We start from the raw sequence: 56,585 nt of genomic DNA on the forward strand, positions 1-56,585 counted from the left end.
CGCGTCAACGAAGAGAAGTACCTGCCCCTCTTCGAGGCCTGGCGCAAGGCAAACAACCGCTGACAGACCCGCCCCGGCGAAAGCCGGGGCCTCGCCCGGTTCCGGGCAGGGCGCCCCTCGCCCTGTCCGGTGCGCCGCCCTCCCCTTTTCCTCCCGGCGGCGCGCCGGGGCGGCCCTCTCTCCGGCCGCCCCGGCATTCATTCGTCCGGCCCCCGGCAGCGCAAGCGCCGGCACGCCGCCGACACGCTGCAAGGCCGGGACATCCGTCCGACGCCGCCCAGCGGAAACAGCTTCGCCGTCCGGCCCGCCGCGCAACCGCGACAGACGGCCTTTCTGCAGGGTGCTGCAAAAGCCTGTCTGGTCCCGGAGCTTGGGCGAAAGCCTGGAAAGATGGGCCTGCGGGCAGCTAGAATTCCGTATTCAGGGAGAAGCCTTGACCAAATCCGGAAGTATTTCCTCCACGATGACGCCCAAGGGGCCTTTTTCCGCAGGCCTCTAGGCTCAGGACTTCGGTAACGGGTCCCCGTCGGTCAAGCGATTTCGGTCAAGCGATTTGGCCCCGCCGTCGGGGTATTCCTGCTCGGTCGATCCGCTCGACGTCTCGCGGCTCTTTCGTGAGATCCTCGGGGAACATGCTTCGGTCCGTGGTCAGCCGCGAGGGCTGCCGACATGATGCTGGTTCGATGCAGTTCCGGCGTGCCCATTTCATTGGAGTGCTCAGCGTGGCTGGCGACGGTCCAGACCCCGACATCACCGGAACCGCGTCCCTTCGGGACCTCGTGAGCCTACAATCAGGCAGGCGAAGCGGTCAGGCTCAATTGGTCGGCGCAGCCCCCATCCTGAAGGTCGATCCGTCGATCCACATGCGATGCAACACGACAGAAATACGGCGAGCTAGGGCAACCATCGCGCGTTTCCGTCCGCGGCGTCTGGCAACATGGGATGCCCATGTCCGCGCCCGCGCTTCAGCATGACCGTAGCAGCCTGACACAGGGCACGCCTCAGGTTCACATCCCCGGCTTTGGTGATGCCGCCTGATACATCCCGCTCTCCAGACTGACTGGGAGAGGGCGTTGGACCAACCCAAGGACCGACATTCTTCGAAGAACGGAAGCGCGACGGGTCATCGACGGCGGATCGGGAGGTTAAGTGCGACGACGGCTCCAACGCCCGGCATGGTCATCAAGCGCAGGCAAACGGGCTCTTCGGAAGCCATCTGTCGGACCAGCTTCTCCAGCCCTGCCAGTTCCTGGCGCAAGGCCGCTCGAACGCGCAGCATGGGTTCTGCTGCGGCGTCGAGCATCATGTTGCCTGCCACCAGCTCCCGGATCCGCGCCTCGAACCTGCCGCGCGAGATGGCGCCCACCTTGAGCCCGAAGTTCCCAAGCAGCCCGCGCAGGGACATCTCCAAGGCGATCATGTTCCCCTGGATGGCCTTGCGCGCCGCCAAAATTGCGCGCACCTCCTGAGCAGAGACCGACTTGCAGTGGACCGGTCGGAACCAGCCGAGGTGCAGCAGGCGCGCGATCCCTTCCGCATCGCGCCTGTCGGTCTTGATGGGCATGGCCTTGAGTGCGCCCTTCACCTGCCGGGTTTCCATCGGGACGGCAGGCAGGCCGGTCTTCTTCATCGCACGGTGCAGCCATTGCGATAGCGGACCAGCTTCGAGACCGATCGCCTCGGTCGTTCCCTCCAGGTCCCTGAGCAATGTGATCAGCGGTTCCGGTTCGCTGGCCACTTCCACCTCCCTGACGATCTTGCCATGCTCGGTGAGCACGCAATCCCGCTCAACACGCGACGATCATCGACGCGAGGCTTGCCGTGGGACTTCGGGAAGCAGGGCGCGAGGCGCGCCATCTGCGCATCGCTCAGCCAAAAGAGACCAGACATGTCACCGCTCTGTTTTGGCGCGGTGAATCATCTCACGCATCTGAAATCAATGGGGCCTGAGCCTAGCCCTCGCCATCCTCCGCAGGCTCGAACGCGGCGAGCCAGGCGGCCAGCGCGGCATCGAACCCCGCCCGCAGCTCCGGCGGCAGCGCCGCCGTCAGCCGGTGCTGCCCGGCGACATGGTCGGTCACGGCGGCGTCGATCTTCTCCCGCCCCGCCCGGGTCAGCGCCACGACCGAGCCGCGCCCGTCCTCGGGGTTGCGCCGCCGCTCGATCAGCCCGGCCGCCTCCAGCCGGTCGAGCCGGTTGGTCATCGTCCCCGAGGTGACCATCGTCCAGTGCATCAGCTCGGAGGGGCTCAGCGCATGGGGCGGCCCCGCCCGGCGCAGCGTCGCCAGCACGTCGAAGCTGGCCGCGTTCAGCCCGTGAGCGCGGTAGACCGCCTCCATCGCCCCGGCCAGATGGTCATGCAGGCGCTTCATCCGCCCCAGCGTGCCCATCGGCCCGGTCTCGAGATCGGGGCGCTCGCGGCGCCATTGCGCCAATATCCGGTCGACCTGGTCCATGGCGCTGCATCGCCCGGATTTTATCTTGACGTCAAGAGAAAACCGTTTATCTCGACGTCAAGATAAAAGGAGTCCCGCCTTGTCCAGAACCACGGATGCCCTTCTTGCCGCCAGCGCGCCCGCTGTCTGGGGCAGCACCTATATCGTCACGACCGAATTGCTGCCGCCGGGCTATCCGCTGACCGATGCGGCGCTGCGGGCGCTGCCTGCGGGGCTGGTGCTGATGGCGGTGACCCGGCAGCTGCCGCCCCTGGCCTGGCTCGGCCGACTCGCCGTGCTCGGCGCGCTGAACTTCTCGATCTTCTGGGCGGCGCTCTTCATCGCGGCCTACCGGCTGCCCGGCGGGGTGGCGGCGACGCTCGGGGCGGTGCAGCCGCTGATCGTGCTCCTGCTGGCGCGGGCCGCACTCGGCACGCCGCTGGGCCCGAAGAGCCTCGCCGCCGCCGTCGCCGGGATCGGCGGCGTGGCGCTGCTGGTCCTCGGCCCGGGCGCGGAACTCGATGCCACCGGGATCGCCGCGGCCTTTGCCGGGGCAGTGTCGATGGCCGCGGGCGTGGTGCTGACGCGCAAATGGCAGCCGCCGGTCCCGGCCCTGACCTTCACCGCCTGGCAGCTGACCGCGGGCGGCCTCCTGCTCCTGCCCGCCGCGCTTCTGGCCGAGCCTGCCCTGCCGCCGCTGAGCGCCGCCAATCTGGCCGGCTTCCTCTGGCTCGGCTTCTTCGGCGCCGCCTTCTCCTATTTCTTCTGGTTCCGCGGGATCGAGCGGCTGGGCCCGGCGGCGGTGACCGGCTTCGGCTTCCTCAGCCCGCTGACCGCGGTGCTGCTGGGCTGGGCGATCCTCGGCCAGGCGCTGAGCCCGGCACAGATCGCCGGGGCGGCCGTGGTGCTGGGCTGCGTCTGGCTGGGCAGCCGCCCCGCTCGGCCGCGCGCCGCCGCCAGCTAGACCGAGCGGTCCACACGGCCCTAGACGCGGCCGCATCTCTAATATATCAGTAGGATTTCAGATGAACCACACATGATCGGCCGACCAGCCGCCCCGGGGGGCGCGGCCGGGCCGCCATCGAGGGAGATTGCGAATGGATGGCAGCGGCAGCACCACCCGCCCGGGCGGCAAGCGCGGACCCGATGCGAAGGGCGCCAAGCGCCCGGGCAAGGCCCCGTCCCTGACCGAGCAGGTCTACCAGCGGCTGAAGTCCGACATCCTCTCCTGCCGCCTGGAACCGGGGCAGGAAATCTCCGAGGCCGAGCTGGCCGAGCGCTTCGAGGTCTCGAAGACCCCGGTCCGCGAGGCGCTGGCCGCGCTGCGCCAGGAGCATCTAGTCCAGACCTTCCCGCGCCGCGGCTACCAGATCGCGCCGATCACCTTCGGCGACATGAACGAGCTCTTCGACCTGCGCACCATCCTCGAGGCCGGCGCGGGCGAGCTCGCCTGCGAGCAGATCACCGAAGACGAGCTTGCCCAGCTGCGCGAACTGGCCGTCGTCGCCTACGAGAAGGACGAGGTGCCCACGATCGAGGCCTTCATCGCCGCCAACCGCGACTTCCACCTGGCGATCGCCCGTGCCTCGCGCAACGAGCGGCTCTACGGCGTCCTCAACCGGCAGATCGCCGAGCTGGAGCGGTTCTTCTATCTCGGCGCGCAGCTGCGCGACGTGAACAACGAGACCAATGCCGACCATGTCGAGATCGTCGACGCGCTGGCCGCCCGCGACCGCGCCAAGGTGCGCGAGCTGATGATCCGCCACAACGACGTCACCCGGCAGGGGCTGTTCCAGGCCCTGGCCACCTCGCGGCAATTCGGCAGCATCCGGCTCTGACCGCGCCCGGGGCCGCCCGCGCCGGCCCCGCCCTCTCCCTTCCTGATTGGCTTTCCCGCAGGCAGCCCGCCCTGCCCCTGCCCGCAATTTGCGCGGCAGATGAACTTTATCCGGATTGACGGAGTGAAATATCAGGCGCAACATCAGTTCAGTCTGGTAGATATTTCACGGGTCGTCCAATGCCTCTCCCTCCCCGGAAAACCCTCATCGTCCATGGTCCCGCAGGCAGCGCGCCGCCGGTCCTGGCCGAGGCGCTGCGGGCCGCGCAGGCCGAGACCATGCCCGGGGAACCGCCCCTGGACCTGATGCCGAAAGGCGATGATCCTGGCGTAGATTCAATGCATTACATGGAGACACGGCGAGGCGATCCGGGGCTGGTCTCGACCTGCACCCCGGTCTTCATCCAGGCGCCCCTGCTGCGCGGCATGGCGCTGACCCACCGCCAGCTGACCCCCATCGCGCGGATGGTCGCCGACCGCTTCTTCCTGGTCGCGCGCGCCGACTCCCCCTGGGCGGAGGCCGGGCGCTTCCTTGAGCATATCACGAAGAATACCACTCGCACCGGCGGCTATTTCCTCGGCGGCATCAACCACCTTCTGGCGCTCGCCATCGCCGACGGCACCGGCGCGGATGTCGAGTTCATCGTCACCGAGAGCGAGCCCGCGGTCTGGAACGCGCTGATCGAGGGACGCATCGACTGGGGCGTCGGCGTCGCCGCCGAGATCCTGCCGCATGTCGAGGCGGGCACCATGACCGTGATCGCCGCGCTCGACGGGGCGCGCCGCCCCGCCTTCCCCGAGGTGCCGACGCTGGGCGAGGCCGGGCTGCCGGTCAGCTTCCAGCTCTGGCGCGGGATCATGGGGCCCGGCGGGCTTTCCGAAGAGGCGCAGGCCGCCTGGCACGCGCATTTCGAGCGGCTCCGCGACAGCACCGCCTGGCGCAGCTACCTCGCCCGCAACGGCCAGGAGGACGCCTTCCTGCCGGGCCGGGACTTCCGCGATTTCCTCGAGACCGAATGGGACTGGTACGAAAAGCATCTCGGCCTGGCCGGGCTGCTGCCCGCTCCGGCCTGACCCGGTCCCGGACAGGACCCGGGCAGGACCCGGGCAGACGATCCACGAAGACGGGCAAAAGCCCGCGACACCCCGCCAACAGGAGAACCAACATGCTCAAGACAGGTCTCGCGACCTCGGCGCTGGCGCTGATGCTGGCCGCCGTCCCGGCCCTGGCGCAGGATGCTGCCGCCACGGCCTTCGAACAGGCGATCGGCGCGCCGCAGCCGGTGAAGAACTATCCCGCGCCCTGGCCGCTGAAGAACCTCATCAAGGACGGCGTGCTGACCGTCGGCACCACCGGCGCCTCGCCGCCCCGCACCTTCGTCGACCCGGCGACCTCCGAGCTGACCGGCTCCTATGTCGAGCTCTTCGAGAAGCTCGCCGAGGATCTGGGGCTGGAGATCGAGTTCGTGCAGCTCGAATGGGCGGGCATCCTGCCGGGGCTCGCGGCGGGCCGCTTCGACCTGGCCTGCGACGGCGCCTCGTGGAACCCCGAGCGGCTGGGCTCCGACCAGTTCCTGATGACCTCGCCCACCGGCCTGAACGCCACCGTCGGCATCACCACCAAGGATAGCGGAGTGACCTCCTTCGAGGATGTCGGCGACGCGGTCGTGGGCGGCGTGCGCGGCGAGATCTACTTCGAGGGCGCCAAGAAGGCGCTGCCCGAGGCCGAGACCGCCGAATTCCCCGGCCTGCAGGAAAGCTTGATGGGGCTGATGAACGGCCAGGCCGGCGTGATCGTGATGAACCTCTCGAACGCGCTGAACACGCTGGAGGAATCCCCGGTCAAGGACCAGCTCGCCATGGTCGGCCCCGCGCTCGAGGTGTTCCCGCAGAGCCTCTGCGTCAACCCCAACGAGCCGGACCTGCTGGTCGCGGTCAACACGATGCTCGGCAACTACCGCGCCGACGGCTCGCTCTCGGCGCTGATCGGCAAGTACGCGACCTCCACCGCGGAAGTCGACCTCTTGAACCGCATCGGGTACTGACCGGCGTGGCCCTGGATTTCAGCGCCATCCCCACGGTGTTCCCGGCGCTCCTGAAAGGGGCGGCGGTGACGCTGGAACTTACGCTCGCGGTGCTGGTCCTGGCCACGCCCGGCGGGGCTCTGGTGGCGCTGATGCGCGGCGCCCCCTCGCCGGCGCTCCGCGGCGCGGTGACGGGGGCCAGCTGGATCTTCCGGGGCATCCCGCCGCTGCTGCTGCTGTTCTTCGCCTTCTTCGGCCTGCCGCTGATGGGGCTGACCCTGCCGCCGCTCCCGGCCGCGATCCTGGCGATGACCGCCTACATGTCCTTCTATTTCGGCGAGGTCTTCGCCTCGGGCCTCGCCTCCGTGCCGAAGGGCCAGTGGCAGGCCGCCGCCGCTCTCGGCCTGCCGCGCCGCCGGGTGCTGTTCCGGATCATCCTGCCCCAGACCATCCCCGCCGCGCTGCCGCCCTATATCTCCCACGCGACCGAGATCCTGAAGGGCACGGCGCTGGCCGCCGCCGTCGCGGTGCCCGAGCTGACCTCGGCCGCCAAGAAGGTCTTCGTCGTCACCTTCCGCCCGATGGAGGTGCTGATCGTCGCCGCCGCGATCTACGCGCTGATGGATGCGGCGCTCCTCATCCTGCAGATGCTGGGCGAGCGCTGGTCGGCCCGGCGCCGGGCACGGAGCTGAGATGCCCGCCTGGTCCGTCATCGCGCCCTACTGGCCGAACCTGGTCTCGGGCTTCTGGATTACCGTCCAGCTCTCTTTCTGGACGCTCCTCCTCGCCACGCCGGTCGCGCTTGCCATCGCGCTGATCCGCGAAACCGGCCCCCGCTGGGCCGCGCTGCCGCTCTCGCTGCTGGTCAATGCCGTGCGGCTCCTGCCCGCGCTCATCGTGCTCTATGTCGTGTTCTACGGGCTGCCGCAATTCGGCGTCCGGCTGAAGCCCTTCACCGCCGCCACGCTCGGGCTCGTCGCCATGGGCGCGGCCTATATGAGCGAGGACATGCGCGGCGCCATCGCCGCCGTGCCGAAGGGCCAGCTGTCCGCCGCCGCCGCGCTCGGCCTGCCGCGGGCGCATGCGATCCGCCGCATCCTGCTTCCGCAGGCGCTGCCGCTGATGGTCCCGCCCTACATGACCCGCGCGATCATCATGGTGAAGGGCACGTCGCTGGCCTCCATGGTCTCGGTCGCCGACCTGACCGCCGAGGCGACCCGCGCCTCCTCCATCACCTACCAGCCCTATGTCTTCCTCCTGATCGCCGGCGCCTTCTACCTGGCGCTGAACGGCGTGCTCGCGCTGCTGCAGGCGCTGGCGGAACGGCATCTGCGGCTGCGCTACAGGACCGCCGCATGACCCAGCCGATCGTCTCCGTGCAATCCGTCACCAAGCGCTATGGCAGCTTCGCCGCGCTCGACGGCGTCTCGCTCGACGTGAGGCCCGGCGAGGTGGTGGCGATCATCGGCGCCTCCGGTTCCGGCAAGTCGACGCTCCTGCGCACGATCAACCATCTCGACCCGCCCGATGCGGGCCAGGTCTGGATCGACGGCCGACTGATGGGCTTTTCCGAGGGGCCGCGCGGCCCCCGCCGCCTGTCCGAACGCGACCTGCGCCGCCAGCGCGCCGAGGTCGGCATGGTCTTCCAGCATTTCCACCTCTTTCCGCATTTCACCGTGCTGCAGAACCTGATCGAGGCGCCGATGGCCGTGCGCGGCCTGTCCCGGCACGAGGCCTCCGAACGCGCCAGGGGCCTGCTCGCCGAGGTCGGGCTGGAGGGGCGCGAGACCGCCTTTCCCGCCGAGCTCTCGGGCGGCCAGCAGCAGCGCGTCGCCATCGCCCGCGCGCTCGCCATGCAGCCCAAGGTCATGCTCTTCGACGAGCCGACCTCGGCGCTCGATCCCGAACTGGTGGGCGAGGTGCTGCGGGTGATGCAGCGGCTCGCCGAGGGCGGCATGACCATGCTGGTCGTCACCCACGAGATGGATTTCGCCGAGGAGGCCGCCGACCGCGTCGTCTTCTTCGACCAGGGCAGGATCGTCGAGACCGGCCCCCCCGCCCAGCTCCTGCGCAGCCCGACCGAGCCCCGCACGCAGGCCTTCCTGCACCGACTGCTGAGAAAAGACCGATGACCGACATGCTGACCCCGACCGAACGCCTGCTCCTCGACGCGCTCTTCGACAGGATCTTCCCGCCCGGCGACGGCACGCCCGGCGCGGTGGAGATCGGCGCGGCCGACTACGTCGCCACGGCCCTGGGCGGTCCCTATGCCGCGCATCTGCCGCTCTACCGCGAAACGCTCGCCGCGCTGGCGGCTGCGGGCTTCGCCGAGGCCGACGGTCCCGGGCAGATCCGGCTGGTCGCCGCGCTGGAGGCGGACACGCTGCCCGGTCTGCCCAGGCCCGCGGGCCATTCCGCCTTCGACCTGATCTGGCGGCACCTGCGCGAGGGGCTGTTCTGCGACCCGGCCCATGGCGGCAACCGCGGCATGGCCGGCTGGACGCTGATCGGCTTTCCCGGCGCGCAGAACGGCTTCGAGGAGATCGAGCAGACGGTCGGCCGCAAGGTCGCGCGCGCGCCCCAGCCGATGGCGGCCCTGTCGCAGGATGCCCGACTCGACGCCGTGCCGCAGACCCGGCCCGCCGCGGGGCCGATCGCGGGCGCCGACGTGGTGATCGTCGGCGGCGGCTTTGTCGGCAGCTTCATGGCGCTGAAGCTCGTCCGCGCGGGCAAGCGGGTCGTGATGCTCGAGGCCGGCTCCTCCCGCACCGGGCGCGAGCATGCGATGGACGAGCTCTCCGCCACCGCCTTCCGCAATCTCGGCGGCACCGAGAAATTCAATGCCGAGGTGCCGACCTGGCGGCTCAACCCCGGCAGCCCCGCCCGCCCGGCGAGCATGAGCCAGGGGCTGGAGACCCGGCTGGGCGGCAATTCCGTCGCCTGGGGCGCCGTCGCCATGCGCTTCTACGAGGATGATTTCGAGATCCACTCGAAGACCGTCGCCAAATACGGCGAGGACCGCCTGCCGGAGGGCCACGCCCTGGCCGACTGGCCGATGAGCTACCGCGATCTGGAGCCCTTCTATGACGAGGCCGAGGCGCTGCTCGGCGTGTCGGGCCATGCCGGCGGCCCGCGCGAGGATGGCCGCAGCCGCGGCAACCCGTTCGAGGCGCCGCGGAAGACGCCCTACGAGATGCCCGCGCTGCGCCGCTCGGGCCTCGGCGCGCGCTTCGCGGAGGCCGCCGAGGGGCTCGGCTACCATCCCTTCGCGCTGCCCGCGGCGATCCTGACCGCGCCCTGGAAGGGCCGCCATGCCTGCACCTATTGCAGCTTCTGCTCGCGCTTCGGCTGCCATGTGGATGCCAAGGCCTCGGCCCAGAACACCGTCCTGCCCGAGGCGCTGGCCTCCGGCCTGCTGACCATCGTCACCGGCGCCCGCGTCACCGAGATCGTCACCGAAGCGGGCCGCGCCACGGGCGCGCGCTACCGCACGAAGGACGGCGCCGAGCATGTCCAGACCGGCCGCCAGGTGATCGTCGCGACCTACGCGTTCGAGAACACGCGGCTCCTGCTGCTGTCGCGCGACGCAGATCACCCTGACGGGCTCGGCAACAACCAGGGCCAGGTCGGGCGCTACTACATGACCCGGCAGCAGCCCTCGGTCTATGCCGTCTTCGAGGGCGAGCCGGTCAACCGCTTCATCGGCCCGACCGCGCAGGCCCAGGCGATCGCCGACCTCTCCTGCGACCATTTCGACCACGCGGACAAGGACTTCATCCGCGGCGGGCGGATCGCGGTCTTCAACCAGTACCTGCCGATCGAGGCCTCCGGCGTGCTGCCGCCGGACGTGCCGCGCTGGGGCGCCGCCTGGCGGGACTTCTTCGTGACGAACTACAACTCGATCTCGATGCTGTTCCTCGATCCCGAGATCCTGCCCAGCCAGAACAACCGTCTGGATCTCGACGACAGCGCGACCGACGATCTCGGCCGCCCGGTGGTGCGGATCACCTTCGATATCGGCGGCAACGAGGAAAGGATGATCCCCTGGCTGCAGGACCGCGCCGAGGAGATCGCCCGCAAGATGGGCGCGACCCGCACCTGGCGGCGGCCGGCGCTGACCGGGCCGATCTCCACCCATGACACGGGGGGCACGCGGATGGGGCACGACCCGGCCACATCGGTCACCGACGGCTTCGGCCGCGTCCATGACACGCCCGGGCTGACCGTGGTCGGCGGGTCGAGCTTCGTCTCCCTGCCCCCGGTGAACCCGGCGCTGACCATCCTCGCCCTGTCGCTGCGCGCGGCGGAGGCGGTGGTCGCCGATCTGGCCGCAGCCGCGACGGAGGAACTGGCATGAGCGCGGATGTCATCGTCATCGGCGCGGGCGTCACCGGCGGCGCCATCGCCTGGCATCTTGCCCGGGACGGCGCCAGGGTCGCGCTGATCGACGCCGCCGGTCCCGCCTGCCGCCCCTCGGCCAGCTGGGCCAGCGCCGGCGGGCTCAGGTCCCAGGGCCGCCACGCGGCCGACCAGCCGCTGACCCTGATGGCGGCCGCGCGCTGGCCCGTCCTCGGCGCGGAGCTCGGCGCCGATCTGGAAGAGAGCTTCGGCGGCCATCTGCACCTTGCCGAGACCGGGGAGGAATGCGCCGCCATCGAGGCAAGGATCGCCGCCGACCGCGCGGGCGGCCTTGCCATCGAGCGCCTGGAAGCCGCGCAGATCCGCGAGATCGCGCCGGAGATCACGCCGCGGGCGCTTCTCGGCGCCTATACCCCGGGCGACGGCCAGGCCCATCCCGGCCGGGTGGCCAGGGCCTTCGCCGAGGCCGCGGAACAGGACGGCGCCCAGCTGCGCTTCGGCCAGCCCGCGACGCTGCTCCGCGACGGAGACCGCGTCACCGGCGTCGCCTTTGCCGATGGCACCACGCTCAGGGCGGCGACGACCGTCGTGGCGGCCGGCGCCTGGACGCAGGCGCTGCTCGCGCCGCTCGGCCTCGACCTTCCGATCCGCGCGCGCGGGCTGCAGATGCTGCTTTCCGATCTCGCGCCGCGCGATCTGCTGGCCCCGACCGTGACCGCCGTCGGGCGCAACCTGTCGCTGAAGCAGCTCCGCTCCGGCGCCTTCATGATGGGCGGGCGCTGGTTCGCGCGGCCGACGGGACGCGGGCAGGAGACCGCGCCGCTCGACGCCCATGCCGCGAAGCAATGGGCCGGGGCCGCCGCCATCCTGCCGCGTCTCGCCCGCCACAGGCTGGTGCATCAATGGGCCGGGACAGAGGCGCAGTCGATCGACGGCGATCCCTTCATCGGACGGTCGCGGCCCGGGCTCTACCTGGCCTGCGGCTTCTCGAACCACGGCTTCCAGATCTGCCCGGCGGTGGGCGCGCTCGTCGCCCGCGATCTGCGCGACGGGGCCGAGCCGCTTCTGGCCCCCTTCGCGCCCGGCCGCCTCGCCCCCGATGCCGCGCAGCTCGCCGCCTTCCGCGCCGAGCCGATCCTGGAGGTCGCCTGAGCCATGGCCGGCTTCCCGCACCTGATGGCGCCGATCCGCCTCGGGACCTGCGAGATCATGAACCGCGTCGTGCTGACCGGCCACGGCACGGGCATGCCCACCGACGGCACGCCGAACGACCAGATGATCGCCTATTACGAGGAGCGCGCGAAAGGCGGCGCCGGGCTCATCATGCTGGGCTCGCAGCAGGTGCACCCGTCCTCGCCGGGGATCACCGGGCTGCTGTGCAATTACGACGACCGCATCATCCCCGGGCTCTCGCGGCTGGCCCGGGCGGTGCAGCGCCACGGCACGAAGGTCTTCGGCTACCTGTCGCATATGGGCTTCGCCACTTCGGCCCGGCCCGTGCCGCTCTGGTCCGCCTCGCCCGGATACGAGGAGAAATACGGCGAGGTCGCCCATGAGATGACCGCGGCCGAGATCGCCGAGCTGGTCGAGGCCCATGCCGCCGCCGCCGCGCGCTGCGTCGCCGCCGGGCTCGACGGGATCGAGGTGCATTGCGGCCACGGGCTCCTCGTCCAGCAGTTCCTCTCGCCGCTGACCAACCGCCGCGGCGACGGCTATGGCGGCAGCCGGGAGGGCCGCGCGCGCTTCGCGATGGAGATCCTCGCCGCCGTGCGCGACCGGATCGGGCCGGAGGTGCCCTTGGGCATCCGCTGCTCGGGCGACGAGCTGGTCCCGGGCGGGCTCGAGGCCGGCGAGATGGCCGAGATCGTGCCGATGCTGGTTGCGGCGGGCGCGCTCGACTATGTCGATGTCTCCGCCGGGACCGACGGCAACCTGGTGTCGAACATGCTGCACGAGCCGCCGATGGGCCTGCCGCCCGGGCCGTTCCGCTCCGTCGCGCGCGCGATCAAGGCCCGCGTCGACGTGCCGGTGATCCATGGCACGCGCATCCATACCGCCGAATTCGCCGAGGAGATGCTGGCCGCGGGCGATGCCGACATGGCCGGGATGGCCCGCGCGCTGATCGCCGATCCGCATCTGCCGCGGAAGGCGCGGGAGGGAACGCCGGAGCGGATCGTCCCCTGCATCGCCTGCGAGCAGGCCTGCTTCGGGCGGCTCTACCGCGGCCGGGCGATCAGCTGCCTCGGCAATCCGGCGACCGGGCGCGAGGCGGCGCTCGCCGCGCCGGTCCCGGCCGCTAGCCCGAAGGCGATCCTGGTGATCGGCGGCGGCCCCGCGGGGATGGAGGCGGCGATCACCGCCGCGGCCCGCGGCCACCGCGTCACGCTGGTCGAGGCGGCCGCGGCGCTTGGCGGGCGGCTGGAGCTTGCCCGCCGCCCCGTGGGGCGCAGCGAATGGGCGCGGCTGACGGGCTTCAAGGCGGCGGAGCTGGCGCGGACGGGCGTGGCGATCCGCACCGGCACCATGGCCGACCGCGCGCTGATCGCGGCGGCGGCGCCGGACCGCGCGATCCTCGCCACCGGCGCGCTGCCCCGGCCCTATGCGCTGCCCGGCGCCGCCGGGGACCTGATCCTGACGCTCGACGAAGCGGTCGCCGACTGGTCGGAGGGCGGCGGCAGGCTCGGGCGCCGCGTGCTGGTCCATGACGAGATGAACCGCGCCCCGGCGCTTGCGCTGGCGCTGAGCCTCGCGCAGTCGGGGCACGAGGTGACGCTGTCCACCGCGGCCTTCCATGCCGGGCAGAACCTGGAAATCCAGAACCTGACCTATTTCCAGCGCGAATGCCTCGCCGCCGGGGTGCGCTTCCTGCCGACCGTGACGCCGCTGCGCGCCGAGGACGGCGATGTCGTCTTCCACAACGTGATGACCCGGACCGAGACCGCGCGGCTGGCCGCCGACAGCCTCGTCGCCGCCCTGCCCGGCCTGCCGCGGAACGGGCTTGCCGCCGATCTTGCCGCGCTCGGCATCCCTTTCGAGGTGATCGGCGACGCCTATGCCCCGCGGGACGCCGAGGCGGCGATCCTCGAAGGCCACGAGGCGGGGGCGCGGGCATGACCGCCCCGCTCCGGGCAGGCTGCCCGCGGCCCCCCGGTCCACCGGCGACAGGACCGGCCAGGGGCCCCAGATGCCGCGTCGGAGGGCCTTCGGCGCCGGAAGACGGTCCCGTGCCACGCGGCTCTGCGGCCGCGGCGCCGCACGGGGCCGGACGCCGGAGCATCCCGGCCTGCCCCGGCGCATGCCATCGCAAAGCGTCTCGCGCAGGCGGTCTCCTTACTTCCGCCCGGCCGGCAGCAGGCGTGTCCCGCCGCGCCATCCCATCCAGCGATGCCGAAGGCGCCGGGCCGCTCCGTCGACATTTCCGGAAAGCGGAGCCGGGCGGCTCCCGGCCTGTCCCGGCGCTTGCCGGCGCAGAGCGTCCCGCGCAGGCCGTCTCCTTTCTGCCGCCCGGCCGACCGGCACCCGGGCGCCATTCCGGCGGGCAACGCGAACGGCCCCCCGGGTGCCGGGCCGCTCCGGCGGCGTTGCCGGGCGGGCGGGGACCTCTGGCAGCCGGAGCGCGGGCGCGGCACCGCGGCCCGGACAGCGCGGGAGGCGGGCATGAGGGATAACGGATCGCTCTGGGAACGGCTCGCCCCGCCCGGCCCGGACTGCCCGCCTCTGGACGGCGCGGCGAAGGCCGATCTGGCGGTGATCGGCGGCGGGTTTCTCGGGCTGTCGGCGGCGCTCCACGCGGCGGAGGCCGGGATGGAGGTCGTCCTGCTCGAGGCCGAGGGGCCGGGCTTCGGCGCCTCGGGGCGCAATACCGGCTTTGTCGTGCCCTCGCTGAAATCCGCGCTCGGCCCGGCGGAGACCGAGGCGCTTCTGGGCCAGCCCCATGCCGGGCGGCTGCTGCGGCTGGTGGCGGGCTCGGGCGATGCGGTCTTCGGCCTGATCGAGCGTCACGGCATGGACGTCGCCCGCGCCCGCAATGGCTGGCTGCAGCCGGGGCACAGCGCCGCCGCCGAGGCGATGCTGAGATCCCGCCTGCCCAAGCTCCGCGCCGCCGGGGTCGCGGCGGAGTTCCTCGCCCGCGACGAGATGCGGACGCTGACCGGGCTGCCGTCGCTGCATGGCGGGCTGCGCGTCGCCTCGGGCGGGCAGATCAACCCGCTGGCCTATGCCCGCGGGCTGGCGCGTGCCGCGCTGGCCGCCGGGGTGCGGATCCATGCCGGCAGCCGCGCGACCGGGCTCGCGGAGACCGCGACCGGCTGGCGCGTGGCCACGGCGGCAGGCGAGGTCGCGGCGCGGCAGGTGCTCTTGGCCACAAATGCGATGGGCGGGCCGCTCTGGCCCGCGATGCGCGACGGGATCGTGCCGGTGACGGTCTTCCAGGTGGCGACCCAGCCGCTGCCCGGCGCGCTGCGCCAGCGCATCCTGCCCGCCATGGCGCCGGTCGCCGATACCCGCCGCCACACATTCGCGCTGCGCTGGACCGAGGACGGCCGGCTGGTCACTGGCGGCATGGCCCTTCCCGGGCCCGGCCGAGCGGCGCGTGCCGCCCGCGGCTTCCTTGCCCGGATGCGCGCCTTCGTCCCCGGCCTGCCGGAGCTCGAGGCAGAGGCGCTCTGGACCGGCACCATTGCCGCGACGCTCGACGCGCTGCCGCGGATGGTCCGCCTCGCCCCCGGGCTCCATGGCGCGATCGGCTGCAACGGCCGCGGCGTCGCGCTGGCGACCGCGCTGGGGCGCGAGACCGCCGGCCTTCTGGCCGGGCGCATCGCGGAACAGGACTTCGTCCTGCCGGTCACCGCCCCCCGCCCCGTTCCCATGGCCCGGCTCTCCGGCCTCGGCCCGCATCTCTGGCTGCCCTGGAGCAGCCTGCGGGACCGGCTGGAGGCGCGCGGCTGACCCGAGATCCAACAGGAGAAAGACGATGAGCGACGAACAGATCCGCTGGTCCCGGCAGGAGGACGTGGCGCTGACCTGGGTCCACAAGGACAGGGAATTCAGCCACAGGCTGATCACCAACAAGCTGCATGGCAGCCCGATGTCCTTCCACATCACCACCTACATGCCGCATTTCGACGTCATGGTCGAAGGCGACGGCAAGCACGAGGTGATCCTCTACTGCCTGCATGGCTGGTCCGAGCAGATCGTGGAATCGACCGGGGTCACCCACCGCTTCAAGCAGGGCGACGCGATGTACCTGCCGAAGGACTACCGCTACCGCCACATCATCGGCGAGGCCGGGCTGGTGATCGCGGTCTGCGCGACGCCGTCCAAGGAAGCGGGCGACATGTAGGCCGATGCCCGCGCACTTCCTCTCCGATCCGGGCGAGCTGGCCCGCGCCCCCGAGATCGTCGTGGTGGGCGGCGGCGTGGCCGGGCTGGCCTCGGCCTTCTTCCTGTCGCAGGCGGGCCTGCGCCCGCTGGTGATCGAGCGGCTGCCGGCGCTGGCGATGCTGGCCTCGCGCCGCTCGGGCGAGGGCGTCCGTGCGCAATGGGAGACCCCGTCGATGATCGCCGCCGCCCGCGCCTCGATCGGCCTCTATGCCGGCTTCGCCGAGCTGACCGGGCGCCCGTCGGGCTACCGTCCGATCGGCTATCTCTATGGCAGCCGCACGGCGGCGGGGGCGGCGCGGCTGAAGGCGCGGGTCGCGCGGCAGCAGGCGGCGGGGCTCGGCGACGTCGCCTTCCTCGACGGCGAGGCTGCGCGCCGCCTCGTGCCGACGCTGGCCCCCGGGACCACGGGCGCGGCCTTCCGCGCGGGCGACGGCGTGGTCGATATCGCCGAAATCGTCGCGGGCTACCTGCAGGCGATGGAGGCCGACATCCTGACCGGCACCGACCTCCTGCATCTGCGCGCGCGGCCCGACGGGGTCAGCCTGACCACCACGAAGGGCGCGATCGATGCCGGGCGCGCGGTGCTGGCGACCGCCACGCGGACGACCGGGCTCCTCGCCTCGCTCGGCGCCGCGCTGCCGCTGCGGCTGGCGCGCTCGACGATCCAGTATGTCGAGCTGCCGGGCGTCCCGGCGGAACATCCGGCGGTGGTCGATGCCGATCTGGGCTCCTTCTGGCGGCCCGACCGGGGCGGCGCGCGGATGACGGCGAGCTTCCGCTCGACGCTCTTCCTGGACCGCTTCACCGACGATCCGCAGGCCGATCCGGACTACCTGGCGCATGCCATCGCCTCGGTCGCGCCGCTGGTGCCCTTCTGGGGCGAGCGCGCGTCCGGGATCGCGGGCGGGCATCTGCGCTCGGGCAGCCTCCTCGTGACCGGGGACGGCGCGCCGGTGATCGGCGCCCTGCCCGGCCAGCCGGCCGTGCTGCTCAATACCGGCTATGGCGGGCATGGCATCATGATGAGCCCCGAAGGCGCGCGGATGCTCGCCGCCGAGGCCGCGGGCGGCCCGCCCGGCCCCTTCTCGCCGTCGCGCTTCGCGGAGGGCCCCGGCCTGCCGCCCGAACCGATGACGGTCAACCTAGCCACCGATCAGGGACAGACCCAATGACCACCCATATCGGCGTCGTGACCACCGGCCACGGGCCGCGCGACGAGTACCTGCACTACCACCGCCTCTTCCTCTGCGCCCTCGGCGCCGAGGTGAAGGTCACCGTGCGCCATATCTACGAGGGGCTGAGCCTCGAGGACCTGCTGCCCTACGAGGTGGACAAGTCGACGCCCAATCTCGGCGCCCATGTCCATGTTCCCGGCGCGACCGGCAACCACATGGGCGACGGGTGGGAGCACCGCTTCTTCGACCTCGGCTTCGCCACCGGGCTGGTACAGGCGGCCATCGACCGGCTGGAAGAGGAAGACGGCGCCGACATGGTGCTGCTGGCCTGCGCCGCGGAATTCGCCCCCGGCGCGCTCTCGGCCGGGACGCTGCTGATCCATCCGCGCGAGATCATGTTCGGCATCGCCGAGACCATCGCCCACGGCACGCGCCGACGGCCGAAGATCGGCGTCATCGTCGATGCCGAGCATGCCGATCACGACCGTGTCGACTGGCTGTCGCGGCCCTTCGCGGAGCGGATCGAGCTGGTCATCGCGCCGATCACCGGCAGCTGGCTCGCCGCCGCGGAGGAGCTGGGCCGGGCGGGCGTCGAATTCGCCTTCTTCTTCGGCTACGGCGTCGGGCTCGCCCCCTACGACGCCCGCGACGAGATCCCGGCGCTGGAACGCGCCATCGGCGCGCCGCTGATCCTGCCGCACCGCGCGGCCGTGCTGCATCTGAGAAACCTCGTCGGCCCCGCCATGGCCGATCTCGACCACCTTCCCGCAGACTGGAACCGGACATGACCGACGCCACCCCCCGCCATTTCGCCCCCCGCGCCCTGATCTGGGCGGAGCTGACCCGCGCCGAGCTGACGGAGGCGGCCGCCGCGGGCGCGCTGGTCTTGATCCCGACGGGCTCGATCGAGCAGCATTCCGACCACCTGCCCGTCGAGACCGACGCGATGCTGGCCGCGGCCGTGGCCGAGCGCGCCGCCGCGCGGATGGCGGACACGCCGGTCGTGGTCGCGCCGGTGGTGAATTTCGGCTTCACCCCGCATCACCTCAGCTGGCCCGGCACGATCAGCCTGCGGCTCGAGACCTACATGTCGATGCTGACCGACATTGCGCGCTCCGTCATCGATGCGGGCTTCCCGCGGGCGATCTTCGTCAACGGCCATGGCGGCAACTCGGCGCCCCTGCGCGCGCTGGTCGGGCAGCTGACCACCGACGGCTATCCGGTCGGCATGGTCGACTACACCGCCCCCTCGGACCCGGCCTTCCGCGACTTCATGAAGGGCGGGCTGCCGCGCCAGGGCCATGCCTGCGAGCACGAGACCGCGATGCTGATGGACCTGGCCGGAGACGAGACCGCCGGGCTGATCGAGGGCAAGATCGACGGCCTGCCCGCACGGCTGATCCAACCCTGGATCGCGCCGGGCCATCCCGACGACCCGATCACCGATTACGGCGCGGGCTGGGCGGCGATCTTCCATGCCGACGATTGCGGCTACTGGGGCGATCCGGGCGTCTCGACCCGCGAGACCGGCGCGGCGCTGACCGAGATCACCGTGGCGAAGCTCGCCGAGTTCCTCGAGAAATTCGCCCGCACGCCGCTGCGCGTCGGCATCGCCCGCGACCGCCATGCGCCGGGGATCGCCGGGCCGATCGCGGCGCCGAGGGCGGCGGAATGAGCGGCGCGCCGCGCCCGTGGCCGCACGATGCGTGCCGGAGCAGCGGCCTTCCGCCGGAGGCCGCGCAATGACGATCGACGTCCTCGTCACCGGGGCGGGCGCAGTGGGCGGCCATGCGGTCGAGTTCCTTGCCCGCCGCCCCGAGATCGCCCGCATCGCCGTGATCGACCGCGACGCGGACCGCGCGAAGGGCGTCGCCTGGCGCGCCACGCTCGGCGCGCTGCAGGAAGGGAAGCACGTGCGGATCGAGGGGATCGGGCTCGACCTCGCCGACCGCGACGCCACGGCCGAGCTGCTGGCCCGGCTCGCCCCCCGCGCGGTCTTCCATGCCGCGACGCTGGTCACCGTGCCGGAAATGGCGCGCGGCCTGAAGCCCGCGGAGTTCCAGCGGGTGCGCGAGGACGGGATGGGCGGCTTTCTCGCCGCGCATCTGGTGCTGGGCCTCTCGCTGCAGGCGGCGATGGCGCAGACCGGGCTCCGCCCCGCCTTCCTGACCGCGCCCTTCCCGGATTTCGCCAACCAGGTGCTGGCGCGGACCGGACCGGCGCCGCTGACCGGCATCGGCAATGTCGACAACATGGCCGCCGAGCTGCAGGCGATCGCGGCCGAGCATCTGGGCGTCTCGGCGCTTTCGGTGACGCCGCTGATCGTGGCGCATCACTCCGTCGCCGAATGGTTCCAGCGGGCCGGCAGCGCCGGGGCCGCGCCCTGGCATGCCCGCGTGCTGGCCGAGGGGCGCGACGTGACCGCGGCGCTCGATCTCGACGCGCTCATGGCCGAAAGCTCCGCCCGCATCCGCCCCGTCCCGCAGGAGAGCCGCACCGCCGCCTCGGGCGTGAAGGCGGTGCTGGCCGCGCTGCGCGACGATGGCAGCTTCCTGCATGGCGCCGGACCCGCGGGCCGTCCGGGCGGCTGGCCGATCCGGCTCTGGAAGGACCGGGTAGAGGTCCTGCCGGTGCCGGGCTTCGACGAGGCCGAGGGGCTGGCCATGGCGCTGGCGGGGCAGCGCAAGGGCGGCATCGCCGGGATCGAGCCCGACGGCACCTTGATCGCGACCGAGACCTGCGCGGCGATGATGCGCGACCTCTTCGGCGTCGACGTGGCGCGGCTGGCGCCCGGCGACATCGCCGAAGCCGGGATGGCGCTGCGCGCCGCGCTGAGCGCGAAGCTCGCAGCCTGAGATCAGGCGGCGCCCGGACCCAGGCGCCGCTCCACCAGTTTCTGCAGCCGGATCAGCAGGCCGTTGAGCCCCAGATAGGCCAGCGCGATGACGATCAGCACCTCGAAGGGCCGGTAGGTCTCGGAGATCAGCGCCATTCCCGCCCCGGTCAGCTCGGTCACCGCGACCATGCCGGCCAGCGAAGAGCCCTTCAGCACCAGCGTCAGGTTCGAGGTCAGCGGCGGCATGATCGTGCGGATCGCCTGGGGCACGATCACCCGGCGCAGGATCATCCAGCCGGGCATGCCGAGCGCGCGCGCCGCCTCGTACTGCGTGGCGGGCACCGCGCGCAGGCCCGCGCGGATGTACTCCATGTTGTAGCCCGCCGCGGAAAAGGTCAGCCCGGCGATCGCGGCCGGGACCGCGTCGAGATAGATGCCGATCTGCGGCAGGCCGTAATAGCTGAGAAACAGCAGCGTCAGCGCGGGCGTGGCGCGCATCGCCCAGCTGAACACCGCCGCCGTCCAGCGCAGCGCCCGGATCCGGCCGTCGCGCATCACCGCCAGCGGAAAGGCCAGCAGGACCGACAGCAGGATCGTCGCCCCGGCCACCCAGAGGGTCGTCAGGAAGGCGCGGCCCAGCAGGCCGGCATTGCCGGTGATCACGCTCCAGTCCATCAGGTGCCTCCCGTGGCGGGGCCGTAGCGGCGGGTCATCCAGCCGCCGATCAGCGTTTCGGCGATCATCACCAGGCTGGCGATGGCGGCATAGACCGCGCCGGCGAAGAGGATCAGCGTCAGCGGATCCTGCGAGATGGCCAGGCTCTGGCGCGTGACCATCATCACCTCCCCGACCGAGACGGCCGAGGCCAGGGACAGCATCTTGACATTGCCCGCCAGGAAGGTCGCCCAGGGGGTCAGCGCGATCCGCGCCACCTGCGGCAGCACCACCCGCCGCAGCCGCAGCCCCGGCGGCATGCCCAGGCTGCGCGCCGCCTCGGTCAGCCGCGGGTCGACGGCGCGCAGGCTCGCCCGGAAGATCTCGGCATGGAAGGCGGTGCCGACCAGCACGAAGGCGAGGATCGCCGAGCCGATGCTGCCCAGGTCGATCCCGGCATAGGGCAGCGCGAGATAGCAGAAGAGCAGCACGACGAGCTCGGGCAGGCCGCGGAAGACCCAGGTATAGAGATCGAGCCCGCGCGCCCGGCGGCCCTCGGCCCAGAGCGCGAGGGCAAGGCCCAGCAAGGTGGCGATCACGGTAATGACCGCGAACATCCACAGCGTCAGCCAGATCGCGTCGAGAAAGCGGGGGAACTGGCGCAGGAGCACGTCCATCAGTCGGTCACGCTTTCGACGAAGGCGGCAAGCTCCGGCGTCTGCGGGTTTGCCAGCACGGTCTTCGGGTCGCCGCTCTCGCGCACCCGCCCCTTGTGCATGAAGATCACCCGGTCGGCGACCGAGCGGACGAAGCCCATCTCGTGGCTGACGGAAATCGTCGTCATCCCCTCGGCGGCGAGGTCGCGCATCACCGCCAGCACCTCGCCCTTCAGCTCGGGATCGAGCGCCGAGGTCACCTCGTCGAAGAGGAGCGCCTCGGGCTTCATGGCAAGCGCCCGGGCGATGGCCACCCGCTGCTGCTCGCCGCCGGACATCTGGTGGGGATAGGCGTCCTTGCGATGGCCCAGCCGGACCTTCGCCAGCAGCGCCTCGGCCTCTGCCGTCACCTCCGCCTTCGGACGGCCGAGCACCATCACCGGCGCCTCGATGATATTCTGAAGCGCGGTCATGTGCGGGAAGAGGTTGAAGCTCTGGAACACCATGGCGATCTCGGTGCGGTAGGGCAGGAGCTCGCGCTCGGTGGCGCGGATGCGCTTGCCCCCGCGCTCCACCCAGCCGACCTCGCGCCCTTTCCAGAGGATCCGCCCGTTATCGGGCGAGATCAGCAGGTTGAGGCATCTCAGCAGCGTCGACTTGCCCGAGCCCGAGGCGCCGATGATGGCCACGACCTCGCCGCGATGCACGACGAAGTCGATGCCCTTCAGCACCTCCTGGGCCCCGAGGCGCTTGACCAGCCCCTCGACCCTGAGGAGCGGTTCAGTGCCGGACATGGATCCGCTCGGGCCAGGCCGGGGAGATCAGCATCCGCGCATTGAAGATGTTCAGCACATTCGGCGTCACCACCGGACAGCCGAGCCGGGCGGAGATGTCGGCCAGCAGCGTCTCGGGGTCGTGCGGCGCCAGCCCGTCGCCATAGCCCCAGATCAGCGCCAGGTCGAACGGGCCCTCGGGGGCGAGCTGCTCCAGCGCCTGGCCGTCGGCGATGCCGATGCCGAAATGGCTGTCGACCGTCTCCATCCAGGGCTGCGAGGCCCAGGTCGCGCGGTCCTGGCCGATATGCCATTCGGTGGGCAAGAGCAGCGCCAGCTTCAGCCCGCCGCGCGCCTCGGCCTGGCGCCGGACGAGGTCGAACATCAGCTGGTAGGGCAGCAGGAGCGGCACCGGCGAGGTCAGCGCGCCCTCGGGATACATCTCGGCGCAGCACATCAGGATGATCTCGGCGCCCTCCGCCGCATGGGCGTCGATGGCGGCCTGCGCGCGCTCCAGATACCAGTCCTGGGCGACGAAGATCTCTTCCCAGCCGGCGCCCATGCGGCGGTCGTCGGGGGTGGTGTTGTGCACGTAGCAGCCGATCCCCAGCCCGTCCTCGGGGCTGATTTCATGGGCGGCGATCTCGGCACGGGTCAGGCCGTCGAGGCAGGCCTTCTCGGTCACGGACACGTCGAGCCCCATCGCGGCAAGCGCGTTGGCGTGGAAGCTGACATATTCGCTGCGCGGGCTCTGGCCGGTGGTGATGATGCCGATCTTGACGGGCATGGGTCTTGTCCTTCGGAAGTGGGGGCCGCCGGGAACACCCCGGCGGCGGGCGGCCTGCGGATCAGGAGGGATCCGCGGGCATCTGCGAGAAATCGACCGGCTGGCCGAAATATTCCTCGACCAGCGCGTTCAGCGTGCCGTCCTCGCGGTACTGCGCCAGCAGCGGGTCGATCGCCGCGGCGAGTTCCGGATCGTTCGGCGACACGGCGACGGACTGGGTCTTGGGCGAGCGGATCTCGGGCAGGACGGTGATCGCGTCATCCGTTGCGGCCAGGTAGTTCGGGCCGAGGAAATCCATGCCGATCCAGTCGATGCGGCGGTTCTTCAGGTCGAGCGACAGCTCGGTCCAGCCGGGATACTCCTTCACCGTGCCGAGGCAGTCGGCGGGCAGCGAGGCCTCGATCAGCCCGATCTCGGCCGAGCCGCGGATCACGCCCACGGTCTTGCCGCAGACATCCTCCCAGCTTTCGATCGCGTCATTGGCCGCGAGCTTCGTCACCGCCACGCCGTTGACGATATAGGGCGAGAGCATGATGAGGTCGTCCGAGGCCAGCCGGTCCGCGGTGCGGGTCACGCCCGAGGAGACCACGTCGAAGCGGTCGGCAACGAGCCCCGGCAGCAGGCCCGACCAGTCGAGCTGGCGGAACTCCACCTTCACGCCCAGATCGGCGGCGACCTTCTCCATCACCGCGATGTCGAACCCCGCGAGCTTGCCGTCGTCGCCGATCATCGAGAAGGGCGGGGCGGAGCCGGTGGTGCCCACGACGATCGTGTCGGGCTTCAGGAGCGAGTCCCGGAAATCCGCCGAAGCCGTGCCCCCCGCGGCGGCGAGTGCCAGAGCGAGAGCGGTTGCAATAAGTCCCTGTTGCGGCATGTCTTTCTCCATCTTTTTCACGAGAGTGCCGGAATGCGCGCCCCGCTCCTGCCGGTTCCCGGTCTCTGTCCGGGGGGCGCCTGTGGTTCAGAGGTTGCGCAGCATCCCGCCATCGACCCGGATCATCGAGCCGGTGACATAGGAGGCCCGCGCCGAGGCGAGGAAGGCGGCAACGGCGGCGAATTCCGCCGGATCGCCGTAGCGGCCCGCGGGGATCGTGGCGCGCGAGGCGGCGGCGACCTCCTCGACGCTCTGGCCGGTCTTCGCGGCGCGCCCGGCATCGAGCTCGGCCACGCGGTCGGTGCCGATCCGGCCGGGCAGGACCATGTTCACGGTCACGCCCTGCGCGGCGACCTCGCCCGCCAGCGTCTTCGACCAGCCCGCCAGCGCCCCGCGGATGCCATTCGACAGCGCCAGCCCGGGGATCGGCGAGACGATGCCCGAAGAGCCGATGGTGATGATCCGCCCGAAGCCGCGGGCGCACATCCCGGGCAGGAGCGCGTCGGCAATCGCCATGACCGGGAGCGCCATCGCCTCCCAGGCGGCCTGCCAGGCGGCAGTGGACTGGCCCGTCGCGGGGCCGGCCTTCGGCCCGCCGCAATTGGCGATCAGGATGTCGATGCCGGTCTGGGCCATCTCGGCGGAGACCGCCGCGACCTGCGCCGGATCGGAGAGGTCGAGCGCCACCGGCACCACCTGCCCCGCGGGCAGATCCGCGGCCCAGCCGGCGATGGCCGCCGTGTTGCGCGCCGCGGCGTAGACGGTGACGCCTTCGAGAGCCAGTTCCCGCGCGCAGGCGGCGCCGAGGCCGCGGCTCGCGCCGAGAACCAGCGCGGTCTTTCCCGAAAGTCCGAAATCCATCAGCCCAGCTCCTCCAGCCGTTTCTCCTGCCGGGCGATCAGCCGGTCGACCTCGGCCATGGCGGCCGCGTCGAGCGGGCCGCCGGGTTTGCGGACGGCGGGCGAGGCGATCACGCCCCGCCGCGCCAGCACGTGCTTGCGGATCGACAGGCCCAGCCCCGGCTGGCTCTCGTAGCGGATCAGCGGCAGATAGGCGTCGAAGATGTCCTGCGCGCGGCCGATCTCGCCCGCCTTCACCAGCCGCGTGACCTCGACCATCATTTTCGGATAGCCGAAGCCGGTCATCGCCCCGTCGGCGCCGCGGGCGACCTCTTCGGGCAGGAAGAGCCCGGCATTGCCGCAGAGGATCGAGATGCGCCGCTGTCCCGCGGCCTCGGCTGCGCGGATTTTCGAGATTTTCGACAGGCCCGGCCAGTCCTCGTGCTTGAGCATCTTGATCGAGGGCATGTCGGCGATGATCCGCGCCAGCACCTCGTCGGAGATCTGCACCTTGGTCGAAAGCGGGAAATCCTGCAGCACCACGGGGATGTCCGGCCCAAGCAGTTCGCAGACCTGGGCGTAGTAGCCGTGGATCTTCGGGTCGGTGTTCAGGCTGCCCGGCGGGGCGACCATGACGCCCGCGGCGCCCAGATCCATCACCGTGCGGCTGAGTTCGCCAAGCGCGGCGAGCCCCGGGGCGGAGACGCCGACCACCACGGGGCGGTTCCCGGCGCGGGCGATGACGCGGGCGGCGATCCCGGCCGCCTCCGACTGGGTCATCTTGGGCGCCTCGCCCATCATGCCCAGAATCGTGACGCCGTCGGCGCCGTCCTCGAAATAGCTGTCGGTCAGCCGGTCGAGGCTCTCCCAGTCGATGGCGCCGTCCGGGTGGAAAGGCGTGGCGGAGATGACGAAGACCCCCTCGGTCTTCTCGTGGATCAGTGGCATCGGGTCGTCCTTCAGGCGTACCAGCCGGCGGTGGCGCGCGTCACGACGCGGCCGGTGCCGGGGGTGTTGAGGATGCGCGCGCCGTCCCAGCCGGGGGCGCCGCGCAGATAGGTGGCCGCCACGCGGGCGGCGAAGGTGGCGCCGTGGAACGGGCTCCAGTTCAGCCCGTCATGGGCCTGCGCCTCGTCCCAGGCGAAGGCGCCCTCCTCCAGCACGGCCAGGTCGGCCTCGCGGCCGATGGCGATGGCGCCCTTGCGGTCGTCGATGCCGAAGAACTTCGCCGGGCGGGCCGAGAGGTAGTCGGCCGCCATCCGCGCCGCGTCATGGCCGCGCCCCTTCGCCAGGGTGAAGAAGGCCGGCAGCAGCGTCTCCAGCCCCGGAATGCCCGCGCCCGCGTCGAAGATCGAGGCGGTCAGCTTGTTGTCGATCGGCCAGCTCGAATGGTCCGAGGAGATGAAGGCGACCTCGCCCGCCTCCACCGCCTGCCAGAGCCCCTCGATGGCGCCCGGGCGGATCGGCGGATTGACCTTCATCCGCGCGCCGTGCTCGGCGCCGTCGCGGGCGGCGTCGAACCACAGGTAGTGCACGCAGAGCTCTCCGGTGGCGCGCATGCCGCCGGCCGCGAACATCGCCGTCAGCGCGAAGCCCTCGCCGAGGGTCAGGTGGACCGGGTGGGCATGGGCGCCGGCCGCCTGGCCGAGCGCATAGAACTGCGCGGTGGCGGCCAGCTCGGCCGCGGGCGGGCGGGAGGTCGAATGCGCCTCGATCCCCTCGATCCCGGCCGCGCGCGCCCGCGCCATCCGCGCCAGCACGATCTCCTGGTCCTCGTTATGCAGCCCCAGGGGCAGGTCCGTCGCCGCCAGCGCCTCGAAGAGGTCGAGCGTCAGGTCCTCGCCGATCCGCGGAAAGCGCGTGGGGCTCGACTCGAAGGAGGAGATCTTGAAGGCGACCGCGCCCTTGGCCGCCAGCGCGGCGACATGCGCCGTGCCGGTCTCGCGCGTGGCGGTGGCATAGAGCGCCATGTCGGCATGGGCATGCGCGGCCACGGCGGCGGCCTTCTCGTCCCAGCGCTCGGGCCGGTCGAGCGGCGCGGGGTTGTCATAGGGCATGTCCACGAGCGTCGTGACCCCGCCCGCGATGGCCGAGGCGGTGGTGTCGGCGATGCCCGGCAGGCCCTTGCAGCTGGTCGCGTGGGTCTGGCCGTCGACCGCGCCCGGCAGGATCAGCGCCGCGCCATGGTCGTCGGTCTCGACGGCCGCGGGCGGCGTGCCCTGCCCGATCGCCGCGATGCGGCCACCGGCGATGCCGACCCAGCCGTTCTCGATTGTGGCCTCCGCCGCGACGACGGTGCCCTTTACCACACGGTCAAGCATGGACCGCTCCTTTCACGTAATTCATGTCGAGCGCCTGGATGGCGTCCGAGACCGCGGCCTGGACCGGGTCGACGACGATGCAGCCGGTTTCCGCCTGCAGGGGCCCGCGCTGCTGTCCCATGCCCGCGCAGCCGAGGATCAGCACCTCGGCCCCGTCCTCGTCCCGCAGAACCTGCGCCACGGTGCGGACGGCGGCGCGGGCGGCTGCGGCATCGTTGGCCTCGGCGACGGACATGTCGACCGCGCGGTCGCCGCCGAGCCGGGCGATCAGGCCCAGCCGCTCGATCATGGCGCGGTGGCGGGCGATGGAGGACGGGCCCAGCGAGATCACCCCGAAGCGCTCGCCCAGCACGAGGGCGCGGACATAGGCGGATTCCGCGATGCCGAAGACCGGTTTCGCCACCGCCTTGCGCGCCGCGGCCAGCCCGGGATCGGAGAAGCAGGCGATGACATAGGCGTCGGCCTCGTGGCGGGCCACCCAGTCGGCCACCATCGGCGCGACCAGCGCGACATCCGCGTCGCTTTCGATGCCCTCGGGCGCGCCTGCCAGCGTGTGGCACTCGATCCGGTGGCCGGTCAGCGCCTGCTGGCCCTCGAGGCAGGCCGCCATGGAGCGCGTCACCGCCTCCGAGCTGTTGGGGTTGAGAACCGCAATCTTCATCTTTTCGGGGACCTTTCCGTCGCATCCCGGCCGCCCGCTCTGCCGGGGCCTTGTCATTGTCATTCGTGCCGCGCCTCAGCCGCCCAGATAGGAGCGGCGGAAGCCGGCATCCTGCATCAGCTGCGCGGCGCTCATCCGCTGCAGGATGGCGCCCTGCGACAGCACCACCGCCTCTTCGGTCACTTTCAGCGCCATGCGGACATTCTGCTCGGCCAGCACGACCGAGACGCCCGAGAGGCTGCCGAGATAGGAGAAGACCTCGTCCACCATCACCGGCGAGAGGCCGAGCGAGGGCTCGTCGACCAGAAGGAGCTTCGGCCGTGCCATCAGCGCGCGGGCCACCGCCAGGAGCTGCTGCTCGCCGCCCGAGAGCGTGCCCGCGGGCCGTTTCGCCTTGGCGCGCAGGACGGGGAACTTCTCCATGTAGCGGTCGAGATCCTGCTCCACGCCCGCGCGGTCGCGGCGGGTGAAGGCGCCGACGCGCAGGTTCTTCTCCACCGAGAGCTGCGGGAAGACATGCCGCCCGGCCGGGACCTGCACGATGCCGTGGCGGACGCGGGCCTCGGGGGCGAGCCCCTTCATCGGCGCGCCGTCAAAGCGGATCTCGCCGCCCTTCACCGGGATCTGCCCGGTAATCGCCTTCAGGATCGTGCTCTTGCCCGCGCCGTTATGGCCAATCAGCGAGATGCGCTGGCCCGCGGCGATGTCGAGATCGAGGCGGTCGAGGATCATCCGGTCGCCATAGCCGGCGGTGATGCTGGTCAGGCTCAGGCTCATTCCGCCCCCGCTCCGAGATAGGCTTCGATCACGCGGGGGTCCTTCGTCACGTCCTCCGGACGGCCCTCCACCAGCTTGCGCCCGGCATCGAGCACGACGATCCGCCCGGCAAAGCGCGAGAGCACCGGCACGTTATGCTCGATCACGATCAGGGTCAGGCCGTGGCGGTCGCGCATCCGCGCCACCAGCCCGAGGATCTCGGCGGCCTGCACGTCATTCATCCCCGCCGTCGGCTCGTCGAGCAGCAGGATCCGCGGCTCGGCATTCAGCGCGCGCGCCAGCTCCAGCCGCTTGGTCTGGCCATAGGACATCTCGGCGGGCGAGGCGTCCTCGTAGCCCGCGAGCCCGACCTCGGCGAGGCAGGCCCGGGCGCGCGCGTCCAGCTCCGCCTCCGAGCGGCGCATCGCGGGCAGGCCCAGCACCTGGCCCGCGAGCCCCTTGTAGCTGCGCGAATGCCCGCCCGAGACGACGTTTTCCAGCGCCGTCATGCCCTTGAAAAGCCGCAGGTTCTGGAAGGTGCGCACCAGCCCGTGGCCGACGATCCGGTGCGGCCGCGCCTCGGTGATGTCGCGGCCCGCAAGCGAAACGCGGCCCTCGTGATGGCGGTCGATCCCGGAGATGATGTTGAACAGCGTCGTCTTGCCCGAGCCGTTCGGGCCGATGATGCCCAGCGTCTCGCCCTCGGCGACACTCAGCGACACGCCGTCAAGCGCCTTCACCCCGAAGAAGCTGCGCGAGATGTCCCGGCATTCCAGCAGGCTCATGGCCGCGCCTCCTTCTCCAGCCGCAGCAGCCGCCGGATCGAGCGCGGCATCTGGCCGAAGCCCAGAAGCCCGTTCGGCCGCCAGATCATCAGCGCCACCAGCGTCGCCCCGGCCACGCCCGGACGGATGGTGATCAGCCAGGGCTCGGAGGAGCGCAGCGCCTCGGGGATCATGATCATCAGGAAGGCGCCGAGCGCGCAGCCCGGCATCGAGGCCAGCCCGCCGAGGATCGCCATCTGCATGATCAAAAGCGACTCCTCGAGCTTGAACATGTCGGGCGAGACGAAGCGCATGTAATGGCCGTAGAGGCTGCCGCCCAGCCCGCAGACCCCGCAGCCGATGGCGAAGGCCAGCACCTTGTAGCCGGTGACATTCACGCCGAGCGCGCCCGCCGCCACCTCGTCGTCGCGGATCATCTTCATCGTCCGCCCGAGTTGGCCGTGCATCAGCCGCGCCACCAGCAGGAACAGGATCGCGGCGACACCGAGGATCAGCCAGAACTGGTCCGCGGAGGACCGCGCCTTCCAGCCGAGGATCTGCATCGAGGGCACGCCCGGAATGCCCATCGGCCCGCGGGTCAGCTCCATCCAGTTATTGGCGACCATGAAGAAGATCTGGTTGAAGGCGATCGTCACCAGCGACAGGAAATCGGCCTTTACCCGCAGGCAGGGCAGCGCCAGCGCCGCGCCCGAGGCGGCGCAGATCGCGCCCGAGGCCAGGAAGGCCAGCGGCCAGGGCACCCCCGCCTGCATGGTCAGGAGAACCGAGGAATAGGCTCCCATGCCGACAAAGGCCGCCTGGCCCAGGGTCAGCATCCCCGCCCAGCCGGTCACGACATTCTGGCCCAGCACGAAGATCGCGTAGATCATCGTCAGCGAGAAGATGTGCAGCCAGAACCGCCCCGGCAGGACCAGCGGCAGGCAGGCCATCAGGATCAGGAAGATCCAGGGGCCGAATTTCACCGTCACCGGCATGCGGAAGGTCTCGGTCATCGCCATGTCAGGACCGCTCCGCCGAGGGCGCACCGAAAAGCCCGTTGGGCTTAAGAAGGAGCACGAGGACGATGATCGCGAGGCTCACCCCGTCGCGATAGGCCGAGCCTGCGGTCATCACCGCGGCCGTCTCGGCGAGGCCCAAGAGGATCCCGCCCCAGAAGGCGCCCGAGAAGCTGCCGATCCCGCCCAGCATCGCCGCCGCCCAGGCCTTGGTCGTGGCCAGCAGCCCCATCTGGATGAAGACCGCGTTGAAATACATCGCGAACAGCACCGCGCCCGCGACGCCAAGGAAGCCGCCGATTGCGTAGACCGCGACGATGATCAGGTTGACGGGGATGCCCATCAGCTGCGCCGTGGCCAGATCCTGGCAGACGCATTGCGCGGCGATGCCGAAGCGGGTGCGGTGCAGGAACCAGGACGCCGCCGCCACCAGCACCAGCGAGATCGCCAGGATGATCAGCGACTGGGACGATAGCGTCACGCCGCCGATCTCGACCGGCACGCGGGGGATGAGCTGCGGGAAGGCATGGACCTCTGGGCCCCAGATCAGCTGCGCGCCCGCCGCCAGCACCAGCCCCGCCCCGAGCGCCGAGATCATCGGCACGATGCGGTTCGAATGGCGCACGGGCCGGTAGGCGATGCGCTCGACCCCCATGGCGATCAGCGCGCCCGCGCAGCAGGCCAGGAAAATCGCCGGAACCGCCGGGATGCCCGCCTGCAAGAGTGCCAGCGCGACGAAGGCCCCCACCATGATGACATAGCCATGGGCGAAGTTGATCAGGTTGAGGATCGAGTAGACCAGGCTGTAGCCGAGGGCGATCAGCGCGTAGATGCTGCCGACGGCAATGCCGTTCGAGAGCTGCTCCAGGTAGTAGTCCAAGCGGGGGCCTCCGCGTCACGGGCGAGGAAAGGGGAACCGGCGGGACTGGGCGTCCCCGCCGGCCCGGGGCTCAGCGCAGCGCGTCGAGCCCGGTTTCGTCCACGGCGGCGCCGGTCGAGGCGAACTTGCCGTCCTTGACGGTGATCACCGCGAAGGTGCGGTCCTTGACGTCGCCCTTGGCATCCCAGTGATAGGTGCCGCCGACGCCCTGGAACTCGGTCGCCTTGATGTCGCCGATCAGGCTTGCCGGGGTCGATCCGGCAGCCATCAGCTGGTGCGCCAGGATGAACAGGTCGGAGGTGAAGACCGCGACCTGGCTCGGCAGCGCGTCATAGGCCTCGCGGAAGCCCGACATGAAGGCCCGGGTGGTGTCGCTGTCGGCATAGGGGTCGTAGGCGGCCAGGATGTAGCTGCCCTCGGCCGCGCCCTGCGCCAGCTCGATATATTCGTTGTAGAGAAGCGAATCCGGCCCCACCGTGGCGATGCCCTCGACGCCCGCGGATTTCGCCTGGCCGAGGAAGAGCCCGCCCTCGGTATAGTTGCAGTTCAGCATGAAGGCCTCGGCGCCCGCATTCTTGAACTGGCTGACGATGGACGAGAAATCCTTGTCGAGATTCGGAGTGAAGCCCGCTTCGGCCACCACCTCGGCGCCAAGCGCGTCGGCGGCGATCACCATCTTGTCGCGCAGGCCGCGGCCGTAGTCGTCATTGGCGAAGAGGATCGCCATCTTCTTCTTGCCGAGGTTGTTGACCGCGAAGGCGGAATACTGCTGCGCGCCGTAATCGTCGCGGATCGTCATGCGGACGATGTTCTCCCAGCCCGACTCCGTCACCTGCGAATTCGAGGAGGAGCCGCAGAGCACCGGCATCTCGTAATCGGCATAGATCGGCATCGCCGCCAGGGTGCAGGAGCTGTTCACATGGCCGACCACCAGGTCGTAATCGCCCGAGTCGGTGATGCGGCGCGCGACCGAGGCCGCCTCGCGCGGCTGGCCCATGTCGTCGAAGATGTCGAAGGTGACGGCCGGGCCGCCCGCCGCCTCGATCAGCTTCATCGCCGCCGCGGCGCCGCGCTGCGCGTTCAGCCCCATGGAGGCGGAATCGCCGGTCATCGGCGCCGCCAGGGCGATGCGCAAGGGAGCCGCCTGCGCCAGCATCGGCCGCGCCGCCAGAGTCGCGGCCGCCGCGCTGCCCATCCCGAGCCGCAGCGCGCCGCGCCGGGTGAAACCGTTCTTCTGCGTCATCATTGCCATCCCTGTTCCTATGGTCCGCCGCGTTGGCCGCCCGGACGATTCGAGTGTCTCCGATGTGAGATTCCGGTGATATATTTGTAAAGATAATTCTTGACACATCCGAGGCATTCCAGACTGAATGCCTGCGACTTGTGCAGATTCCCGAAAGAGGCTTGGCAGATGGGTGAGACCCGTGTTCTCGACACCGGATGGACGGTGAAAACGCCTGATTTCAATGGGTTGCGCGAGCTTCTGATCGCAATGACGGCGCTGGCGCATGAGGACCGGCGCCAGGGGCTGCGCCCGAAATTCGACCAGCTTCCCCTGCCCGACTGCGAGGCGCGGCTGGCCGCGCTGACCGCCCGGGTGCATCACGATCTGGAGGTTCTGCTCTATCCGAAGGACCCATGGGTGATCCCGCGCGAGGCGCCTACGGGCGAGCATCTCTACGACGTGGTGATCGTCGGCGGCGGCCAGTGCGGGCTGTCGGTCGGGCACGGGCTCCTGCAGGAGAAGGTGGACAATTTCCTGATCCTCGACCGCGCGCCGAAGGGCCGCGAGGGCCCCTGGATCACCTATTCGCGGATGTGGACGCTGCGCTCGCCCAAGCATGTCGGCGGACCCGAGCTGGGCATGCCCTCGCTCGCCGGGCGCAGCTGGTTCGAGGCGGTCTATGGCGCGGCGGGCTGGGAGTCGCTCGACAAATGGCCGCGCCAGCTCTGGCATGCCTATCTGGAATGGTTCCGCGCGGCGCTGAGCCTGCCTGTCCGCAACGAGGCCGAGGCCGCGGGCTTCGAGGACGAGGACGGGCTGGTCCGCGTGCGGCTTTCGGACGGGGACAGCGTGCTGGCGCGCAAGGTCGTGCTGGCGACCGGGATCGAGGGGATGGGCGACTGGTACGTGCCCGATTTCGTGCGGCAGAACCTGCCCGAGAGCGCCTATACGCTCTGCACCGACGACGTCGACAGCCTCGACTGGACGGGGCAGCAGATCGCCGTGCTCGGCGCCGGCGCGACCGCCTGGGACCGCGCGGCGGATCTGCTGGAACTGGGCGCGGGGGCGGTCACGCTCTTCATGCGGCGCAAGCGGGTGCTGTCGTCCAACGCCTTCCGCTATCTCGAGAAATCAGGCTATCTGCGCCATTTCGCGACGATGACCGACGAGGAGAAATGGCGCTGGATCCAGACGATCTTCACCTATGGCCAGCCGCCGACCCAGGACGGGGTGGACCGCTGCGCCGCCTTCGATGCCTTCACGCTGCATCCCGGCGCGACCTGGACCGGCGCGCGGATGATCGGGGAGAAGGTCGAGATCACGGCGAGCGACGGCACGGTGCATCTCTTCGACCATGTCTTCATCGGCTGCGGCTTCTCGATCGACGCGCATAACCGGCCCGAGCTGCGCCCCTTCGCCGACAACATCCTGCTGTGGAAGGACGTCTACCGGCCGCCCGAGGGGCTGCCCGACACCTGGCTCATCACCTATCCCTATCTCGCCCGCGACCTGCGCTTCCGCGAGAAGGTGCCGGGGCAGACGCCGGTGCTGAACAATATCTACTGCTTCAACTACGGCGCGACGGTGACGAATGCGCATTCCGGCGCCTCGCTCTCCGGGCTGCGCTACGGGCTGCCGCCGCTGATCCACGGGCTGACCCATGCGCTCTGGATGGAGGACGAGCCGGTGCATTTCGCCGTCACCCGCGACTGGGACGCGGTCGATACCGATCCGGCGGTGCTGGAGACGCATACCTACCGGCCGGAGGCCGAGGATCGCAGCTTCGGCACCTGAGCCCGGGCGGGGCTCAGTCCTGGACCTTCTTCACGAAGATGGATTTCAGCCCCATCTGGCCGATCCCGGGGATCTTGCAGTCGATGTCGTGATCGCCGTCGACCAGCCGGATGCCGCGCACCTTGGTGCCGACCTTCACGACCTGGGACGACCCCTTGACCTTCAGGTCCTTGATGACCGTCACCGTGTCGCCATCGGCGAGGATGTTGCCCACGCTGTCGCGGACCGCATCGGCGGCTTCGGCCCCGGGGGACCATTCATGGCCGCATTCGGGACAGACCAGCAGCGCATCGAGCTGGTAGGTGAAGGCGGAGGCGCATTCGGGACAGGGCGGAAGGGCATCGGTCATGGCCTGCCCTTACGCCGCGGCGGCCGCCGGCGCCAGAGAATTCGGCATCCGGCGGCGCGGTGTCTCAGCCGGCCTCGGCGCGGTAGGCGGCGGTGAAGGCGGCGGCCTTGGCGGCCACGGTCTCCGCGCTGTCGCCCGGACGGTAGAGCGCGCTGCCGAGCCCGAACCCGGCCACGCCCGCCGCGAGGAAGGGCGCCATCGTGTCGGGCGCGATGCCCCCCACCGGGAAGAGCCGCGTGCCCGCGGGCAGAATCGTGCGGATCGCCTTGACCGCCGCCGGGCCGACCAGCTCGGCGGGGAAGATCTTCAGCCCGTCCGCCCCGGCATGGAGCGCGGCATAGGCCTCGGTCGGGGTGGCGATGCCGGGGATGCAGATCATCCCCGCCGCCTTGGCCGCGGCGATCACCGCGGTATCGGCATGGGGCATCACCACCAGATCGGCGCCGATCTCGGCAAGCCGCGCCACGGCATCCAGCGTGGTCACGGTCCCGGCGCCCACCAGCGCATCCGCGGGCAGCGCGGCGCGCACCGCGGCGATGCTGTCGAAGGGCTCGGGCGAGTTCAGCGGGATCTCGATCAGCCGGAACCCGGCCTCGTAGAGCGCCCGGGCGACGCCGACGCTCTCGGGCGGGGTCAGCCCGCGCAGGATGGCGACGAGCGGCAGCGCCGCGCAGGCGGCCTCGAGACGGGCGGAACGGTCGGTGTCAGGCATGGGTGTCCTCGGCGTTCGGGGAAAGCAGGCCGGCGTCGCAGGCCAGCCGGTAGAGGCCCTGCGGGGCCGGATTCTCGATCAGCGCGGCGGGGGCCCTGCCGGAGATCTGCTCCAGCGCCCCGGCATAGCGGGCGCAGAGCGCCGGGCTGCCGACCAGCAGGACCGGCCCCTCCGGCGCCGCGGCCAGGCCCGAGACGATCTCGTGGCCGATCAGCAGCCCCGAGCAGAAATCGGCCAGCACGCCGCCCGCCATCCGCCCGGTCAGCCCCAGCGTGCGGGTGCCGAAGAGCTGCCGCGTCAGGTCGCCCGGCCCGGCCTCCGCCGCCATGGCCACGCCTTTCGCGAAAGCGGCGGCATGCGCCCCTTCGGCGGCGGGGGCGTCGGTCATCAGCCGCCCGAGGATCGAGTGGCCGCGCAGCAGCGCGAAGATCTCGCCGGTCATGTAGGTGGCGAAGCCCGCCACCGCGCCGTCCCGGATCCGCGCCCATTTCGAGTGTGTCCCCGGCAGGACCAGCGTCGCGGAGGCCTGCCAGTCCGGGCGCGCGGCAATGGCGCCGGCGATCTGGATCTCCTCGCCGCGCATCACGTCGGGCGTGCCGCCTTCGGGATCGTGGATCAGCCCCGGCGCAATCAGGATCTCCTGCCCAGCGGCGGTGCGCACCGAGGCGGCCGCGCCGGGCAGCTGCGACAGGTCGGCCGGACAGGGCAGATAGGGCACCTCGGCCCAGCCCTGGGCGCTGCCGACCATGCCGCCCGCCACGACCGGCACGGGACGCGCCGCCAGCCAGTCGCCGCAGATCGCGGCGAAGGCGGCCTCGAAGCCGGGCAGGCCGGGTTCCGGCAGGTGCTGGATGCCATGGTCCGAGGCCCGGCTCTCCAGCACGCGGCCGCCCGCGGAGAGGCGGAAGGCGCGCAGGCTGGACGTGCCCCAGTCGAGCGCGATCAGCGCGGTTTGCTCGTCAGTCATCATCGGGCCTCCAGCCCAGCTCGCGTGAAATCTCCGCCGCATGGGCCAGCACCAGGGGCGCCAGCTCGGCCATGCGGCTCTCGGGCAGGAAGGGCGCGGCGGAGGCAACGCTCAGCCCCGCCACCACGCCGCCACCCGTGTCGCGCACCGGCGCGCCGATGCAGCGGATGCCGATCTCGTTCTCCTCCAGATCGAAGCTGCAGCCGCGCCGCCGCACCAGGGCGATGTCGTCTCGGAAGGCCTCCCACGGGCGGGGCGGCACCCGGCCGGGACGGTCGGACTGGACGCGGGCGCTGCGCCCGTAGAGCCCGCAGAGCGCCTCGGCATCGAGATCGACGAGCATCGCCTTGCCGAGCCCGGTGAAGGCCAGAGGCATGCGCTGGCCGGGGCGCGATCGCATCTCCAGCCCGCGGGTGCCCGCGACCTTGTCGAGATAGAGCACCTCGTCGCCCTCGGGTACGCCCAGATGCACCGTGTCGCCGGTCGCGGCGGCCAGGCGGCGCAGCACCGGCGCGGCCAGTGCCAGCACCGGCTGCTGGTCGCGGGCGCGCGCGCCCAGATGGATGAGCTGCGGACCCAGAACGTAGCCGCGCCGCGCCACCTTGCGCAGATAGCCTTCGGCCAGGAGGCTCGCCAGCAGCCGCTGCGCCGTGCTGCGCGGCACGCCGAGCGCGGCGGCGATGCCAGAGGCGCTCTCCGTGCCCTCGCCGACCAGGCGCAGGATGTCGAGGCCCCGCACCAGGGTCTGGGTGCCGCGCTGGCTCTCGCCCGGCTGGTCCTTCATGGCGGCAGCTCCTTCCGTGAGGGGGCCCTGCCCCCGCTTGCGGCGTCCGGGATAGGGCCGCGCGCCCGGATGTGTCAATTAGTGAGTTACTGGTCCATATAGTAGGACAAAAAAAGACTGGCACGGGTCATGCCCGGCGGGTCGACTCGCGGATCATCAGCTCGGAACCGAGGTCGAGATGGCGGTCGCGGACCGAGCCGCGTTCGGCGATCTCGGCCAGCAGCATCTCGATCGCCCGCTGGCCGATCTCGCGCCGCGGCGTGGCGACGGCGGTCAGCGCGGGCACCATGTGGCGCGACATCTCGATGTCGTTGTAGCTGCAGATGCCCAGCTGCTCCGGCACGGCGACATGGCGCCGCTTGGCCTCCATCAGCGCGCCGACGGCAAGGTCGTCATTGTTGCACAGAACCGCGTCCGTGTCGGGCGCCTGGCTGAAGAGCTGTTCCAGCAGGTGGCCGCCCATGCCGACCGAGGAGGGCTGCGGCGTGGTGATGATGCGGTCCTCGCCCAGCACGCCATTGGCGGCGGCGAAATCGCGGAAGCCGTTCAGCCGCCGCTGCGCCCGCGGGTCCATCCGCGCGCTGAGGAAGCCCGGCCGCCGGTAGCCGCAGTCAAGGAGGTGCTGCGCCGCCTTGCGGACCGCCGCGACCTGGTCGAATCCGACGCTCATGTCGACCGCCCCGTCGCGCAGATCCATGATCTGCACCACCGGGCAGGGCGCGGTTTCCAGCAGCCGCCGCCCCTCGGGCGTCTGGTCGGTGCTGGAGACGATCAGCCCGGCGGGCTTCTGGCTGAGGAAGTTCCGGATCAGCCCCTCCTCGTGCAGGGCGCTGTAGCGATAATTGCCGATCTGGACGAAGAACCGGGTCGACTCGACCCCCTCGTAGACCCCGCGGAGCACGTCGGCGAAGACGTTGTTGGTCAGCGACGGGACCAGCAGCCCGATGGTCGATGTGGTCCGCGACGCCAGCGCCGAGGCGGCCGGATCGGGAGTGTAGCCGAGCCGCTCGATCGCCGCCTCCACCTTGCGGCGGGCCCGCTCCGAGACGATCTCGGGCGAGCGGATCGTACGCGACACGGTGATCGCGCTAACACCTGCTTCCTGCGCCACATCGGCCAGTGTCGGCCGGTCTGAAATCATCCTGGTCTTGCGTCCCATCAGCTCTCTGCATCACCTTTCCGCTCCGGTCATTTACCCCGGAATCCCGCTAATCTGCAAGCAAAACCGGGGCATGATCGGCAGATGCCTGTCCCGCTTCCTGCATGCGCGCCACCCGCGCCGCCTGCCCGGACCAGCGCGCGCCCGCCGGGTCGGTTCCGGCGGACGCCCCTCGCGGCGATACCGGAATGACAGAAAATGATTGCGCTGTCATTTTTCGTCCTTTATCCCGGGGCCCGACTCGGGGCGGAGAAAGACCCGCGCCGGACCAGTCTCATATCAACGGGAGGAGCCCCCAGATGACGACCCTGACCCGCCGCAGCCTGTTTCTCGGAACCGCGCTCGCCCTTGCCCTGGGCGGCGCCGCCCAGGCGCAGGATTACAGCTTCCGCTTCCAGTCCTCGGACCCTGCCGGGAACACCAATTTCATGCTCCAGAAGGAATGGGCGGAGATGGTGAAGGAGAAGACCGGCGGCCGCATCGAGATCGAGATGCTGCCGGTCGAGACCATCGTGGCGCATAACGAGACCATGGACGCGGTCGCCGCGGGCATCATCGACGGCCATTTCACCGACACCTCCTATGCCTCCGGCAAGGATCCGGCCTTCGGGCTGATCGCCAACCCGGTCGGCGCCTGGTCCGATCCGAGCCAGATGTTCGACTTCATGGAGAATGGCGGCGGCAAGGAGCTGATGAACGAGATGCTCGAGCCCTACGGGCTGCATTTCATCGGCGCCACCACCCCGGGGCTCGAGGCGCTGGTCTCCAAGGTGCCGCTCGACGGGGTCGACGACCTCAAGGGGCTGAAGCTGCGCGCGCCCGAGGGCATGGTGCAGAACGTCTTCGCCGCCGCGGGCGCCGCGCCCGTCAACCTGCCCGGCTCCGAGGTCTTCACCTCGCTCGACAAGGGCGTGATCGACGCGGCCGACTACAACACCTTCTCCACCAATGCCGCCCAGGGCCTGCATGACGTGGCCAAGCATCCGGTCTATCCGGGCTTCCACTCGATGCCGCTGATCGAGGTCTCGATCAACAAGATGACCTGGGACGGGCTGCCGGAGGACCTGCAGGCGGCGCTGGAAGAGTCGGTGCGCGAATTCGCCGTCTACCAGTCCGAGACCGTCCACGAGGCCGACATGAAGGCCGTCGAGGAGGCCAAGGCCGGCGGCGAGATCACCGTGCATGACTGGTCCGACGAGGACCGCGCCAAGTTCCGCTCGATCGCCCGCAGCCAATGGGAGAACGCGGCCGGCGCCTCGGCGAACTCGCAGAAGGTCTATGACACGCTGACCGCCTACCTGGTCGACAAGGGCCTGATGTCCGCGGAATAACCCCCGCCCCCAGCCAGCAACGCCCCCGGCCGGAGCCGGGGGCCCTTCCCGTCCGTTCCGGAGGCCGCCACCGCCATGTCCGACGCCGTCGACGACACCCTCGCCGCCCATAACAAGACGCCCGACCCCGTGCCCGAGGCCGGCCTTCTCGGCCGCGCCATCAACGCGCTCGGCCTGCTCTTCGCCATCGGCATCCTCGCCTCGGCGGGGCTGCTCTTCTACGAGGTGGTGATGCGCTACGTCTTCAACGCGCCGACCAAGTGGGTGCACGAGACAGTGGTCTTCCTCAGCGCGCTGGCCTTCGTCTTCGGCGGGCTCTACGCCGCCGCGCTCGACACCCATATCCGCGTGGTGATCTTCTACGACCGGCTCTCCGCCGGGGCGAAGCGGCTCTTCGACGTGGCGATCTCCACCGCCTGCCTCGTGGCCTCGCTGTTCTTCGCCTGGGCCGCCTGGCTGTCGGTCGAGCGCGCCGCCTGGACGCCGCAGGGCGACTTCCGCCTGGAGACCTCGGGCTCGGCCTGGAACCCGCCCTATCCGGGGCTGCTGAAGATCTTCCTCTTCGCCGTGATGATCCTGCTGGCCGTCCAGTTCGCGATCTTCGCGGTCAACTACCTGCGCAAGAAGGGCCAGGACTGATGGACTTCCTTCCCGATTTCCAGGCGCTCGGCATCGGCGGCGCCACGCTGGCGATGTTCGCCATGCTGATGGCGCTGCTGCTGACCGGCATGCCGCTGGCCTTCGTCACGCTGCTGGTCGCGCTGATCTTCGCGCTCGGCTGGTTCGGGCCGATGGCGGTGCCGCTGATCACCTCGCGGATCTTCAGCTTCGTCAACAGCTTCGTCTTCGTCTCGGTGCCGATGTTCGTGCTGATGGCGGCGATCCTCGACCGCTCGGGCATCGCCCGCGACCTGTTCGACGCGATGAAGGTGCTGGCCGGGCGCATCCGCGGCGGCGTGGCGATCCAGACGCTGCTGGTCGCCGTCGTCCTGGCCGCGATGTCGGGCATCATCGGCGGCGAGGTCATCCTGCTGGGCCTCCTGGCGCTGCCGCAGATGCTGCGCCTGGGCTATGACCGCAACCTCGCGATCGGCGTCTGCTGCGCGGGCGGAGCGCTCGGCACGATGGTGCCGCCTTCGATCGTCCTCATCATCTACGGGCTGACCGCCAATGTCTCGGTCGGCGACCTCTTCTCGGCGGCCTTCCTGCCGGGGCTGATGCTGGCGGGCTTCTACGCCGCCTACATCCTGATCCGCGCCTATACCAACCCGTCGCTGGCGCCCATCGCCGAGCCCGACGAGATCAGCCGCACCGAGAAGCTGCGCCTCCTGAAGGGCCTGTTCCTGCCGGTACTGGTGGTGATCTTCGTCCTCGGCTCGATCTACGGCGGCATCGCCTCGGTGACCGAGGCCTCGGCGATCGGCGTGATCGGCGTGATGCTCTCTACCGTGATCCGCGGCGAATTCTCGGTCTCGCTGCTGCTCGGCGCGGCGCGCCAGACGCTGCGCACGGTCGGCATGATCGTCTGGATCGGCATCGGCGCCTCGGCGCTTGTCGGGGTCTTCAACCTGATGGGCGGCATCCGCTTCGTCTCGGATCTGATCACCGGCATCTCCGACAACCCGACTGTGGTGATCCTCTTCATGATGGCGATCCTCTTCGTGCTCGGCATGTTCCTCGACTGGGTGGGGATCGCGCTGCTGTGCATGCCGATCTTCGTGCCGATCGTGAAGGAGATGGGCTATGACCCGGTCTGGTTCGGCGTGGTCTTCGCGATGAACATGCAGGTCAGCTTCCTGTCGCCGCCCTTCGGCCCGGCCGCCTTCTACTTGAAATCCGTCGCGCCTCCGGACATTTCGCTGGGCGACATCTTCCGCTCGCTGCTGCCCTTCATCTGCCTTCAAGTCCTCGCCGTCGCCGTCCTGATCGCCTTCCCCGGCATCACCGGCCACTAGCCCCGGAGCCCCCATGACCGACACGACCCGCAAGACGCTCCGTTCCGAGAGCTGGTTCAACGACCTGGGCGATCCGGAGATGACCGCCCTCTATATCGAGCGCTACCTCAACTACGGGCTCACGCTGGAGGAGCTGCGCTCGGGCAAGCCGATCATCGGCATCGCCCAGACCGGCTCGGATCTCTCGCCCTGCAACCGCCACCACGTGGAGCTGGCCAAGCGCACCCGCGACGGCATCCGCGAGGCCGGGGGCATTCCGCTGGAGATCCCGGTCCACCCGATCCAGGAAACCGGCAAGCGCCCGACCGCGATGCTCGACCGCAACCTGGCCTATCTGAGCCTGGTCGAGAGCCTCTTCGGCTATCCGATCGACGGCGTGGTGCTGACCATCGGCTGCGACAAGACCACGCCCGCGCTGCTGATGGCGGCGGCAACGGTGAACATCCCGGCGATCGCCTTCTCGGTCGGACCGATGCTGAACGGCTGGCACAAGGGCGAGCGGGCGGGCTCGGGCTCGGTAATCTGGAAGGCGCGCGAGAAATACGCCGCAGGCGAGATCGACGGCGAGGGCTTCCTGCAGATGGCCGCGTCCTCCGCCCCCTCGGTCGGCTACTGCAACACGATGGGCACGGCCTCGACGATGAACTCGCTGGCCGAGGCGCTGGGGATGCAGCTGCCCGGCTCTGCCTCGATCCCGGCGCCCTATCGCGAGCGCGGGCAGATGGCCTACTACACCGGCCGCCGCATCGTCGACATGGTGCATGCCGACCTGCGCCCCTCGGAGATCATGACCCGCGAGGCCTTCGAGAACGCCATCGTGGTCAATTCGGCGATCGGCGGTTCGACCAACGCGCCGATCCACCTCGTCGCCATCGCCCGCCATCTGGGGATCGAGCTGACCAATGCCGACTGGGAGGCGCATGGCTACGCCGTGCCGCTGCTGGCCAATGTCCAGCCCGCGGGCGCCTACCTGTCCGAGGATTTCCACCTTGCGGGCGGGCTGCCGGCGGTGATCGCCGAGCTGCTGCGCGCCGGGCTGATCCCGCATCCCGATGCGATGACCGCGACCGGCGAGCGCTTCGGCACGCTCTATGCCGACGCGCCCTGCGAGAATGCCGACGTGATCCGCAGCATCGGCACCGCGCTGGCGCCCGAGGCGGGCTTCCTTAACATGACCGGCAACCTCTTCGACACCGCGATCATGAAGACCTCGGTCATCACGCCCGAATTCCGCGGCCGCTACCTGTCGGACCCCGAGGACCCGATGGCCTTCGAGGGCCCGGCCTTCGTCTTCGACGGGCCGGAGGATTTCCACAAGCGGATCGACGATCCCGAGCTGGGCATCACCGCCGAGAGCATCCTGGTGATGCGCGGCGCCGGTCCCAAGGGCTATCCCGGCGGGGCCGAGGTGGTGAACATGCGCCCGCCCGCGGATCTGATCAAGGCGGGCATCCACGCCCTGCCCTGCATCGGCGACGGGCGGCAGTCGGGCACCTCGGGCTCGGCCTCGATCCTCAATGCCTCGCCCGAGGCGGCCGATGGCGGCAATCTGGCGATCCTGCGGGATGGCGACCGGCTGCGCGTCGACCTGAAGGCGCGCAAGGTGACGCTGATGGTCCCCGACGAGGAGATCGCCCGGCGCCAGGCGGCCCTGGCCGAGGTGGGCGGCTACCAGACCCCGGCAAGCCAGTCGCCCTGGCAGGAGATCTTCCGCGCCCGCGTGCGCCAGTTCAGCGAGGGCATGGTGCTCGACGGCGCCGACAGCTACCGCGACATCGGCAACGCCACCATGCCGCGCCACAGCCACTAGCGACGGGCGGATCCTGAAAACGGAAAGGACCGCGCCTCGCGGTGCGGTCCCGGGCGCCCGTTCCAGGGCGGGGCGGCCTCGTCTGCGGCTCAGGCCGCGCGCAGGTCTCCGCCCGGGGGCGGCCCACGCAGCCAGGCGGGCGCATCGCCTTCAGGGGCGGGGACCGCTTCAGGGGCGCGGCCCTGCGGTGCCGGACGCGGGGGCTGGCCAGTGGCCAGTTTCAGCTCATCCAGCTCGGCCGCGATCCTGTGCTCGATCGCCAGGCTGGCGCGGAGGAAGTCAAGGACATTGTGCATTTGCCTCTCCTTTTCTGCCGGATGCTGCGGATCGTTCCCGCACTCAATATATGGGGGCCAGAGGCTTTCGATTCAATGGAATGGCCGATATGTTGCAGGGGCATTGACCGGATTTCCGGCCTGCCGCAGCGCTTCGGACCGCCAGAACCGCCCCGGAAGCGGCGTTCTGAGGCGCCTTGCACCCGTGCGACGAAAGTTCTTTTAACTTGGCTATTTCCGGAGAATTTTTTCCCACCTGGCACCATGCGCGCCTCCCGGCGCGGAAACTGCCTGAATTTTCAGGGGATCTGGCTGGAAAAAATCGACAACTTACCTAACATATTATGTTTACAAGCGTTGTACACAAGCAACGGCACGCCTTCCGGAGCGGAATATTTTTCTTTACCCTCAAATTTAAAAATTGTTACCTCAAAAGAAATCCAATTGAATGCCAGCATGGCGCGATGGACCGGGACATGACACGCGATATTGAAGACCAGGCCCTGGCCCGGCAAAGACTGCGACTCTGGCTCGAGATGCTCAAAGCGGTGCGATCGGTCGAGGGCACGCTGCGCGAGCAGCTCAGGGAGAACTACGCCACCACCCTGCCGCGATTCGACGTGCTCGCGGCGCTCCATTCGGAGCCCAAGGGCATGAAGATGAGCGAGCTGTCGAAGTACCTGATCGTCTCCAACGGCAATGTCACCGGCGTGGTCGACCGGCTGGTCGCCGAGGGGCTGGTCGAGCGCGAGAACCTCGAATCCGACCGCCGCGCCTTCCTGGTGCAGATCACCCCCGAGGGCCGCAAGCTGATGGACGACATGATCATGGCCCATCTCGGCTGGGTCGACCGCATGTTCTCGGAAGTCACCGAATCCGATGCCGCCCGCGGCATCTCGATCATGCTCGACATCCGCCGCCGCACCTGATCCGCCGCACCTGGCACTTCGGGCCGCCCGGGCGCGCCGCAGGCGCCCGGCCGCCATTTCCACGCAGGCGCGCGATTCCGTTGCACCACGAATTCCGGATGTGTTAACCATCCGGCAGGGAGCCCCGCCCCGGGCGGCGCCCCCGCGTGGTGCCAGTGCCGATCCTATTCCGCCAAAGCCCTTTCTCATTCGGGAGACCCGCCATGCTGCCGCGCATGTCCGTCCTCGCCGCCGCCTCCGCCCTTCTTGCCGGCCCGCTCGCCGCACAGTCCGTGACCACCGATGCCGGCACGATCGAGGCCGCGCGGATCGAGCGCTTCTTCGCCCAGCCGGGCTATTCCCCCTATGCCGGGCGCAGCTTTCCCACCGTCCCGCTCTGGGGCGAGCAGCACCTGCACACCTCCTGGTCGCCCGATGCCTTTGCCGGGGGGACCCGGGTCGGGCCGGACGAGGCGCTGCGCTATGCCAAGGGCGAGGAGATCACCTCGAGCACCGGCCAGAGGGTGAGGCTGTCGCGCCCCTATGACTGGATGGTCGTCGCCGACCATTCCGACGCCCTGGGCATCGTCGCGAATATCTACGAGGGCGACCCGGCGCTGCTGGCCGATCCGGTGCTGAAGCGCTGGCATGACGGCATGCAGCAGGGCGGCGCCGCGGCGAGCCAGGTGGTGATGGAGATGATCACCGCCCAGGGCGAGGGCAAGGTGCCCGACGCCATGACCGATCCCGGCACGCAGATGGACATGTGGCAGGCGATGACCGGCATCGTCGAGGGCCATAACGACCCGGGCCGGTTCACCGCCCTGATCGGCTATGAATGGACCTCCAATTACGGCGGCGGCAACAACCTGCACCGCAATGTCATCTACCGCGACGGCAAGGAGATGGCCGACCGGGTGCGGCCGCTGACCACCTTCGACACCGAGATCCCGAACGAGCTCTGGGACTGGATGGCCGCCTACGAGGCGGAGACCGGCGGGCGCCTGCTGGCGATCCCGCATAACGGCAACCTCTCGAACGGGCTGATGTTCGCCACCGAGACCCCGGACGGCCAGCCGGTCGATGCGGACTGGGCGGCGATGCGCGCGCGCTTCGAGCCGCTCTACGAGGTCACCCAGTCGAAGGGCACCTCCGAGCAGCATCCCTCGCTGGCGCCCGCCGACGAGTTCGCCGATTTCGAGATCTGGGACAAGGGCAACCTGAACGTGGTGCCCAAGGAGCCGGGGATGCTCGATTACGAATACGCCCGCGAAGCGCTGAAGCGGGGGCTGAAGCTCGAGGGAGAGCTCGGCACAAACCCGTTCAAGTTCGGCCTCGTCGGCTCCACCGACGACCATACCGGCATCTCCTCGGCGGAAGAGAACAACTTCTTCGGCAAGTTCCCCGCCTCCGAGCCCGGGCCGGAGCGCTCGACCGGCAATGCCTTCGATTTCGAGGGCCGCACGGTCAAGGACTGGAAGCTCGGCGCCTCCGGCCTGACGGCGGTCTGGGCGGCCGGGAACACCCGCGCCGCGATCTGGGACGCGATGAAGCGCAAGGAGGTCTACGGCACCACCGGCAGCCGCATCACGGTGCGGTTCTTCGGCGGCTGGGACTTCGCGCCCGCGGACGCGCTGGGGCGGCTGCCCGCCACCATCGGCTATGCCAAGGGCGTGCCGATGGGCGGCGACCTGATGCCCGCCCCCGAGGGCGCGGAGGCGCCGAGCTTTCTCGTCGCCGCGCTGAAGGACGCCTATTCCGGCAATCTCGACCGCATCCAGATCGTCAAGGGCTGGCTCGACGCCGATGGCGGGATGCAGGAGAAGATCTTCGACGCCGTCTGGTCGGGCGGCCGCGAGATCGGCGCGGATGGCAAGCTGCCGCCGGTGGGCGACACGGTGGATGTCGAGACCGCGACCTTCGCGAACACGATCGGCGCGCCCGAGCTGATCACGGTCTGGACCGATCCCGAGTTCGACCCGGCGCTGAAGGCCTTCTACTACGCGCGTGTCATCGAGATCCCGACGCCGCGCTGGACCGCCTATGACGCCGCCTATTTCGAGGACGCGGCCTTCACCGACGACGTGCCGATGACCGTGACCGAGCGCGCCTATACCTCGCCGATCTGGTACGCTCCGCAGTGACCGCCCCGCGCCCCCGGGCCGGGGGCGCCCCAGACGCAAAGCGACCGCCCGTCATGATCCGCCGCCTGCTCGCCTCGCCGCTTCTCCATTTCTTCTGCGCAGGCGGGCTCGTCTTCGCCCTCTATGCCGCGCTGAACCCTGCGCCGCCTGCCCTGGACGGGATCGCGCTCGGCCAGGACGAGGCCGCCGAGCTGGCCGCGCGCTTCGCCGACAGCTGGAACCGTCCGCCCGACGCGGCCGAGCTGGAGGCGCTGATGCGCGACTGGGCCGAGGAGGAGGTGCTGGTGCGCGAGGCGCTGGCGCTCGGGCTCGACCGCGGCGATACCATGGTCCGCGCCCGGCTGCGCCAGAAGATGCTGTTCCTGATCGAGGCCCCCGCTGCGGCGATGGTCCCCGGCGAGGACGCGTTGCGCGCCTGGTACGCCGCCAATGCCGCGCGCTACGAGCGCCCCGCGCAGGTCAGCTTCGCCCAGGTCCTTCTGCCCGCGGGCGCGGCGCCGGAAGAAACCGAAGAGCTGCGCCGCGCGCTGGAAAACGGCGCCGATCCCGCCCGGCTCGGCCGCCGGACGCTGCTGCCGCCGGTGATCGAGGCGATGCCCGCCCCGACGGTCGAACGGGTCTTCGGCGCGGGTTTCGCCCCGGCGGTCGAGGCCCTGCCGCTGGCAGAATGGAGCGGCCCGGTGCCCAGCGGCTACGGCCAGCACCTGGTGCGGCTCGGCGCCCGCCGCGACGCCGCCCTGCCCCCCTTCGAGACGGTGCGCGACCAGGTCCTGGCCGACTGGCGCGCGGAAGAGGCGCGCAGCCTGCGCAAGGCCCGCATCGACGCGCTTCTCGCGGCGGCCGCGCCGCAGCTGCCCTCCGCCGCAGAGGTGCTGGGCCAGTGAGGGCGGCGGCGGCGCTCCTTCTCCTGGCACTGGCGCTGCTGCGTCCGCTGGCGGGCGGCGCCCATGCGCTCGACCCGGCCTATCTGGAGCTCTCGGCCCTGGAGGGCGGGCAATGGCGCGTCACCTGGCGGGTGCCCGATGTCTCGGGCCGGCCGATGCCGCTGGGCCTCGCGCTGCCTGCCAGCTGCGCCGACACCGCGCCGCCGCCCCCGGCCTTCGACGGACGGGGCTGGAGCACCGGATTCCTCCTCGCCTGCCCCGAGGGGCTTGCCGGCCGGATCGGCATCACCGGGCTCGAGATCACCGGCACCGACGCGCTGTTGCGCTACGAAACCGCCCCGGGCGCCGCGCAGACCCGCCGCCTGACCGCCGCGGCGCCGATGGCCGAGATCCTGGCCGAGCCCGCGCCGCTGGCGGTGCTGGCAAGCTATGCCGGGCTCGGCACGACCCATATCCTCGAGGGCGCCGACCACCTGCTCTTCGTGCTGGCGCTGCTCTTTCTCGTGCGCGACCCGCGGCGGCTCCTCTGGACGGTGACCGCCTTCACGCTGGCCCACAGCCTGACGCTGGCCGCCGCCTCGCTGGGCTGGCTGCGCCTGCCGCCGCCGCCGGTCGAGGCGGTCATCGCGCTTTCCATCGTCATCCTGGCCGCCGAGCTGGCGAAGCCGCCCGCGCGGCGCGACCCGCTGGCCACCCGCTTTCCCGCGGCCATCGCCTTCGGCTTCGGGCTGGTGCACGGGCTGGGCTTCGCCGGGGCGCTGCGCGAGATCGGCCTGCCGCAGAGCGACGTGCCGCTGGCGCTTCTGGGCTTCAATCTGGGCGTGGAGGCCGGGCAACTGATCTTCATCGCCGCGATGCTGGCCATCGGCGCGCTGGCCCGCCGCCTTGTCCCGGCGCTCGCAGCCCGCGGCCCGGCGGTGGCGAAGACCGCGAGCTATGCCATCGGCTGCACCGCCGCCTTCTGGGTCATCGAGCGCGTCAGCGGCTTCTGACAGGGCGCAAAAATGAAACGGCCCGGCCTCCGCGCGGAGACCGGGCCGCGATAGCGCGCCGCCGGGATCAGGCGATGTCGTAGCCTTGAAGCCCCGCGAAGCCGACCGCATCGGCGAGGACCAGGCGGTCGAAGGCGCCGGGCTCGAGCGCTGTCGCCGTGCCCGTTCCGGCATCGCGCAGCTCGACCGAGCTGCCGAAGTCGAAGACCAGCTCGTCGGCATGATCCGCCCCGCCGCGATGGACCCCCGCGAATTCCGCCGCCGTGACGCCGTCGAGCGTGCCGATCAGCGCGCCCGTGCCGTCGCGCAGTGCCAGCGCGCTGCCGGTGTCGAAGATGAGCTCGTCGCCGCCGCCCGAGACGAAATCGCCCGTGGCCAGCAGCGTGCCCGGCAGGCCGAACTCCGCCACCGTGGCGCCGTCCGCGCCAAGCGCCACCGTCCGGCCGATGCCGCTTTCGACGATCAGCTCGGAGGCGCCGTCGCCGTCGAGATCGGCCAGGCCGAGCGCGCTCGTCCCCGCGCCGCGGCCGAAGCTCGCGACCTCGCCCGCGGCCAGGTCGAGCCAGCCCAGCGTGCCGTCGGGACGGACCGTCAGGATGTCCTCTGCCCCGTCGCCATCCATGTCCGCCGCGGCGAACATGTCATGCCCGGGGCGCAGCAGCCCGCCGATCTTCGCGCCGGTCTCCGCATCGGCGTAGAAGTAGTTGCCGTTGGCGTGGCGCATCAGCAGCTCGTCCGCGCCATCGCCATCCGCGTCGAGCGCGGCGACAACCGCATTCGAGGCATTGCCGATGATCGCCCCCTCGCCGCTGGCGAGCAGGGTCTTCAGCCAGCCGTAGCTGTCGTTGCGCAGCAGGAGGTCGGTCTGGCCGTCGCCGTCATAGTCGCCCATGCCCGCCACGGTCGTGTTGGCATGGCCCAGATCGGCGGCCAGCGGGCCCGTCTCCGCGTCGAGGCGCAGCTTCGCCCCCGCCGCATCCTCGGCGTAGAGCGGCGCCGGAGCCTGCCCGAGCGCCGCAGTCTCGCCGAGCGCCATCCCCAGCAGGTCGCCGATCGCGTCCGTGGCGGCGTCATCCGCCTGGTAGAGCGCGTCGAGCACCGTGACGGTGATCTTGCCGTCGAGATAGGCCTCGCCCTCGGACAGCGGATCGGACGAGCCGAGCCCCGCGCTATTGGCGAAGCCGTAGCCCAGCGGGAAGCCGCCCTCGGAGATGCCCAGCCGCGCGTCCGAGGCCTGGTCGTTCACCGAGAACAGCACCTCGGTCCCGAAGGAGGCGCCGCCGGGGATGTTGACCGACAGCGCAGTGCCCTCGGGCAGCAGCCCCTCCGCCCCGGCCGTGGCCTGCAGGTCGGCAATCAGCTGCAGCGTGAACGCCGAGGCGAAGCCGAAGGTCTCCGCGTTTTCCGCCGCCAGCGAGATGACCGGCGTGGCGAAGCCGAGGATGCCCGCCTGGATCGCCCCGGCGGTGCCGGAATAGCGCAGCTGGCTGCCAAGGAGCGCGCCGTCATTGATGCCCGAGAGCACCAGATCCGGGGCCTCCGCGCCGGTCATGAGCGAGGAGAGCGCCGTGCCGACAACGGTCGAGGGCGCGGCATCGACGAACCAGCCGTCGGAATACTCGGTGACCATGAAATCCGAAAGGGTCAGCCCGGTCCCCGCGCCGTCCTGCGACCTTGCCGGCGCGACGACGGCCACATCGTGGCCCGCCGCGACCAGCGCGTCGTATAGCGTCTCGATCCCCTCCGCGCCGACCCCGTCGTCATTGGTCAGCACGATCTTCAAGGGCGCCGCGGTGGCCTCGGTCGCGACGTCGACGCGGGCCTCGACGGCCGCGCGGGCCCCGGCATCCGCGGTCCAGTTGCCGTCCATCGCCGAAACGGTCAGGTAGTTCGACAGGAACATGCCGACCTCGGAGGTCGCGCCGCCGGTCACGTTGCCCGCCGTCACCGCCAGCCCGTAGATCGCCGGATTGCCCGCCGCGACCTCGTCGACGCCCAGCATGTAGGGCGCCTCGGCGGTGATCTCGGTATAGGCGACGCCCTGGGGATCGGCCGAGGGGACATTGACGCTGAGCCCGGTGCCCGCGGGCAGCAGCCTCTCGCCGGTCTGTGCCTCGGAGAGCTGGCCGATCAGGTCGACCACGTAATCGCCCGCCCGCTCATAGGCACCGTCATAGCCGCCATCGACCTGGCCGCCCGCCGAGACCGCAATCGCCGGGATATCGCGCGAAATCGCCTCGGTGGCCGCGCCGACCGTGCCGGAGATGTTGGAGAAGGCGCCGATATTCTCGCCCTCGTTGGTGCCCGAGATCACCAGGTCGATCTGCGTGCCCTCGAGGATCACGTCGAGCCCGGCCATCACGGCGGCGGTCGGCGTGCCGTCGACCCACCACTTGCCGTCCTCGTATTCGACGATCTCGATCTCCGACAGCAGCGCATCGGTGCCGCCGAGCGTCGAGCCGCCGCCGGAATTCTGCCCCTTCGGCGCGACCAGGTAGACGGTGTGCCCCGCCTCGGCCAGCGCCTGGTACATCGTGTTGATGCCCTCGGCGGAATAGCCGTCGTCATTGGTCAGAAGGATGGTCAGCCCGTCCTTCGCCGAGGTGTCGTGGAAGGCGGTGTCGGTCGCGCGGTAGCCGAGATTCTGGATGCGGGTGTCGTCCTCGACCACCGTGTCCGCCTCGGCAAAGACCTCGCGATCCGCGCCGGTGCCGTATTCGGCCAGCAGGTACTCGGCCAGCGCGTCCTGCTCGCGGCCCGCGCCGAAGCTGCCGACCGCGTCGTAATCCGCTGCCGCGGCGAGGTCGTAGAGATTAACTATGTCCGGGTCGGAGAGGCTGCCGAAGGGATAGCCGTCGCCGCCGCCCGCCAGGTAGTCCAGCGTCACGGTGCGGAAGCTCGCATCGCCATTGTCGACGATCTCGCCATTCCGGACGATCTCGTAGAGCACCGCGCCGGCGTCATCGACGATCACCGCATTCTGCACCCGGCTGCCCGGCGCCGCATCGGGGTCGAAGCTGAAGCGCAGCCCGCCGAACTGGCCGAAGCTGCCCGCGCCCGCCTCCTGGGTGAAGGGGTCGTTCGAGACCGCATGCTCCAGCACCGCGGCCAGCTCGGCGGTGGTCAGGCTGACCAGCGTCAGGCCGTTGTCGAAGGCCAGCGCATTGCCGATGTCGTTCGAGCTGATGCCGCCCTCGGGCTTGGCGCCCGGGACGGCCTCGTTCGGCAGTCGCACGGCCTCGCCGGTCGAGCCGCCCGGAACCACCGTCTGGCCGATCGAGTCGCGGATGCCGCCGCCATTCTTGATCGAGACCAGCACCGTCGCGTCATAGCCCTGCGCATAGGCGAGGTTCGCGTCGGCCGTCAGGTTGCCCAGGTTCGTCTCCTGCGTGCGCACCCCGTCGGTGCCGCCGCCGGTGCGGTTGCCGTTGAGGAAGACGCCGGCCTGCGCGTACCACTCGCTCTCGCCCGCGACGATCACGTCGCGCACGGCCTCGGCGATCGCGGTGATCTGCGTATCCGCCATGCCCTCGGCCCCGAGCGCGGCCACGCCCGCGTCGTCGGTGGCATAGGCACCCGAAATCTCCGGGTCGTAGCTTTCCGGGATGATGTTGCCGTTGGCGTCGAAATCGATGACCAGCCGGCCGACATACTTGTACTGGTAGTCGGTATTCACCACCGCGATCGGCTTGCCGTCGGCATCGGTGGCGAAATACGGGTACCCGCCCTGCGCCGCATCGCCCTCGTAGCCCGCGTCATTGCCGTCGAAGAGCCGCGTGTTCGAGCCGCCCGCGACGATGATGTCGACGCCCGAAAGCCGGGTGGCCAGCGCCTGTTCGATGCGGATGTCCTGCATATGTGCCAGCACGATGACCTTGTCGATATCGGGATTGGCCGCCAGCAGCGCGTCGACATCGGCCTGGATCTCCGCGGCCAGCGCGTCGAGATCGCCGCTATCGGCCGGGGTGACGACGGTCTCGTCCGACGGGCTGGAAATCGTCTTCAGCGTCGGCGTGGTCGCCGCCACGACGCCGATCCGGGTGCCGTTCTCGGTCGAGACCACGGTGCTGCCCGCGATCTGCCCGGCGATGTCCTCGGCCGCCTGCCCGTCCGCCGCCACCAGCCCCGAAAGCGCGGGATCGGCGGAGAGGTCGACATTGCCCGACAGGTAGGGGAAGGCAGCGGCGTCGAAGGCGGCGAGCCCGGCTTCGTCCAGCCCCTGCAGGATATTGGCGATGGCCGCATTGCCCTTGTCGAATTCGTGGTTGCCGAAGGCGATGGCCTCGACGCCCAGCAGGTTCTGGATCAGCAGATCCGCCGCGCCGCCCTGGCCGTAGAGCACCTCGGAGGCGTCATGGAAGAGGCCCGGGATCCAGGCGTCGCCGGAGCTGAGGAACAGCGTCTCGCCATAGCCCGCAGTGCCGTCGCCGTCGATATCCTCGGCGCGCAGCGCATTGAGCACGGCGGAGAAATTCGGGATCACGTCGACGGAGGTCGAATTCGCCTCCTGGTCGGAGACGTGGAAGAGCTGCAGCGTGAAGGCCGCCCCGGTCCCGAAGGACAGGCTGTCGATCTGTTCGGTGGTCATGATGGCCCCCCCCCGGGCATTCATCAGAGGATGGAATGCGCCACGGCATGGCCGGCAGATGTAACAGGCCGCTGACGGGGCAATTAAACTTTGGCGACCGGCACCGGGTGCCTTGGCGGCAGGCGCGGGAAACCTGTCGACTTGGCAGCGCCTTGGGAGGATACTTGACGTGAGGGAGATTTCCGGAGCAGCGCCCGGGCGGCCCCCCGGGGCCGGAGGCGGCCTCCGGACGGGGAGGACGGATCCGATGGAAATGGCTGACCGGCAGCAGGCGGCGGCGCCCCGCGCCCGGCGGAACCCTGCGCCTTCGCGCGTCCGGGGACAGACCGGTCGGCTGTCCGGGACCGGGTCCGAGCGGCCCCTGCGGCTGGCCGGGGGCCTCCTGCTTCTCTGCCTCCTTCTGGCCCCGTCCCCGCCCCGCGCGCAGCCGATCGAGGAGAAGCGCGTCGCCTTCGCCTCGGGCAGTTCCTCGACCCTGATCCGCGCCGGGATCCGCGGCAGGGAGATCACCGACTACCTGCTCGGCGCGCGGGCGGGGCAGGTGATGACCATCGACTTCGCGGCCGAGAACCCCGCGGCCAATTTCAACCTGATGATCGGCAGCGACCCGGCGGCGATCCATATCGGCCCGGTCGCGGGGAACCGCTTCAGCGGCACGCTGCCCGCGGATGGCGACTACCGCATCCGGGTCTATCTGGTGCGCAGTGCCGCGAGGCGCGGCGAGAACTCGGGCTACACGCTCTCCGTCTCGATCGGCAGCCTGCCGCAGCCCGCCTCGGGCGACGCCGATGACGGCCGCGCGGGCGGCCCGGACTGGTGGGCCGTGACCGGCCTGTCCGCGGGCGGGATGCTGGCGCTGCTCGAGAGGCCCGGCACCGGACATGCCGTGACCGGCGAGATCGCCGATGGCGCGCGCGCCCTCAACCGCGGCTGCCGGATGGCCGGAGAGACCCGCTGGTGCCGCATCGAGCTGCCCGGCACGGAGCCGCTCTCCGGCTGGGTCCCCGGGCGCTACCTGGCCGAGGCGCCGGGACCCGAGGCCGGCGGCACCCTGCCCTGCGCGCTCTCGCAGGAGGCGCCGCTGGCGGAGTGCGGCTTCCGCGTCTCGCACGGCGCCGGCGGCACGGCCAGCCTCTGGATCGCCCTGCCCGGCGGCGGCGAGCGCTATCTGGAGTTCCGCGACGGCCGGCTCGCCGGCAGCGACCCCGGCGCCACCGCGGGCCTCGAGCGCGGCGGCGGCCTGGCCACGGTCACCGTCAACCGCGCCGAGCGCTACGAGATCCCCGACGCGGTCCTTTTTGGCGTCACCCCGCCGCGCGCGACGGAGGCGCCCGGACCATGAGGCGCCCCCTGATCCCCGCGGCCGCCCTTGCCGGCGCGCTTGCCGGTCTCGCCGCCATGGCCGGCGCAGAGGAGCCCGGGCCGGACCAGCTGGCCTTCTCGGTCGCCAACATGGACCTTTCCGCCGATCCGGCGGCGGATTTCTACCGCTACAGCGCGGGCGGCTGGCTGGACCGGGTGGCGCGGCCGCCGGAATATCCCGCCTATGGCATCTTCACCATCATGACCGAGCGGCTGACCCGGCAGGTGGCGGAGATCGCCGCGGACGCCGCCCGCGCCGCGGACACGGCGCCGAAGGGCTCGCCCGCCCAGATCGTCGGCGATTTCTACACCGCCTTCATGGATGAGGACGCGATCGACGCGGCCGGGATCCAGCCGATCCGCGCCATGCTCGACGAGGTGGCGGCGGCCGGGACGCTGCAGGAGCTGACGCGGATCGCCGCCCGTCACGCCGCGGCCGCGGGTCCCGCGCTGCTGGCGCAGGCCGGTCCCGGTCCCGACCCTGCCGATAACAGCCGCCACGCGATCTTCGTCCTCGGCCAGGATTTCGGCGTCGACCGGCATTTCCGCGAGATCCTGCGCCTGCCCGCGGGCAGCCCGCAGATGACCGCCTATCGCCGCTATATCCGCGACCTGCTGGCGGCGGCCGGGTACGACCCCGCAGAGGCGGAGCGCATCGCCGACCTCTCGGTCGGGATCGAGGCGCAGCTCTATTCGGTCTTCCTCTCCCCCGCCGAGGCGAAGGTGCCCGCCAACCGCTACGGCCGGAGCTCCTACGAGGCGGCGAAGGCGCAGGTGCCGGAATTCGACCTCGACCTCTATCTCGACACGCTCGGCTTCCCGCGTCCCGGCACCGTCTACATGTACGAGCCACACGCGCTCGAGGGGCTGGCCGCGCTGCTGCAGACCGTGCCCATCGCGGCGCTGAAGGACTATTTCGCCTTCCGGCTGATCCATGGCTACGCGCCCTTCCTCGACAGCCGCCTGCGCGCCCCGGCGCTCGATTTCGAGGAGGCGATGCTCGGCGCCCGGCAGGACCGGCCGCGCCGCGAGCGGCTCTACCAGCTCTTCCTCGACCGGCTCGGCCACCCGGCCAGCCAGCTCTATGTCGAACGCGCCTATGCCGAGAGCACTCGCGCCGAGCTTCTGGCCATGATCGATCGGATCAGGGCCGTGTTCCGCCGCCGCATCGCCGACAGCCCCTGGCTCTCCGCGCCGACCCGGCAGGAGGCGCTGCGCAAGATCGACCAGTTCTCCTGCAAGGTCGGCTATCCCGATGCCTGGATCGATTTCGGCAGCGTCGAGATCGGGCCCCGCGACCCAGTGGCCAATATCCTGGCACTCGGCCGCTTCGAGATGGAGCGCGAGCGCGGAAAGCTCGCGCATCCGCCGGTCCATGACGCGTTCAACGCCCGCTCCACCCTGCCGATCGCGATGAACGCCGCCTACTTGCCGGTGATCAACGGCTTCGAGCTGACCGCCGCCATCACCCAGCCGCCGGCCTTCGCGCCGGAGATGGACGCCGCGCTGAAATTCTGCCGGATCGGCGCGATCATCGGCCACGAGATGACCCATGGCTTCGATTTCGCCGGCCGCCAGTACGACGCGGACGGCAATTTCCGCGACTGGTGGACGCCGGGCGACGCGCAGGCCTTCCTGGCCGAGGCGCAGAAGCTGGTCGAGCAGGCCGATGCCTACGAGGTGCTGCCGGGGCTGCATGTCAATGGCGCGCTCGGGGTCGGCGAGAACATGGCGGATGCCGGCGGGATCAGCCTCGCCTACGAGGCGCTGACGGAGTACCTGGCGGAGCATCCGGAGGAGGACGTCGAGATCGACGGGCTCTCGCCGGCGAGGCGCTGCTTCGCCGGCTGGACGCAGTTCTGGGCGATGAAGGCGACCGCGCCCTATCTGGAGGCGCTGGTCGCCAATGACGGCCACGCGCCGGATGCCTATCGCGCGGTCGCGGCGCTGCAGCATGTCGACGCCTTCTACGAGGTGTTCGGCATCGAAGAGGGCGACCCGATGTGGCTGCCTCCGGAGAAGCGCGCCCGGGCCTGGTGATCCGTGGTCCCGGGTCCGGCAGACTGGCCGCCCGCCGTCCTGCCCGGAGGGAGCTCGCCCTTTCCGCCGCCGCGGACCGGTGTCCGCCACGGAACCCAGTTGGCCGGGAAGGACCCGGCCGCGTTTCTCCTGTGGCCGCGCAAGGCGGGCATCGCTGCCCTCGTTGCATGCCTGGCAGGGTGCTGGACACGCGATCCGCGGCATCGCCAAGGAGGAAGCTGTCTATATCCAGCCGAAGCCGATCCAAGAGGAGGGCAAATCCAGCGACCCTCGGGAC

The 56,585-nt window shown here is 70.6% G+C and carries 50 protein-coding genes and 2 pseudogenes; 28 read left to right on the forward strand and 24 right to left on the reverse strand.

What is annotated here, in order from left to right:
* Window positions 1-814: 814 nt before the first annotated feature.
* The 3 genes and pseudogenes from FGX59_RS19125 to FGX59_RS19135 form a co-directional block, all read right to left on the reverse strand.
* Window positions 815-1,777 (reverse strand): annotated as a pseudogene (locus FGX59_RS19125) (IS110 family transposase).
* Between the two features lie 2 nt (window positions 1,778-1,779).
* Window positions 1,780-1,890, reverse strand: a pseudogene (locus FGX59_RS19130) (IS5/IS1182 family transposase); the annotation flags it as partial.
* A 62-nt stretch (window positions 1,891-1,952) separates the two neighbouring features.
* Window positions 1,953-2,456, reverse strand: coding sequence for a MarR family winged helix-turn-helix transcriptional regulator (locus tag FGX59_RS19135; RefSeq protein WP_138468736.1), 504 nt, complete (start codon window positions 2,454-2,456; stop codon window positions 1,953-1,955).
* 79 nt (window positions 2,457-2,535) lie between these two features.
* Between FGX59_RS19135 and FGX59_RS19140 the strand changes: the two genes are divergently transcribed.
* From FGX59_RS19140 to FGX59_RS19215, 16 genes are all read left to right on the forward strand, one after another.
* Window positions 2,536-3,399, forward strand: coding sequence for an EamA family transporter (locus tag FGX59_RS19140; protein ID WP_138468737.1), 864 nt, complete (start codon window positions 2,536-2,538; stop codon window positions 3,397-3,399).
* 133 nt (window positions 3,400-3,532) lie between these two features.
* A complete protein-coding gene (locus FGX59_RS19145) occupies window positions 3,533-4,273 on the forward strand; it encodes a GntR family transcriptional regulator (RefSeq protein WP_138468738.1) in 741 nt (246 codons plus the stop codon).
* 347 nt (window positions 4,274-4,620) lie between these two features.
* Window positions 4,621-5,346, forward strand: coding sequence for a tripartite tricarboxylate transporter substrate-binding protein (locus FGX59_RS19150; RefSeq protein ID WP_171060717.1), 726 nt, complete (start codon window positions 4,621-4,623; stop codon window positions 5,344-5,346).
* Window positions 5,347-5,438: 92 nt separating this feature from the next.
* Window positions 5,439-6,317: an ABC transporter substrate-binding protein gene (locus FGX59_RS19155; protein ID WP_171060718.1), complete on the forward strand. Its 879-nt coding sequence runs from the start codon at window positions 5,439-5,441 to the stop codon at window positions 6,315-6,317.
* A gap of 5 nt (window positions 6,318-6,322) precedes the next feature.
* On the forward strand, window positions 6,323-6,988 hold the full coding sequence (locus FGX59_RS19160; protein WP_171060719.1) for an amino acid ABC transporter permease: 666 nt from the start codon (window positions 6,323-6,325) through the stop codon (window positions 6,986-6,988).
* A gap of 1 nt (window position 6,989) precedes the next feature.
* Entirely contained in the window at window positions 6,990-7,655 is a 666-nt protein-coding gene (locus tag FGX59_RS19165; RefSeq protein WP_171060720.1) for an amino acid ABC transporter permease, read from the forward strand.
* Window positions 7,652-8,428 carry an amino acid ABC transporter ATP-binding protein gene (locus FGX59_RS19170; protein ID WP_138468743.1) on the forward strand — a complete coding sequence of 259 codons (777 nt, stop codon included), beginning with the start codon at window positions 7,652-7,654 and terminating at the stop codon, window positions 8,426-8,428. Before FGX59_RS19165 ends, FGX59_RS19170 begins: the two co-directional genes overlap by 4 nt.
* A complete protein-coding gene (locus FGX59_RS19175; protein WP_138468744.1) occupies window positions 8,425-10,653 on the forward strand; it encodes a GMC family oxidoreductase in 2,229 nt (742 codons plus the stop codon). Before FGX59_RS19170 ends, FGX59_RS19175 begins: the two co-directional genes overlap by 4 nt.
* Window positions 10,650-11,807, forward strand: a complete 1,158-nt coding sequence (locus FGX59_RS19180) for an FAD-binding oxidoreductase (protein ID WP_138468745.1) — start codon at window positions 10,650-10,652, stop codon at window positions 11,805-11,807. The genes FGX59_RS19175 and FGX59_RS19180 overlap by 4 nt, the downstream gene beginning before the upstream one ends.
* A gap of 3 nt (window positions 11,808-11,810) precedes the next feature.
* Entirely contained in the window at window positions 11,811-13,769 is a 1,959-nt protein-coding gene (locus tag FGX59_RS38780) for an FAD-dependent oxidoreductase (RefSeq protein ID WP_138468746.1), read from the forward strand.
* A 543-nt stretch (window positions 13,770-14,312) separates the two neighbouring features.
* The gene (locus FGX59_RS19190) at window positions 14,313-15,602 is read left to right on the forward strand and encodes an FAD-binding oxidoreductase (protein WP_171060721.1); all 1,290 of its coding nucleotides are present in this window, start codon (window positions 14,313-14,315) and stop codon (window positions 15,600-15,602) included.
* Window positions 15,603-15,627: 25 nt separating this feature from the next.
* Window positions 15,628-15,996 (forward strand): hypothetical protein, encoded by a 369-nt coding sequence (locus FGX59_RS19195; RefSeq protein WP_138468748.1) that lies wholly within the window; start codon window positions 15,628-15,630, stop codon window positions 15,994-15,996.
* A gap of 4 nt (window positions 15,997-16,000) precedes the next feature.
* Window positions 16,001-17,209, forward strand: a complete 1,209-nt coding sequence (locus FGX59_RS19200) for an FAD-binding oxidoreductase (protein ID WP_138468749.1) — start codon at window positions 16,001-16,003, stop codon at window positions 17,207-17,209.
* On the forward strand, window positions 17,206-18,000 hold the full coding sequence (locus FGX59_RS19205) for an AroM family protein (protein ID WP_138468750.1): 795 nt from the start codon (window positions 17,206-17,208) through the stop codon (window positions 17,998-18,000). The genes FGX59_RS19200 and FGX59_RS19205 overlap by 4 nt, the downstream gene beginning before the upstream one ends.
* Window positions 17,997-18,887 carry a creatininase family protein gene (locus FGX59_RS19210; RefSeq protein WP_138468751.1) on the forward strand — a complete coding sequence of 297 codons (891 nt, stop codon included), beginning with the start codon at window positions 17,997-17,999 and terminating at the stop codon, window positions 18,885-18,887. The genes FGX59_RS19205 and FGX59_RS19210 overlap by 4 nt, the downstream gene beginning before the upstream one ends.
* Window positions 18,888-18,954: 67 nt before the next feature.
* Window positions 18,955-20,067, forward strand: coding sequence for an NAD-dependent epimerase/dehydratase family protein (locus FGX59_RS19215; protein WP_171060722.1), 1,113 nt, complete (start codon window positions 18,955-18,957; stop codon window positions 20,065-20,067).
* Window positions 20,068-20,069: 2 nt separating this feature from the next.
* On the opposite strand, the gene FGX59_RS19220 is transcribed toward FGX59_RS19215, so the two are convergent.
* The 14 genes from FGX59_RS19220 to FGX59_RS19285 form a co-directional block, all read right to left on the reverse strand.
* Entirely contained in the window at window positions 20,070-20,723 is a 654-nt protein-coding gene (locus FGX59_RS19220) for an amino acid ABC transporter permease (protein ID WP_138468753.1), read from the reverse strand.
* The gene (locus FGX59_RS19225) at window positions 20,723-21,379 is read right to left on the reverse strand and encodes an amino acid ABC transporter permease (RefSeq protein WP_138468754.1); all 657 of its coding nucleotides are present in this window, start codon (window positions 21,377-21,379) and stop codon (window positions 20,723-20,725) included. The genes FGX59_RS19220 and FGX59_RS19225 overlap by 1 nt, the downstream gene beginning before the upstream one ends.
* Complete coding sequence (locus FGX59_RS19230; protein WP_138468755.1) at window positions 21,379-22,152, reverse strand: amino acid ABC transporter ATP-binding protein; 774 nt, start codon at window positions 22,150-22,152, stop codon at window positions 21,379-21,381. Before FGX59_RS19230 ends, FGX59_RS19225 begins: the two co-directional genes overlap by 1 nt.
* Complete coding sequence (locus tag FGX59_RS19235; protein ID WP_138468756.1) at window positions 22,139-22,918, reverse strand: AroM family protein; 780 nt, start codon at window positions 22,916-22,918, stop codon at window positions 22,139-22,141. Before FGX59_RS19235 ends, FGX59_RS19230 begins: the two co-directional genes overlap by 14 nt.
* A gap of 61 nt (window positions 22,919-22,979) precedes the next feature.
* Window positions 22,980-23,792, reverse strand: coding sequence for an ABC transporter substrate-binding protein (locus FGX59_RS19240; RefSeq protein WP_171060723.1), 813 nt, complete (start codon window positions 23,790-23,792; stop codon window positions 22,980-22,982).
* A gap of 87 nt (window positions 23,793-23,879) precedes the next feature.
* Entirely contained in the window at window positions 23,880-24,653 is a 774-nt protein-coding gene (locus tag FGX59_RS19245) for an SDR family oxidoreductase (protein WP_138468758.1), read from the reverse strand.
* A complete protein-coding gene (locus tag FGX59_RS19250; RefSeq protein WP_138468759.1) occupies window positions 24,653-25,579 on the reverse strand; it encodes a dihydrodipicolinate synthase family protein in 927 nt (308 codons plus the stop codon). Before FGX59_RS19250 ends, FGX59_RS19245 begins: the two co-directional genes overlap by 1 nt.
* Before the next feature lie 11 nt (window positions 25,580-25,590).
* A complete protein-coding gene (locus tag FGX59_RS19255; protein ID WP_138468760.1) occupies window positions 25,591-26,952 on the reverse strand; it encodes a dihydroorotase family protein in 1,362 nt (453 codons plus the stop codon).
* Window positions 26,945-27,613 (reverse strand): aspartate/glutamate racemase family protein, encoded by a 669-nt coding sequence (locus tag FGX59_RS19260; protein ID WP_138468761.1) that lies wholly within the window; start codon window positions 27,611-27,613, stop codon window positions 26,945-26,947. Before FGX59_RS19260 ends, FGX59_RS19255 begins: the two co-directional genes overlap by 8 nt.
* A 75-nt stretch (window positions 27,614-27,688) precedes the next feature.
* Window positions 27,689-28,390: an ABC transporter ATP-binding protein gene (locus FGX59_RS19265; RefSeq protein WP_206078387.1), complete on the reverse strand. Its 702-nt coding sequence runs from the start codon at window positions 28,388-28,390 to the stop codon at window positions 27,689-27,691.
* Complete coding sequence (locus FGX59_RS19270) at window positions 28,387-29,154, reverse strand: ABC transporter ATP-binding protein (protein WP_138468810.1); 768 nt, start codon at window positions 29,152-29,154, stop codon at window positions 28,387-28,389. Before FGX59_RS19270 ends, FGX59_RS19265 begins: the two co-directional genes overlap by 4 nt.
* Window positions 29,151-30,152 (reverse strand): branched-chain amino acid ABC transporter permease, encoded by a 1,002-nt coding sequence (locus FGX59_RS19275; RefSeq protein WP_138468762.1) that lies wholly within the window; start codon window positions 30,150-30,152, stop codon window positions 29,151-29,153. Before FGX59_RS19275 ends, FGX59_RS19270 begins: the two co-directional genes overlap by 4 nt.
* A 1-nt stretch (window position 30,153) precedes the next feature.
* On the reverse strand, window positions 30,154-31,029 hold the full coding sequence (locus tag FGX59_RS19280) for a branched-chain amino acid ABC transporter permease (protein ID WP_138468763.1): 876 nt from the start codon (window positions 31,027-31,029) through the stop codon (window positions 30,154-30,156).
* Window positions 31,030-31,099: 70 nt separating this feature from the next.
* On the reverse strand, window positions 31,100-32,281 hold the full coding sequence (locus FGX59_RS19285; RefSeq protein WP_171060724.1) for an ABC transporter substrate-binding protein: 1,182 nt from the start codon (window positions 32,279-32,281) through the stop codon (window positions 31,100-31,102).
* Window positions 32,282-32,440: 159 nt separating this feature from the next.
* On the opposite strand from FGX59_RS19285, the gene FGX59_RS19290 reads away from it, so the two are divergent.
* The gene (locus tag FGX59_RS19290; protein ID WP_138468765.1) at window positions 32,441-34,048 is read left to right on the forward strand and encodes an FAD/NAD(P)-binding protein; all 1,608 of its coding nucleotides are present in this window, start codon (window positions 32,441-32,443) and stop codon (window positions 34,046-34,048) included.
* 13 nt (window positions 34,049-34,061) lie between these two features.
* Here the strand turns inward: FGX59_RS19290 and FGX59_RS19295 are convergent, their stop codons facing one another.
* From FGX59_RS19295 to FGX59_RS19315, 5 genes are all read right to left on the reverse strand, one after another.
* A complete protein-coding gene (locus tag FGX59_RS19295) occupies window positions 34,062-34,397 on the reverse strand; it encodes a zinc ribbon domain-containing protein YjdM (RefSeq protein ID WP_138468766.1) in 336 nt (111 codons plus the stop codon).
* 64 nt (window positions 34,398-34,461) lie between these two features.
* On the reverse strand, window positions 34,462-35,109 hold the full coding sequence (locus FGX59_RS19300) for a 2-dehydro-3-deoxy-6-phosphogalactonate aldolase (RefSeq protein ID WP_138468767.1): 648 nt from the start codon (window positions 35,107-35,109) through the stop codon (window positions 34,462-34,464).
* Window positions 35,102-36,076 carry a 2-dehydro-3-deoxygalactonokinase gene (locus tag FGX59_RS19305; RefSeq protein ID WP_138468768.1) on the reverse strand — a complete coding sequence of 325 codons (975 nt, stop codon included), beginning with the start codon at window positions 36,074-36,076 and terminating at the stop codon, window positions 35,102-35,104. Before FGX59_RS19305 ends, FGX59_RS19300 begins: the two co-directional genes overlap by 8 nt.
* The gene (locus FGX59_RS19310; protein ID WP_138468769.1) at window positions 36,069-36,860 is read right to left on the reverse strand and encodes an IclR family transcriptional regulator; all 792 of its coding nucleotides are present in this window, start codon (window positions 36,858-36,860) and stop codon (window positions 36,069-36,071) included. The genes FGX59_RS19305 and FGX59_RS19310 overlap by 8 nt, the downstream gene beginning before the upstream one ends.
* Window positions 36,861-36,987: 127 nt before the next feature.
* Window positions 36,988-38,019, reverse strand: coding sequence for a LacI family DNA-binding transcriptional regulator (locus tag FGX59_RS19315; protein ID WP_138468770.1), 1,032 nt, complete (start codon window positions 38,017-38,019; stop codon window positions 36,988-36,990).
* A 299-nt stretch (window positions 38,020-38,318) separates the two neighbouring features.
* On the opposite strand from FGX59_RS19315, the gene FGX59_RS19320 reads away from it, so the two are divergent.
* The 4 genes from FGX59_RS19320 (at window position 38,319) to FGX59_RS19335 (ending at window position 43,115) form a co-directional block, all read left to right on the forward strand.
* Window positions 38,319-39,350 (forward strand): TRAP transporter substrate-binding protein, encoded by a 1,032-nt coding sequence (locus FGX59_RS19320; protein WP_138468771.1) that lies wholly within the window; start codon window positions 38,319-38,321, stop codon window positions 39,348-39,350.
* Between the two features lie 75 nt (window positions 39,351-39,425).
* Window positions 39,426-39,989, forward strand: coding sequence for a TRAP transporter small permease subunit (locus FGX59_RS19325; protein WP_138468772.1), 564 nt, complete (start codon window positions 39,426-39,428; stop codon window positions 39,987-39,989).
* Window positions 39,989-41,305, forward strand: a complete 1,317-nt coding sequence (locus FGX59_RS19330) for a TRAP transporter large permease subunit (protein WP_138468773.1) — start codon at window positions 39,989-39,991, stop codon at window positions 41,303-41,305. Before FGX59_RS19325 ends, FGX59_RS19330 begins: the two co-directional genes overlap by 1 nt.
* Before the next feature lie 13 nt (window positions 41,306-41,318).
* On the forward strand, window positions 41,319-43,115 hold the full coding sequence (locus FGX59_RS19335; RefSeq protein ID WP_138468774.1) for an IlvD/Edd family dehydratase: 1,797 nt from the start codon (window positions 41,319-41,321) through the stop codon (window positions 43,113-43,115).
* 89 nt (window positions 43,116-43,204) lie between these two features.
* On the opposite strand, the gene FGX59_RS19340 is transcribed toward FGX59_RS19335, so the two are convergent.
* Complete coding sequence (locus tag FGX59_RS19340) at window positions 43,205-43,411, reverse strand: hypothetical protein (protein ID WP_138468775.1); 207 nt, start codon at window positions 43,409-43,411, stop codon at window positions 43,205-43,207.
* Between FGX59_RS19340 and FGX59_RS19345 the strand changes: the two genes are divergently transcribed.
* The 5 genes from FGX59_RS19345 to FGX59_RS19365 all read left to right on the forward strand — a co-directional run bounded on the left by FGX59_RS19345 (window position 43,412) and on the right by FGX59_RS19365 (window position 48,318).
* The gene (locus FGX59_RS19345; RefSeq protein WP_138468776.1) at window positions 43,412-43,870 is read left to right on the forward strand and encodes a hypothetical protein; all 459 of its coding nucleotides are present in this window, start codon (window positions 43,412-43,414) and stop codon (window positions 43,868-43,870) included.
* A complete protein-coding gene (locus tag FGX59_RS19350; RefSeq protein ID WP_138468777.1) occupies window positions 43,867-44,319 on the forward strand; it encodes a MarR family winged helix-turn-helix transcriptional regulator in 453 nt (150 codons plus the stop codon). Before FGX59_RS19345 ends, FGX59_RS19350 begins: the two co-directional genes overlap by 4 nt.
* Before the next feature lie 203 nt (window positions 44,320-44,522).
* Entirely contained in the window at window positions 44,523-46,442 is a 1,920-nt protein-coding gene (locus tag FGX59_RS19355; protein WP_138468778.1) for a DUF3604 domain-containing protein, read from the forward strand.
* 53 nt (window positions 46,443-46,495) lie between these two features.
* Window positions 46,496-47,326, forward strand: coding sequence for a peptidyl-prolyl cis-trans isomerase (locus tag FGX59_RS38785; protein WP_138468779.1), 831 nt, complete (start codon window positions 46,496-46,498; stop codon window positions 47,324-47,326).
* Window positions 47,323-48,318, forward strand: coding sequence for a HupE/UreJ family protein (locus FGX59_RS19365; RefSeq protein ID WP_240722575.1), 996 nt, complete (start codon window positions 47,323-47,325; stop codon window positions 48,316-48,318). Before FGX59_RS38785 ends, FGX59_RS19365 begins: the two co-directional genes overlap by 4 nt.
* A gap of 67 nt (window positions 48,319-48,385) precedes the next feature.
* Here the strand turns inward: FGX59_RS19365 and FGX59_RS37635 are convergent, their stop codons facing one another.
* Window positions 48,386-52,906, reverse strand: coding sequence for a 5'/3'-nucleotidase SurE (locus tag FGX59_RS37635; protein WP_206078388.1), 4,521 nt, complete (start codon window positions 52,904-52,906; stop codon window positions 48,386-48,388).
* 247 nt (window positions 52,907-53,153) lie between these two features.
* Between FGX59_RS37635 and FGX59_RS37640 the strand changes: the two genes are divergently transcribed.
* Together FGX59_RS37640 and FGX59_RS19390 are read left to right on the forward strand one after the other, a co-directional pair.
* Window positions 53,154-54,248, forward strand: a complete 1,095-nt coding sequence (locus FGX59_RS37640) for a hypothetical protein (RefSeq protein WP_171060726.1) — start codon at window positions 53,154-53,156, stop codon at window positions 54,246-54,248.
* Window positions 54,245-56,308, forward strand: coding sequence for a M13 family metallopeptidase (locus FGX59_RS19390; RefSeq protein WP_138468781.1), 2,064 nt, complete (start codon window positions 54,245-54,247; stop codon window positions 56,306-56,308). Before FGX59_RS37640 ends, FGX59_RS19390 begins: the two co-directional genes overlap by 4 nt.
* The last annotated feature ends 277 nt before the right edge of the window (window positions 56,309-56,585 follow it).

The sequence above is a fragment of the Poseidonocella sp. HB161398 genome (assembly GCF_005870025.1).
Lineage (GTDB): Bacteria > Pseudomonadota > Alphaproteobacteria > Rhodobacterales > Rhodobacteraceae > Mangrovicoccus.

Bases quoted from the DNA above. Each gene is read 5' to 3' on its own strand.
- FGX59_RS19135 (WP_138468736.1), bottom strand. From the start codon at position 2,456: ATGGACCAGGTCGACCGGATATTGGCGCAATGGCGCCGCGAGCGCCCC.
- FGX59_RS19145 (WP_138468738.1), top strand. From the start codon at position 3,533: ATGGATGGCAGCGGCAGCACCACCCGCCCGGGCGGCAAGCGCGGACCC.
- FGX59_RS19150 (WP_171060717.1), top strand. From the start codon at position 4,621: ATGGAGACACGGCGAGGCGATCCGGGGCTGGTCTCGACCTGCACCCCG.
- FGX59_RS19155 (WP_171060718.1), top strand. From the start codon at position 5,439: ATGCTCAAGACAGGTCTCGCGACCTCGGCGCTGGCGCTGATGCTGGCC.
- FGX59_RS19165 (WP_171060720.1), top strand. From the start codon at position 6,990: ATGCCCGCCTGGTCCGTCATCGCGCCCTACTGGCCGAACCTGGTCTCG.
- FGX59_RS19170 (WP_138468743.1), top strand. From the start codon at position 7,652: ATGACCCAGCCGATCGTCTCCGTGCAATCCGTCACCAAGCGCTATGGC.
- FGX59_RS19175 (WP_138468744.1), top strand. From the start codon at position 8,425: ATGACCGACATGCTGACCCCGACCGAACGCCTGCTCCTCGACGCGCTC.
- FGX59_RS19180 (WP_138468745.1), top strand. From the start codon at position 10,650: ATGAGCGCGGATGTCATCGTCATCGGCGCGGGCGTCACCGGCGGCGCC.
- FGX59_RS38780 (WP_138468746.1), top strand. From the start codon at position 11,811: ATGGCCGGCTTCCCGCACCTGATGGCGCCGATCCGCCTCGGGACCTGC.
- FGX59_RS19190 (WP_171060721.1), top strand. From the start codon at position 14,313: ATGAGGGATAACGGATCGCTCTGGGAACGGCTCGCCCCGCCCGGCCCG.
- FGX59_RS19195 (WP_138468748.1), top strand. From the start codon at position 15,628: ATGAGCGACGAACAGATCCGCTGGTCCCGGCAGGAGGACGTGGCGCTG.
- FGX59_RS19200 (WP_138468749.1), top strand. From the start codon at position 16,001: ATGCCCGCGCACTTCCTCTCCGATCCGGGCGAGCTGGCCCGCGCCCCC.
- FGX59_RS19205 (WP_138468750.1), top strand. From the start codon at position 17,206: ATGACCACCCATATCGGCGTCGTGACCACCGGCCACGGGCCGCGCGAC.
- FGX59_RS19210 (WP_138468751.1), top strand. From the start codon at position 17,997: ATGACCGACGCCACCCCCCGCCATTTCGCCCCCCGCGCCCTGATCTGG.
- FGX59_RS19215 (WP_171060722.1), top strand. From the start codon at position 18,955: ATGACGATCGACGTCCTCGTCACCGGGGCGGGCGCAGTGGGCGGCCAT.
- FGX59_RS19220 (WP_138468753.1), bottom strand. From the start codon at position 20,723: ATGGACTGGAGCGTGATCACCGGCAATGCCGGCCTGCTGGGCCGCGCC.
- FGX59_RS19225 (WP_138468754.1), bottom strand. From the start codon at position 21,379: ATGGACGTGCTCCTGCGCCAGTTCCCCCGCTTTCTCGACGCGATCTGG.
- FGX59_RS19230 (WP_138468755.1), bottom strand. From the start codon at position 22,152: ATGTCCGGCACTGAACCGCTCCTCAGGGTCGAGGGGCTGGTCAAGCGC.
- FGX59_RS19235 (WP_138468756.1), bottom strand. From the start codon at position 22,918: ATGCCCGTCAAGATCGGCATCATCACCACCGGCCAGAGCCCGCGCAGC.
- FGX59_RS19240 (WP_171060723.1), bottom strand. From the start codon at position 23,792: ATGCCGCAACAGGGACTTATTGCAACCGCTCTCGCTCTGGCACTCGCC.
- FGX59_RS19245 (WP_138468758.1), bottom strand. From the start codon at position 24,653: ATGGATTTCGGACTTTCGGGAAAGACCGCGCTGGTTCTCGGCGCGAGC.
- FGX59_RS19250 (WP_138468759.1), bottom strand. From the start codon at position 25,579: ATGCCACTGATCCACGAGAAGACCGAGGGGGTCTTCGTCATCTCCGCC.
- FGX59_RS19255 (WP_138468760.1), bottom strand. From the start codon at position 26,952: ATGCTTGACCGTGTGGTAAAGGGCACCGTCGTCGCGGCGGAGGCCACA.
- FGX59_RS19260 (WP_138468761.1), bottom strand. From the start codon at position 27,613: ATGAAGATTGCGGTTCTCAACCCCAACAGCTCGGAGGCGGTGACGCGC.
- FGX59_RS19265 (WP_206078387.1), bottom strand. From the start codon at position 28,390: ATGAGCCTGAGCCTGACCAGCATCACCGCCGGCTATGGCGACCGGATG.
- FGX59_RS19270 (WP_138468810.1), bottom strand. From the start codon at position 29,154: ATGAGCCTGCTGGAATGCCGGGACATCTCGCGCAGCTTCTTCGGGGTG.
- FGX59_RS19275 (WP_138468762.1), bottom strand. From the start codon at position 30,152: ATGGCGATGACCGAGACCTTCCGCATGCCGGTGACGGTGAAATTCGGC.
- FGX59_RS19285 (WP_171060724.1), bottom strand. From the start codon at position 32,281: ATGGCAATGATGACGCAGAAGAACGGTTTCACCCGGCGCGGCGCGCTG.
- FGX59_RS19290 (WP_138468765.1), top strand. From the start codon at position 32,441: ATGGGTGAGACCCGTGTTCTCGACACCGGATGGACGGTGAAAACGCCT.
- FGX59_RS19295 (WP_138468766.1), bottom strand. From the start codon at position 34,397: ATGACCGATGCCCTTCCGCCCTGTCCCGAATGCGCCTCCGCCTTCACC.
- FGX59_RS19300 (WP_138468767.1), bottom strand. From the start codon at position 35,109: ATGCCTGACACCGACCGTTCCGCCCGTCTCGAGGCCGCCTGCGCGGCG.
- FGX59_RS19305 (WP_138468768.1), bottom strand. From the start codon at position 36,076: ATGACTGACGAGCAAACCGCGCTGATCGCGCTCGACTGGGGCACGTCC.
- FGX59_RS19310 (WP_138468769.1), bottom strand. From the start codon at position 36,860: ATGAAGGACCAGCCGGGCGAGAGCCAGCGCGGCACCCAGACCCTGGTG.
- FGX59_RS19315 (WP_138468770.1), bottom strand. From the start codon at position 38,019: ATGGGACGCAAGACCAGGATGATTTCAGACCGGCCGACACTGGCCGAT.
- FGX59_RS19320 (WP_138468771.1), top strand. From the start codon at position 38,319: ATGACGACCCTGACCCGCCGCAGCCTGTTTCTCGGAACCGCGCTCGCC.
- FGX59_RS19325 (WP_138468772.1), top strand. From the start codon at position 39,426: ATGTCCGACGCCGTCGACGACACCCTCGCCGCCCATAACAAGACGCCC.
- FGX59_RS19330 (WP_138468773.1), top strand. From the start codon at position 39,989: ATGGACTTCCTTCCCGATTTCCAGGCGCTCGGCATCGGCGGCGCCACG.
- FGX59_RS19335 (WP_138468774.1), top strand. From the start codon at position 41,319: ATGACCGACACGACCCGCAAGACGCTCCGTTCCGAGAGCTGGTTCAAC.
- FGX59_RS19340 (WP_138468775.1), bottom strand. From the start codon at position 43,411: ATGCACAATGTCCTTGACTTCCTCCGCGCCAGCCTGGCGATCGAGCAC.
- FGX59_RS19350 (WP_138468777.1), top strand. From the start codon at position 43,867: ATGACACGCGATATTGAAGACCAGGCCCTGGCCCGGCAAAGACTGCGA.
- FGX59_RS19355 (WP_138468778.1), top strand. From the start codon at position 44,523: ATGCTGCCGCGCATGTCCGTCCTCGCCGCCGCCTCCGCCCTTCTTGCC.
- FGX59_RS38785 (WP_138468779.1), top strand. From the start codon at position 46,496: ATGATCCGCCGCCTGCTCGCCTCGCCGCTTCTCCATTTCTTCTGCGCA.
- FGX59_RS37635 (WP_206078388.1), bottom strand. From the start codon at position 52,906: ATGACCACCGAACAGATCGACAGCCTGTCCTTCGGGACCGGGGCGGCC.
- FGX59_RS37640 (WP_171060726.1), top strand. From the start codon at position 53,154: ATGGAAATGGCTGACCGGCAGCAGGCGGCGGCGCCCCGCGCCCGGCGG.
- FGX59_RS19390 (WP_138468781.1), top strand. From the start codon at position 54,245: ATGAGGCGCCCCCTGATCCCCGCGGCCGCCCTTGCCGGCGCGCTTGCC.